Here is a 56,229-nt window from a genome sequence, read left to right as displayed (position 1 = left end):
CTCGTCGCAATGGCGTCATCTTGGCAGATGGTCTTCACCCGCTCGATTTATCGGTTCGTGACCCCGTTTGATTTTTTCTTGCCATGCCTTTGGCGTGTGACGTATTCACACGTCCATGCGGGGATGGCGCTCAGAATTTTTCTCTGATTTCAGGTAGCGATAAGACACAGTTATCGACTGCCAGACACCACTAAAAACGGCCCCTTTCGCGGGCCGTTTTTTATTGTTTTTCCACCTTCGTCCATAGGACTCACCATGAAGAAAATTCGCACTCCGCTGGAGGGCGCTGGCGTAGCTTTGTCCGCTCGCAGCACCACCATATCCAACCGCATGCCGCAAACGCAACCAGCGGGCGATCTGAGCGGTTTTTCGGCCACGGCCGAGCAGTTCATAGCTGCGAGTCAGTCCGCAGCTACCAAGCGCGCATATGCCTCTGATTTGAAGCACTTTTTTGCCAACGGCGGGAGCGTTCCAGTCAGCCCTGCGGCTCTGGCCGAGTACCTGGCTCGATGCGCGGAAAAGCTGTCGGTTGCTACCCTGGAACGTCGGTTGACCGCCATCCACAAAGCCCACGTTGAGAATGCTCTGAAATCCCCGGCCCGAAGTGAGACCGTCAAGCGCGTGATGCAGGGTATTCGCCGGACGCTGGGAACGAAGCAGCGGCAGGTGCAGCCGTTGGTCACAGACGATCTGCTAGCGGCGCTGGTGATGATCGACCGGCAGAAGATGCCCATCAAAGTTGCGCGCGACCGTGCACTGCTGCTCGTTGGCTTTGCTTCGGCTATGCGCAGGTCGGAACTGGTGGCGATGCGTGTGGAGCATCTGACCTACCTAGGCAACGGTGTGGAGATTTTCTTGCCATCTAGCAAGACCGATCAAGAAGGCCATGGTCGTACGGTGTTCATCCCGCACGCCAATGGAGAGCGTTGCCCAGTGCGTGCCCTGACGCATTGGCTGGAAGTCTCAGAAATCAAGGAGGGGTTTGTGTTTCGTGCCGTCAGCCGCCACGACCGCGTTGCACGGTGGGGGTTGTCAGCGCAGTCGGTGGCGCTGGTGATCAAGGCGTCGGTGCAGCGCGTCGGTGGAGACGCGAAGAAATTCAGTGGTCACAGTTTGCGGGCTGGCTACTGCACGAGCGCAGCGGAGAAGGGCTTGCAGCCGTGGCAGATACGAGAACAGACTGGACACAAGTCTGACGTCACCTTGGCCAAGTACATACGGCCTGTGAGCAGAAGGAAAATTCCCAGTTTGCTGTGAAGCGCTTGCTTGGGTGCCTTTTGCAGATAGCCTTTCCTTAGGCAAGTCAGCAATCAAGCGGCGTCCAATGGGCTCAACTATCATCCTTCAGTCACTGTTGGCGGCACCCATCAGGTCCAGGAGGGTGCCGCTTGCACCAGCTATTGAGGCATACCGTTGAATATAAAACAGCTAAATTGGGATGACCCCCGATAGAGGAGGACGACTTTGTTGATCACGCCTTTGGCCCGCGATGTGGGCGCTCCAGCTACCTCTGTCAATCGAGCTTATCTTGTGTATGACAGATGGGACGACTGGGGAAAATTTCGGACGCAGTTTGCACTCGTGGTTTTCGACGGTCAGGGGCAACGCAAACGCATTGGTGACGTGAAGATTGGCCAGCGTGGTCTTCGATCAGCGGCGCAGGCATCTCCGGGGGAAAGAGCGCCTGAATTGCCGCCACCTTTCGAGACGCTGGATGAGCAATTTTTTTCACTTGGGCAGAACGAAGCGTATTACGAGGCGCTCGCAGAGTTGCCGGAAAATCTGCGGATAGAGTTACTTCAAGGTTTGCGCGATTGCGCATTTAACCCCGATATCTTCGAAGAATATTTCAACGAAGAGGTGATGCAAGAGTCGCTGCTGCGGGATGTGAGGGCAAGTAGTGTACGTGGCCGTCTGCGTCGGCTAGCACACGGCGATGCCCGACTCACCGAGTTTGACTTCAGCTTTGAACTGCCAGAAGAAGAGGGGGCCCCGCCGGTGAGCCTTGATTTCCATGTTGTGCCGGACTCTATGCCCCCAACCAACGTCCATGTACTCATTGGTCGGAATGGCGTCGGAAAAACTCTCTGTATGCGTCAATTGACTCATGCTCTTCTCGGTCGGCCTGCACCGGAGAATGCACGTGGGGGGCAAATAGTGAAGCGCAACTTCGGGTTGGACGCGGACTGGGATTTTGCTGGACTGGTTCTGGTTTCCTTTAGTGCATTTGATAGTTTTGACCTTGCCGCGAATAGAGATGACGCTTTGCCCTGCAAACAAGTTGGGCTGCGTGAACACGTTAACGGCACTGTCAGCGTGAAGAGCGCGGAGCGACTGGCGTTGGATTTTGCCGAAAGCTTGCGTAGTTGCCGTGAAGGTCAGCGTGCGTCGCGATGGCGAGAGGCAGTTACTGTCTTAGAGACAGATGATCTTTTCGCTGAAGCCGAAGTGCAAAATCTTCTTGAGTTGCAAGATTCGGAAGAGCAATGGAAAGCAGCCGCCGCTAGGAGATTTGAGCGCTTAAGTTCAGGACATGCAATTGTTCTGTTGACTGTGACCAGGCTTGTCGAGCTGGTAGACGAAAAGACGCTTGTCCTTTTGGATGAGCCAGAAGGGCATCTTCATCCGCCTCTCATTGCCGCGTTTGTTCGTTGTCTTTCAACGCTGCTCGTGAGACGGAACGGCGTTGCAATCATTGCCACTCACTCGCCAGTTGTGCTTCAAGAAGTACCTGCATCCTGTGCTTGGAAGCTGCGTCGCAGTAGCAGTGAACTGATAGCTGAACGGCCGGAAATAGAAACCTTTGGCGAGAATATTGGTATCCTGACACGAGAGGTTTTCGCCTATCAGGTAACCAGAGCGGGTTTTCACAAAATGATTACCGCCGCTGTTGATGCTGGCGAGGATTTTTCTGGGCTCGTTGCAAAATTCAATGATCAGCTTGGCGGTGAAGCTCGCGCCATTGCTAGAGGTCTGATCGCTCATCGTGACAGTGAGTCAGCTTAATAATGAGAAGCTTGCCTAAACCGAATTTGGTTGTCGATAGCATAGTGGACGACTGTGTGCGAAGTGTTCAAGATCATGATCTGAAGAACCGACTACGACAAGCGAAGCAATCTATTGCTAGTGCAGCACAGATTTATGACGGTCACGGCGCAGCCGGTAGCTTGTATCTTATAGCGGGTGGTGAAACTGTTGACACGGTTTCAGCAGTAGAGATGGAAAAGCTCTACAAGCAAACCTTCGTGAAAAGCAAACGAACACGTCCGATATATTCATCGCTCAAAAAAGCGTGTAAAAACGACATTTGTCCTTTATGTGGGCAGCGCACAGTACATCAATTGGATCATTATCTTCCTGTTTCCCAGCACCCGGTATTGGCGGTAACTCCAATTAATTTGGTGCCTGCATGCTCAGAGTGCAATAAAGAGAAGCTTGATCATGGCCCAGAAACTGCAGAGGAGCAGACTCTCCATCCATATTTTGACAATTTGGCCCAAGTTCGCTGGCTTTATGCTGAAGTCCAACAAACTCAGCCCGTAAGCTTAACTTTCCGGGTAAGCCCACCGGCTGACCTAGGAGATGTTATGAAGGCTCGCATCCTAGGGCACTTTACAACCTTTAAGTTGGGTCAGCTCTTCGCATCTCATGCTGCGGAGGAGCTTGGCAACATCCGTTATGGGCTTGAGGTTTTGGCATCAAACTCAGGTGCGGCCGCAATGGACGAATTGCGAGGTCATCTTAGACGTGAGTCTGAAAGCAGAGCATTCGTGCATCAAAATGCTTGGCAGACCGCAATGTACGAAGCTCTTGCGCAATCGGACTGGTTTTGTGCCGGAGGCTACCGCCAAGAGTGAAACCCAAAAGCATCGGAATTTTATGTTATCAACGTGACGATTTACCCAGTCCAAACTTCTTTGCGTTCATACTCCGAACTACCTCGTCAATGTGAGAGGTGGCCAAGTGCGAGTACCGCTCTGTCATTTTGGTGGTCTGGTGGCCCAACACCTTGCTGATGGACAAAAGGCTGGCGCCATTCATCGCAAGGTAACTCGCTGTCGTGTGCCGGAGATCGTGGAAACGAAACTCTTCAATACCAGCAGCGAGCAGTGCAACGCCCCATGGTTTGCGAAGATCGACGGGTGTATCGGCTTTCACAGTGCTTGGAAAAACTAGTCCGGTTGCAACCTTGACCTTCCGGCCTTCAATCACCTTCGCGCGCCGTTCTTCGAGCAATTCCAGCGCGAGGGATGTGAGCAAAACTGAGCGTGCTTTGTCATTCTTGGTCTTGGTGAGATGTACCCGGGTGTAGCCCTCGTCCGGAGCGGTATGAATGTCTTGCCAACGCATACCCATGATTTCGCCTTTGCGCATGCCAGTCGAGATCGCCAGCACCACCACCAAATACAAATCGGAGTTTGCTGAGCTTTTGCAAGCGCTGAGCAAAGACTCGCGCTCTGCGTCGGTCAGATACCGTGTGCGCTCGTTGCTGACCTTCGGGCGCTGCACGTTTTCAACTGGCGAAGACTCGCACCAGTTCCACTGCTTGCGCGCCACGGTGAATGCATGTGAAAGGGCCATCATGTAGCGCAGTACGGTCGCTGGGGCAGGGGGCTTCCCAAGCCGTGTCTTCGACTTTTTGAACTTGTCGATGCTCCGTGTCACAAGATCAGTTGTGACTTCGGACAAGGCGTAGTGCCCAAGTTCGTCAATCCACCAGGCGACGTGGGTCTTATGGTCTTTGCCGCCGTTGGCCTTGTCGGTCAGCACGTTGTCGCGGTAGCGCTCCAGCATCTCGCGCACTGTGTGCTTGCTGGCGGAGTTTTTCCGGATGGTCATGCCAGTGCGGATTTCCGTTTCCGTCTGGATGGCCCATTGCTTGGCGTCGGTCTTTCGCAAAAAAGTTTTCGACTGCGGCGGATAACCCTGGATACGGACCTGAGCTTGGTAGCTCACTTTGCCGTTTTGGTCTTTGCGTTCACGGATGGCAGCCATGTTGTGTTTTGTGTACGGTCAGCGAAATGTGACGGCACAAAAACTGGCTGGAGAGAGATGGCACTGTTGTTCAGTGCTGCCAAATTGTGCCGTCTACTGTGACTTGAGTGTGACAGGAGACGGCACTTGGGGCAACAATGACTCGTAAGTCATTGATTTTATTGGTGCCGGAGAGATGAATCGAACACCCGACCTTCTCATTACGAATGAGCTGCTCTACCGACTGAGCTACACCGGCTTAGCCTTGGATTATAGCGTGGAATGGTAGCTGGTCACGCGCTCAACCTCATTTTTTGAGCCGAGGATCACGCTGACGCGCTCATGAAGCTGGGTGGGCTGGATGTCGAGGATGCGTTGCTTGCCATTGGTGGCAGCGCCACCGGCTTGTTCTACCAGCCAGCCCATGGGGTTGGCCTCGTACATCAGGCGCAGCTTGCCGGGCTTGTTGGGCTCGCGTTTGTCCCACGGGTACATGAAGACGCCACCACGGGTCAGTATGCGGTGCACGTCGGCCACCATGCTGGCGATCCAGCGCATGTTGAAGTCCTTGCCGCGCGGGCCTTCCTTGCCCTGCAGGCATTCGTCGATGTAGCGCTTCACGGGCTCGTCCCAGTGGCGCATGTTGCTCATGTTGATCGCGAATTCTTTGGTGTCCTCGGGGATGCGCACGTTCTCCTCGGTCAGCACGAAGGAGCCCTGTTCGCGGTCGAGCGTGAACATGGCTACGCCATCGCCCACGGTGAGCACCAGGGTGGTCTGCGGGCCGTAGATGCAGTAGCCCGCTGCCACTTGCTGGGTGCCGGGCTGCAGGAAGTCGCCTTCCTCCACGCCGCGATCACCATCGGGCTTTTTCAGCACGCTGAAGATGGTGCCGATGCTCACGTTCACATCGATGTTGCTGGAGCCATCGAGGGGATCGAACAGCAGCAGGTATTCACCTTGCGGGTAGCGGTTGGGCACGAGGTAGATGCCGTCCATTTCTTCAGACGCCATGGCCGCCAGGTGGCCGCCCCATTCGTTGGCCTCGATCAGCACCTCGTTGGCGATGATGTCGAGCTTTTTCTGGATCTCGCCCTGCACGTTTTCACTGCTGGCCGTGCCCAGCACGCCGCCCAGTGCGCCCTTGTTCACGGCGTGGCTGATGCTTTTGCAGGCGCGGGCCACCACTTCCAGCAGCAGGCGCAGTTGCGAGGGAATGAGTCCGTCCACCCGTTGTTGTTCAACAAGGTAGCGGGTCAGGCTGATGCTTTTTGCCATGTCAGTCTCTTCTCGGTCGTGGTTTATTCGGCGAGTGCGCGGGTCACTACCTCGCGCACATCGTTGGACAGATCAGGCTTGGCGGCCACGCGAGCAATGGCCTCGCGCGCGGCGCTGCGCCAGGGGTCCGCCAGCTTCTTCCAGCGGTCGAGCGCGCGCGCGAGGCGGGCCGCAACCTGCGGGTTGATGGCGTCCAGCTCGATCACGCGGTCGCTCCAGAACACGTAGCCCGCAGCGTCCGACCGGTGGAACGCACCGGGGTTGGCGCTGCAGTAGCTGAAGATCACGCTGCGCGCCCGGTTGGGGTTCTTCAGGCTGAAGTCCGGGTGCTGCATGAGCTGGCGCACGGCGGGCAAGACGTTGCCGCCACGGTCGGGCGCACCCGCTTGCAGTGCAAACCACTTGTCGATGACCAGGGGCTCGTCCTTGAACAGCGCATGGAAGCGGGCGAGGGCGGGTGTGGCCAGTTCGCTGCCGCTGGCCACCAGGGCCGTGAGGGCATTGAACCGGTCGGTCATGTTGCCCGCGACCTTGAAGCGCTGGTACGCCTTGCCACGCCAGACCACATCGCCTGTCTTTTGCGCGGCAATACACAGCATGTGCAGCGCCAGGCCACTGAGTGCGCGGCGGCCGGACGAGACGGGGTCGGGGCGGTAGCCGCCGGTGTCCTGGTTCTGTTCCCAGACGGTTTCCCAGTCGGCCTGCAGCGCCAGCGCCAGTTCTTCGCGCATGGCTTCACGCACTGCGTGGATGCGCTGCGGGTCCACCACATCCAGCTGCTCGGCGATGTACGTCTCGGAGGGCATCGTGAGCACCAGTTCCTTGAACGCCGCATCCAGGGCCGGGTTGCGCAGCACGCTGCGCATAGCCTCTACAAACGCTGTCGACAGAATGGTTTGCTCAAATCGGCCGGTAGCGCCGGTTGCATATGCTTCATTAGCTATTGTATTAATAGCAATTCGCAGTGCCAGGCGCTGCCCAGCTTCCCAGCGGTTGAAAGCGTCTGCGTCGTGCGCCAGCAGAGTGAGCAACTGCGCGTCGGTGTAGTCGATGTCCAGCACCACGGGGGCACTGAACCCGCGCAGCAGCGATGGCACCGGCTCGCTGTCCAGGTTGGTGAAGGTCAGGGTCTGCGATGCCTCGGTGAGCACGACCACGCGCGAGGTGGTGTGGGCTGCGCCTTCTGCAGCGCCTTCACCTGCGAGGTGTAAGGGCAGGGCGGCACCGGTGGTGGCATCGATCAGGCCCAGCTCGACCGGGATGACGAAGGGCAACTTCTCGCTTTGGCCGGGCGTAGGGGCGCAGCTTTGCGACAGCGTGAGTGCATAGCAGCGCGTGGCAGCGTCGTAGCGGCCCGTGGCGCGCACGCGGGGCGTGCCGGCCTGGCTGTACCAGCGCTTGAACTGCCCAAGGTGCTGCGTGAGCGGGCTGCCCGGGTTGGCATCGGCTATTGATCGCACAAAATCGTCGCAGGTCACGGCCTGGCCGTCGTGGCGTTCGAAGTACAGCTTCATGCCCTTGGCAAAGCCTTCGCGGCCCACCAGGTTGTGCTGCATGCGCACCACTTCCGCACCCTTTTCGTAGATGGTGACGGTGTAGAAGTTGTTGATCTCGACGTAGCTGTCGGGCCGCACCGGGTGGGCCATGGGGCCCGCGTCTTCGGGGAACTGGGCGGTGCGCAGCACGCGCACATCCTCGATGCGCTTGACGGCGCGGGCGGACGGGCTGCCCGCGAGGTCCATGCTGAATTCCTGGTCGCGGAAGACCGTGAGGCCTTCCTTCAGGCTGAGCTGGAACCAGTCGCGGCAGGTCACGCGGTTGCCCGTCCAGTTGTGGAAGTACTCGTGGCCCACCACGCTTTCGATGTTGGCGAAGTCGGTGTCGGTGGCCGTGGATTCGCTGGCCAGAACGTACTTCGTGTTGAAGATGTTCAGGCCCTTGTTCTCCATGGCGCCCATGTTGAAGTCGCTGGTGGCGACGATCATGAAGCGCTCCAGGTCCAGCGGCAGGCCGAAGCGGGCCTCGTCCCAGGCCACGCTGTACATCAGCGAGTTCATGGCATGTTCGGTCTTGCCCAGATCGCCGGGGCGCACGTACACCTGCAGCAGGTGGTCGGTGCCCGAGCGGCTCTTGATCTTCTGCTCGCGGGCCACCAGCTTGCCTGCGACCAGGGCGAACAGGTAGCAGGGCTTCTTGTGCGGGTCCACCCACTTGGCAAAGTGGCGGCCGTCTTCCAGGTCGCCGCTGTCCACCAGATTGCCGTTGGAGAGCAGCACCGGGTACTGGGCCTTGTCGGCGCGCAGCGTGACGGTGTAGCTGGCCATCACATCGGGGCGGTCCAGAAAGTAGGTGATGCGGCGAAAGCCCTCGGCCTCGCACTGCGTGAAGAAGGTGCCCTGGCTCACGTACAGGCCCATGAGCTGCGTGTTCTTGGCGGGGCAGCAGGTGGTGAAGATTTCGAGCGCAAAGGGCTCGGAGCCTTCAGGCAGGTTCTCCAGCACCAGGCGGGTGCCTTCCATCTTGAACGAGGTGCCCTGGCCGTTGACCAGCACACGTGCCAGGTTCAGGTCATCGCCATCGAGCTTGAGCGGCTGTGCCGCCACGTCGGGGTTGCGGCGCAGCGTCATGCGGTTGAGCACGCGCGTCTTGTTCGGGTCCAGGTCGAAGGTCAGCTCGACGCTGTCGATCCAGTAGGCGGGGGCGGTGTAGTCCTCGCGGCGGATGGCGATGGCCGGGGCCGCGCCGTCTCCGCTTCCGTCGGCTTTATGCAGTTGCAACATGGATGCTCTCCAGAAAGTCGGTGTTCATGAGTTCGGTGTAGTCGCGCACGGCGGCCAGCACATGGGGCCCGGCCAGTTGTTCGGGCGTGTGGGTGCTGCAGATGGCCACGGCACGCATGCCCGCGCGGCGCGCTGCCTCGATGCCGAAAGGCGCGTCTTCAAAGACGATGCAATGCTCGGGGGCTGCCGCGATGCGGCGTGCCGCCTCCAGGAAGATCGCGGGCTGGGGCTTGCCGGGCAGGCCCTCATCGCCACGCACGATGGCCTGGGGCGCGGGTTCCAGGCCCAGGTGGCCCAGTGCGAATTCCACGTTGCCGATGTCACCCGCGGTGCCCACCGCCACCTTGAGACCACGCGCGCGCACCTGGGCCGCAAACTGGCGAAAGCCCGCCACTTCGGAGAAACGCGGGGCGAACAGCTCGCGGTAGATGGTTTCTTTTTCGTGCGTGAGCGCGTCGGCCTCGTCCTGCGACACAGGGCGCCCCAACAGTTCCACGATGCACTCGGTGCCATTGCGGCCCGTGGTGCGGGCCATGAGGTCGGGCACGTCGATGTCCATGCCCCGGCGGCGTGCGAACTCGACCCACGCCTGGGCGTGCCAGGGCATGGAGTCGATCATGGTGCCGTCCATGTCGAAGATGATGGCGTCGGTGCGCATCCGCATCGCTCAGACGCCTTGCTTCAACGAAGCTTCGATGAAAGCGTCCAGGTCGCCGTCCAGCACCTTTTGCGTGGCCGAGATTTCAACGTTGGTGCGCAGGTCCTTGATGCGGCTGTTGTCCAGCACGTAGCTGCGGATCTGGTGTCCCCAGCCCACGTCGGTCTTGGTGTCTTCCAGTTTCTGTTGCTCTTCCATGCGCTTGCGCATCTCGAAGTCGTACAGGCGGCTGCGCAGGCGCTGCCATGCCACGTCGCGGTTGCTGTGCTGGCTGCGACCGTCCTGGCACTGCACCACGATGCCGGTGGGGATGTGCGTGAGTCGCACGGCCGAGTCGGTCTTGTTGATGTGCTGACCGCCCGCGCCGGAGGCTCGGAAGGTGTCGGTGCGCACGTCGGCGGGGTTGATGTTGATCTCGATGGAGTCGTCGATTTCGGGGTACACGAACAGCGACGCGAACGAGGTGTGGCGGCCGCCCGAACTGTCGAACGGGCTCTTGCGCACCAGGCGGTGCACACCGGTTTCGGTGCGCAGCAGGCCGAAGGCGTACTCACCCTCGATCTTGATCGTGGCGCTCTTGATGCCGGCCACGTCCCCCGGGGTTTCTTCTTCGACCGTGGCTTTGAAGCCCTTGCGTTCGGCGTACTTGAGGTACTGGCGCAGCAGCATGCTGGCCCAGTCGCAGGCTTCCGTGCCGCCAGCGCCTGCCTGGATGTCCACAAAGCAATTGAGCGGATCCGCCTCGTTGCGGAACATGCGGCGGAACTCCAGCTCTTCCACCGCTGCGCGCATCGTGGCGGCTTCCGACTCGATGGTCAAAAGGCCGGCTTCATCGCCTTCCTCTTTGCTCATCTCATACAGCTCGGCGTTGTCGGCCAGATCGCGGGTGAGCTTGTCCAGCGTGACGACCACGCTGGAGAGCGACTTTTGTTCCTTGCCCAGCTCCTGGGCCTTCTTGGGGTCGTTCCAGACGGAGGGGTCTTCCAGCGATGCGTTTACCGTGCGCAGGCGTTCAAATTTGGCATCGAAGTCAAAGATACCTCCGTAACTCTTGCGTGCGCAGAGCCAGGTCGCTGAGGGTGGTGCCGATGAGGTTGATGCGTTCTGCGTCCATGATTCTTGTCCTGCGTGTTCTGTGGAATAACCCGCGATTTTCTCATGGGACGGGCAGGTGCCCTGCTAATGCCCTTTGTGCCAGACCGCCGCCGGATCTGCGCAGGCCGGCGTGTGGGCTCCGAGTGGCATTCATATCAAAAATGATAGCTGCTCAGGCAATATCCACTAGCGCTTGCGGGCGCAAGGACTTCAAATTGCCTCAGGCAGCATCCAAAAACGCTTCGATCAGCTGGGCCACCTGCTCCGGCTGGTCATGGTGCAGCATGTGGCCCGCGTCTTGCACGACGGCGGTGCTGCAGGTACGCACATGGGTCAGGCGCTGGTGGTATTCGTCCAGGGTGTACCGGCCGTTCCACCACTGGCCCAGGCTGTCGCCACTGGCCTCGATGGCCAGCACGGGGGCCGCAATGCGCTCGTAGATGGCCAGTGCCTCGTCCGCTCGGTACAGCTGCGCGCTGGTGATCTTGTGGGCGGGGTCGCCCAGGATTTCCCACTGCCCCTGCGCGTTGGGTCGCGCCCAGTGCTGGGCCAGCCATTGGGCCTTGTCTTCGGACAGGCGGGGGTTGGTCTTCATCAGGCGGCGGGCGACGCCGTCGGCGCTTTCATAGGTCTTGAGCTCCTTGGTGCCCTGGTGCAGCTGCTTGATCTCGTCGATCCATTGCGCGTAGCGGGTGGGCGCCTGCGCGGGGCGTGTGGCGGGCAGGCCAAAACCTTCCAGGTTGACGAGCTTGCGCACGCGCTCGGGCCGCACACCGCCGTACATCATGGCCACGTTGCCGCCCATGCTGTGGCCCACCAGGTCAATGGCTTCGCCGGGGGCATAGTGGTCCAGCAGCAGGTCCAGGTCGGCCAGGTAGTCGGCAAACACATAGTGGTCTACCGGTGCACCGGTGGTGAGGCCAAAACCGCGCCAGTCCGGCGCGATGATGCGGCGTGGTTGCCGCAGCGCGTCCACCGTGAACTGGTAGGAGGCACTGACGTCCATCCAGCCATGCAAAAGCACCAGCGTGGGCAGGTCGCTTTGCTCGGGGCCCCAGTGGCGGACGTGGTAGTTGAGGTGCCGCAGCGCCAGTGTGCTGCTGCGCGAAGGGGTGAGGACTTGGTACATGCTGTGCCAATGTTACGTTGCCGCCACGCTGGCGGGGCGCCCTGCGGTGTCACCAAGGAGTCCGGCGTCCGGCAGGTTTTGGCGATCGCTTGTACCATCGCCAGCCGGGGCCGTAGCAGGCCCTGCTTACTTTTCCACCTTCTGGAGCCTTCACCGCATGAACACCGTCCGCTTGGGTCAGAGTGACCTGCTTGTCACCCCCATTTGCCTGGGCACCATGACCTTCGGCGAGCAGGTCAATGAGGCCGACTCGCATGCCATCCTGAGCCAGTCGCTTGCGCGCGGCGTGAACTTCATCGACACGGCCGAGATGTACGCCGTGCCCGCCAAGGCCGAGACCTTTGGTGCCACCGAAACCATCATCGGCAACTGGTTTGCCAAGAACCCTGGCGCGCGCCGGAAGCTGGTGGTGGCGACCAAGGTGGCCGGCCCCTCGCGCGGCATGCCCTGGGTGCGCGAGGGCAAGGGCATGACCCCGGCCGACATCGTGGCGTCGTGCGAGGCCAGCCTGCGCCGCCTGCAGACCGATGTGATCGACCTCTACCAGATCCACTGGCCCGAGCGCCATGTGCCAGCGTTCGGCAACCTGTATTACGACCCTTCCAAGGAAACCTCGCAAACCCCCATCCGCGAGCAACTGGAAGCGTTGGCCGGGCTGGTGAAGGCGGGCAAGGTGCGCTACATCGGCCTGTCAAACGAAACCCCGTATGGCGTGCACGAGTTCGTGCGCCTGGCCGAGCAGCATGGCCTGCCGCGTGTGGCCACGGTGCAGAACCCGTACTGCCTGATCAATCGCACCTGGGAAAACGGGCTGGATGAAACCTGCCACCGCCTGGATGTGTCGCTGCTGGCCTATTCGCCGCTGGGTTTTGGTTTGTTGACGGGCAAGTACGACGAAAGCGGCATTACTGGCCCCAATGCCCCGCAGGGTGCGCGCATTGCATCGTATGAATCCGTGCGCAAACAACGCTGGGGCCGCCCTGAGGCGCTGGAGGCATCGCGCCGCTACAACGCACTGGCGCGTGCCAATGGCATGACACCCACGCAGATGGCGCTGGCGTTCTGCTACACCAAGTGGCAAGTGGCCAGCACCATCATTGGCGTGACGTCGGTGGTGCAGCTGGAGGAAGACCTGAATGCCTGGGGCACGACGCTGTCGCCCGAGGTGCTGAAGGCCATTGACGCGATCCGCTGGGAGCTGCGCGACCCTGCGCTGTGACCGGGGCAGGGCGTGGCCCTGCGAATCGGCAAGATCAAACCAAGGGGCCGTACAGGCCCCTTTGTTTTTCTGCGAGTTTGTGCGCGCTGCTGTCAGGCAGTTGCCTCCTGCCGGGTGGTGCGCCCTTCAGTCCACGGCGTCCCTTGGGCCTCACCCAGGTCCCAGAACAACCCGGCCATCACCGCCAGACCTTCTCGTGCCACGGGCGCCAGCAAATGTTCGTTGGGTGCATGCTGGGCGCAGGCGGGGTACGAGTGCGGCACCCACAGCGTGGGCAGACCGAGCTGGTCGGCAAAGATGTCGTTGGGCAGCGAGCCTGCCAGGTTGGGCAGCAGCGTGGCGGGCTGGCCTGCGCTGGCCTGCAGCGAGGCCATCGTCCAGTCCACCCAGGGGTTGTGCAGATCGAGCCGCGTGGCGCCGCAGTGCATGCCCATGGTGATCTCGACCTGGCTGAAGCCATGCGCATCCAGGCGTTCGCGCAGCGTGGCCTGCACGTTCTGCCAATCGGTGCCCACCACAAAGCGCAGCTGGCAGTGCGCCACAGCCTGTGCGGGGATGGCGTTGATGGGCCGCTGCGCGTTGCCCGCGCCCAGCGCCAGCACCTCCAGCGTGTTCCAGCCCACCAGCTGCTCTGCGGGGGTGAGGCCGGGCTCGCCCCAGCCGGGGGTGAGCGCGGGGTCATCGGCGCCGGTGCCAATCACCACGTCCTTGAGGGCAGTGCGCAGCTTGTCGGGCACCGCAGGCGGCAGCAGGCCTTTGACGAGGATGCGGCCCTTCGCGTCCACCAGCGTGGCCAGGGCGTGCGTGAGCACGGTGGCCGGGTTGGCCAGCACGCCGCCCCAGTTGCCCGAGTGGTAGGCCTTGTCGCGGCTGCGCACCGCGAGTGAGAAGTTGATGGCTCCGCGTGAACCCAGGAAGAGGGTGGGGTGGCCCGCGTTCACGCGGGGGCCGTCGCTGGCCAGAAAAAGGTCGGCCCTCAGCGCGTCGCTGTGCTGCTCGCAGAAGGCGGCCAGGCCGGGCGAACCCGCCTCTTCGCCCATCTCCATGAGCAGCGTCACGTTGTACCCCAGGCGGCCGCCCCGGGCCTCGATGGTGCGGGCGAGTGCGGCCAGGCTCACGGTGTGCTGGCCTTTGTTGTCGGCCGTGCCTCGGCCATACCAGCGCTCGCCTTCGATGGTGAGCTCCCAGGGCGAGAGGCCCTCGCGCCATTGCGCGTCCTGTCCGTTGACCACATCGCCGTGGCCGTAGGTGAGCACGGTTGGCAGTGCAGGGTCTTCCACGCGGCGGGCCACCAAGAAGGGGCCGCCTTGTGGCGACGGGTTGTCGAGCACCTCGCATTCAAAACCCAGGGGCGCGAGCCAGGGCACCATTTCGTCGGTGAGGTAGGTGTGCAGTTCGGGCGGCACCTTGCCAGTGTCGCTTTCGGTGCGCCAGGCCACGCGGCGGCGCAGGTCGGTGGCGAAGCGGCCATCGTCAAAGTAGCGCTGGACGTCTTGAATGAGTTGTTGGCGGTTCATCGTGCAGGTCCTTGTTGGGTGTTCGTCAGTCCACCACGATCTTGGCGCGGTGGGCCAACGCGCGGTAGCGGCCGATCTCGTCATCGATCATGGCGCGCGTGGCCACGGGGCCCAGGTGCACGGGCTCCATGCCCTGGGTGCGCATCTGTTCCTGCAGACCACTGTCGCGGGTGACGGCTTCCACCTCGGTCACCAGCTTTCGGATGACAGACTGTGGCGTCCTGGCGGGGGCGGCGATGGCATACCAGGCGTCGAACACGGCGTCTGGCAGTTTGAGTTCCTCCACGGTGGGCACCCCCGGCAGCATGCTGGAGCGCGACTTGCCCGCAATGGCCAGGGCGCGCAGCTTGCCGGCCTTCACTTGCGGCGCCGCAGCGGCCACGGTGTCGATACCTAGCTGGATTTCGCCGCCCATGAGGGCGATCAGCGACTGGCTGCTGCCCCGGTAGGGCACGTCCTGCAGCTGGATCCCGGCCGCCTGCTCCAGCAGTGCGCCTGCCAGGTGCGGGCCAGAGCCCGAGCCGAAGGTGGCGTAGTGGATGCTCTTGGGCTTTGCCTTGGCTGCGGCGATCAGTGCGTTCAGGTCCTTGTACGGCGCGCTGGCGCTGACGACCAGCACCAGGGGTGCCCGGGCCACGGTGGCCACGGGCACGAGGTCCTTGGCAGGGTCGTAGGGCAGCTTGCTGCGCAAGGCAGGGTTGACCGTGTAGCTGGTGGAGCCCGAAACCAGCAGCGTGTAGCCGTCGGGGTCGGCACGCACCACGGCTTCGGTGCCGATGATGGTGGAGGCACCCGGCTTGTTGTCGATCACCACCGGCGTGCCCAGGCGGCTGGCCAGCTTCTGTGCGAGCGCGCGTGCCACCACGTCGGTGCCGCCGCCGGGCGGGAAGGGCACCACCATGCGCACGGGGCGCTGGGGCCAGGCGTCGGCAGGGGCTGCTGCCTGGGCGCAGGCCAGGCTGGCATGGCCGGCAAGAACTGCCACGGTGGCAGACAGGAACGAGGCTCGAACAAGGCGTTTCATGCGGACTCCGGTGGTAGGGCCCCGGCAGCGGGCGGCGTGGGAGCAATGGCCACGTGGCGCCCGCGCAAGGGCATGGGTGAATTGGAGCCTCAAGCCATGCAAGATGGATGCTGGTTTACCATTGCTTGGAATAGAGATTTGGCAACTGACCGTTGCCTTTTTGTGATTTAAACAATCATGGCCATTTCACTGCTCAGCCTGCCCTTGCGCTACTTTCTGGAGGTCGCGCGCACCGGCTCCGTCAACCAGGCCGCGCAGCGCCTGCACGTAGCCGCTTCGGCCGTGAGCCGGCAGCTGGGCAAGCTGGAAGACAGCCTGGGTGTGGTGCTGTTCGAGCGCCAGGCGCGCGGCATGAACCTGACCGAAGCGGGCACCCGCCTGCTGGCCCACGCCAGTGCACACGATGCGCAGGCGCTGGAGCTGGTCGAGCAATTGCAGGATCTGTCGGCCCAAGGGGCCCTGCGGGTGCGGCTGGCCTGCACCGAAGGGTTTGCGGCAGCCTTCATGCCGCTGGTCATGGCGGGGTTTCGGCAGGTGCACCCGCAGGTGCAGCTGCAGTTGCAGGTGGCCGTGCCGCAGGAGGTGTCGGCCCTGGTGCTGCGCGGCGAGGCCGACCTGGCGCTGAAGTACAGCACGGCGCCCGAGAAGGGCCTGCAGGTGCTGCACTCGGCCATCGCACCCATTTATGCCGTCATGCCCGCACAGCACCCGCTGGCGCGTCAGCGCAGTGTGAGCGTGGCCGACGTGGTGCGCTACCCGCTGCTGCTGGGGGCCGCCAACACCACGGGGCGGCAGCTGTTTGACCTGAGCTGTGCGGTGCAGGGTCTTCGCTATGTGCCCGCAGTGGAGAGCAATTTTTCGTCGGCCTTGTTGCCGCTGCTGAGCGGGCAGGACGTGGTGCTGGCCAGCTACCTCACGGCGGCGCGATGGGTGGAGGCGGGCCTGCTGGCTGCCCGGCCGTTTGACGAAACCCAGTTGCAGCAACGGCGCCTGCAGGTGCTGGCAGTCGAGGGCCGTAGCCAGTCCGCCCTGGTGCAGCAGTTCACGCAAGCGCTGGTGATCGCCATCGAGGAATACGGCAAGCGCAAGGTCGGGCGGCGCCGCAAGGCCACCGCAGCGCCTGCCTCGGTGTTCTGACACATTGCCGCAGATTCCAGCACGCTCACATTTGGATACGGATACCATCGGTGCCCTATCCGCACCACACCATGGCCAAGAAAGAACACGTTTCCGAGACCCAAGCCACCCAGCTGCTCAAGGCGAACAAGGTGGCGTTCACCGAACACCCGTATGAGTACCTGGAGCACGGCGGCGCGATGCACAGCGCCGAGGTGCTGGGTCTGGACCCGTTCACCGTGGTCAAGACCCTCGTCATGCAGGACCAGGATGCCAAGCCGCTCCTGGTGCTGATGCATGGCAACCGCAAGGTCTCCACCAAGAACCTCGCACGCCAGATCGGCGCCAAGTCGGTCGAGCCCTGTGCACCCGAGGTCGCCAACCGGCACAGTGGCTACCTGGTGGGGGGGACGTCTCCGTTTGGCACGCGGCGCACCATGCCGGTTTACATCGAAGAAACCATCCTCGCGTTGCCCCGCATTGCCATCAACGGCGGGCGCCGGGGCTTTCTGGTGCAGCTGGACCCGCAGGTGTGTGTGCAGTTGCTGGGCGCCAAACCGGTGCAGTGCGCGCTGGCAGAATAGGCCGCCGCGCGATACAGCCCGTCAGAAGGCTGACCATTTGATTTCCAAGGAGTTGCTTTGACCGCCGTCTATCCCGTTCTTGCCACCGTGGCCGCCTACCTGCTGGGCTCGCTGTCGTTTGCCGTCATCGTGACGCGTGTCATGGGCCTGAGCGATCCGCGCACCTATGGCAGCAAGAACCCCGGCGCCACCAATGTGCTGCGCTCGGGCAGCAAGGCGGCGGCCATCGTGACCCTGCTGCTCGATGCGATGAAGGGCTGGCTGCCCGTGGCGCTGGTGATGTGGTTTGGCCACCCCTACGGGCTCGAAGACGGCACCGTGGCGCTGGTGGGGCTGGCCGCGTTCCTGGGGCACCTGTGGCCAGTGTTCTTCCGGTTTGAGGGCGGCAAGGGCGTGGCGACGGCACTGGGCGTGTTGGTGGGCATCAGCGGTTGGCTGGGGCTGGCCACGGCGGCCACCTGGCTCATCATTGCGTTCTTCTTCCGGTACTCGTCGCTCGCCTCGCTGGTGGCCGCCGCGTTTGCTCCGGTGTACTACTTGCTGGTGGATGGCGTGGTCTGGTATGCCGAAGGCACGATTGCCGCCTCGATCGTGGTGATGGCGCTGCTGCTGGCCTGGCGGCACCGCGAGAACATCCAGCGCCTGATTGCCGGCACGGAATCACGCCTGGGCAGCAAGAAGGCGAAACCTGCCGAGGGTGAAGAGAGCGCCAAGGCAAAGCCCACCGCAAAAGCCAAGGCCAAACACTGATGTAGCCACGCGCCCGGTTGGGCGCGTGCCCCGTGTCAGAGCGCGCCGGGCGCAGTCACCAGCCCGCGCAACCCTGCGCTGTGCTGGGCGGCGTACAGCCCCAGCCGCACCATGGTGCGGTGGTTGAGTTCCAGGCTCACTGCGGACCGGGCCAGGGCAGACTGGATGCGGGGCTTGCCACTCGCGGTCTGGTACAGGCTGGGCTGGCTGCGGTGGTTGCCGGTGCTGTCCAGCAGGCTGGCCACCAGCGGGTGGTTGGCCTTGTCGCTGCGGCGCAGCACGATGGCGGTTTCGCCGTTGTCCAGTTTCACAAACGTACCTGGGGGGCACAGGCCGATGGAGCGCACCAGGGTGTAGCTGACCTCGTCGCGCTGGTCCACTTCTTGTCCCACGATGGCACGCACCGAATCGGTGGCACTGCGTCCGGCGCGGGATTTGCGCGGGCTGATCATGGCGGCATACCGGTCAATGGTGCCGAGGATGCGGGTGAGCCGGTCTATCGGCTCCTGGTTGGCCAAAGGCACGCGTTCGGCAATGCTGGCATGGTGTTGCCCCACCACGTCCAGCCAGAGCGGATCGTTGATGAACAGGCGTTCCAGCAGCAGCATGCTGTCTTCGGGGTGGCTCTTGATGGCCTCCTGCTGCTCCGCCGTGGGGCGCTCGCGCTGCACGGCCAGTTCGTCCTGCAGGGTCGTCATGCCAATGTTCATGGTGAGTGCCGCCCGCACCAGGCTGTCGCGCTCACGCTGCGGCAGCTTGAGCTCCAGCGCCATGATGTGGCACAGCGTGCCGCACACCAGCGCGTGCGATGCGCTGTAGCCCACGGTGGATGTGGAGGCGTGCTGGAACATCAGGTACAGCGCCGCGTCGATGTCGTGCGCCACCAAGTCTTGCAGCCAGGCATCAAACTGCCGCACCTTGCCCGGAAAGTCCTGCACTTGCAGCGGCCGGCTCAGCAGCACCGACAGGGCCGACTCCAGGTCGGACCAGAGGCTGAGCAGGTCTTCGTACTCCCCTTCGGAGTGCGCGTGGGTGGAGGAGGGGTGTGCGGACATTGCGGGTGTACAGGCGTCAGTGGCGCTTTTCGAGCACCATCTGGTCGTTGGTGCGGGTCATCTGGAACTCGTTCAGGAAGCTGTTGCCCAGCAGCACATAGGGCATGGGCTGCGAGGTGATGATGGCCTCTACCCCAAAGACCTCGACGTCACCGATGCGGATGGAGTCGAGCTTCATGCGCCAGCCCTGGGCGACGCCATTGGCAGTGTTCACGCGGACCGGCTGGCCGCTTTGGTAGTTGAGACCCATACGCTCTGCATCCGGCCGTCCGATGGCGACGGTGGAAGCCCCGGTGTCGACCATGTACTGCATCACCTGCCCGTTGATGGTGCCGCTGTTCACAAAATGGCCTCTGCCATCTGCCACCAGCAAAATGCGTTTGCCGCTGCCACTGCGTCCGCCCACACTCACGGGCGCCTCGCCCAGTCGCAGTGTGCGCCGTGCGCCCTGGATCTCCACGGTGGCTTCGTCCTTGGCGACGGCGATGACTTTCACCCCCTGGAACTCATCCCCCGCGCCCACCGCCTTGGGCGGGTTGGCATTCACCACGATCAGCGCCTTGCTGCCCAGTACACCCGCCAGCGCCACAGCCTGCGCATGCGCCCAGGTGGGGCCCAGCATTAACCCGATGCACAGGGCGAGGAGGCGCTGATACCGGCGCAGCCCTGGTGAGAGCCGCCGCGCAAGGACCGCCCCGCCGCGCTGGCGGCGTCCCCCTGCCTGCAGCGCTCCGCGCTGCGAGAGCGGGGGGAGGGCCCGCAGGACCTCAGCGGGGTGTCGCTTCATATCAGTCGCGGAAGTTGTCGAACGACAGCGGCACGTCCGTCACATCCTTGCGGATCAAGGCCATGGCGGCCTGCAGGTCGTCGCGCTTGGCACCAGTCACGCGCACCTTGTCTTCCTGAATAGCGCCTTGCACCTTGAGCTTGCTTTCCTTGAGCAGCTTCTGGATCTTCTTGGCCAGCTCGCTCTCGATGCCGTTGCGCACCTTGATGACCTGCTTGACCTTGTCGCCACCCATTTTCTGCACATCGCCCATGTCCAGAAAACGCACATCCACGCTGCGTTTGGTGAGCTTGTTGCGCAGAACATCTTCAATCTGGGTGAGCTGGAAATCAGCATCGCCGATCAGCGTGATGTCCTTGTCCTTGATCTCGATGCTGGCAGAGGTGCCCTTGAAGTCGAACCGGGTGGCGATTTCCTTGGCGGTGTTCTCGACGGCGTTTTTCACTTCAACCAGATTGGCTTCGCAGACGGTGTCAAAAGATGGCATGGTGGGTCTCTATCTCGGGGAAAACAGGTGCAGATATGGGGGCGGATCGCAGGGAGCCAAAAGGCCGGGTGCGACAATCGGGCCTATGGTAGTCGAGAAAAACGCCCCTTTACAGCCCTGCAACACCTTCGGCATTGCCGCGCGCGCCCAAACCCTGGTGCGAGTGCATTCGGTGGACGATCTGCGGGCTGTGCTGGCAGACCCCCAGCTCGCGCCCGCACCGAAATTTGTGCTGGGCGGCGGCAGCAACATCATCCTGACCGGTGACGTGAAGTCCGTCGTGCTCAAGATGGAAATTAAGGGCCTGCGCCTGGTGGATGAAACGCCCAAGGCCTGGATCGTGGAGGCGGGTGCTGGCGAAGTCTGGCACGACGCCGTGGCCTGGACACTGGCGCACGGCTATCCCGGATTGGAGAACCTGGCCCTGATCCCGGGCACGGTGGGGGCATCGCCCGTCCAGAACATTGGCGCGTATGGCGTGGAGCTGCAGGACCGTTTTGAGTCGCTCGACGCCATCGACCTGGCTACGGGCCAGTCGTTCAGCCTGGATGCCGCGCAATGCGGTTTTGGCTACCGTGATTCCGTTTTCAAGCACGCACCTTCCGAAGCGCAGGACGGCAGCGGGCTGCCGCGCGGCATGGGGCTGGCAGGCCGGGCGGTGATCACCCATGCGCGCTTTCGACTGCCCAAGCCGTGGAAGCCGGTGCTGGGCTACCTGGACCTGGAGCGCCGCCGCGCCGAGGCGGGGGTGGAACACCCCAGTGCCCAGCAAATTTTTGACTGGGTCTGCGACATCCGCCGCGCGAAACTACCCGACCCTGCCGTGGTGGGCAACGCGGGCAGCTTCTTCAAGAACCCCACCGTGTCGCCCGACCAGTGCGCCGACATCATCGCCCGCGAGCCCAAGATCGTGCACTACCCCATGCCCGACGGCAGCATCAAGCTGGCGGCGGGCTGGCTGATCGATGCCTGCGGCTGGAAAGGCAAATCCATCGGCAAGGCCGGGGTGTACGAGAAGCAGGCCCTCGTGCTGGTCAACCGGGGGAAGGGCGCTGACAGCGTGACAGGGGGCGAGGTGATGACCCTGGCCAAGGCCATCCAGACGAGTGTGTACGAGCGCTTTGGCATCCGGCTGGAGCCCGAGCCGGTGGTGGTGTAGCGCGAAGTCTGAGGCGACCGCTGCGCCTCGAAAGGGCCGGTGTCGCACCTGGTACGAGACCCCAATGAAAAAGCCACCCCAAGGGTGGCTTTTGCTCATCTATTGATAGCTGGAGAGGCAAATTGCACTAGTGCTACCAGCCATTTTTGCTCCAAATGAGCCGCCAAGCTGCTCCCAGTGGCAACCTGGGAAGCTGGGGGCCCATGGGGCGAGTGCTGCCTTACTTGCGGTCGTTGTCCAGCTGGGCCAGGGCGGCATTGCCTCCCAGCGACAGCAGGCCCGCCCGCGAGTACACGCCCAGCTTGCCACGCGTGTCCGAGATGTCCAGGTTGCGCATGGTCAGCTGGCCAATGCGGTCCAGCGGGCTGAACGGCGCGTCTTCCACCTTTTCCATCGACAGGCGCTCGGGTGCGTAGGTCAGGTTGGGCGACTCGGTGTTCAGCAGTGAATAGTCGTTGCCACGGCGCAGTTCCAGTGTCACGGTGCCGGTCACGGCGCGGGCCACCCAGCGCTGGGCGGTTTCGCGCAGCATGATGGCCTGGGGGTCGAACCAGCGGCCCTGGTACAGCAGGCGGCCCAGCTTCAGGCCATTCATGCGGTACTGCTCGATGGTGTCTTCGTTGTGGATGCCAGTCACCAGGCGCTCGTAGGCGATGTGCAGCAGCGCCAGGCCGGGGGCTTCGTAGATGCCGCGGCTCTTGGCTTCGATGATGCGGTTTTCGATCTGGTCGCTCATGCCCAGGCCATGGCGGCCGCCGATGCGGTTGGCTTCAAGGATCAGCTCGACGGGGTCGTTGAACTCCTTGCCGTTCAGCGCCACGGGCTGGCCTTCGTTAAAGGTCACGGACACTTCCTCGGCCTTCACTTCGACCTCTGGCTTCCAGAACGCCACACCCATGATGGGGTTGACGATGCGGATGCCGCTGGACAGGAACTCCAGGTCCTTGGCCTCGTGGGTGGCGCCCAGCATGTTGCTGTCGGTGCTGTAGGCCTTCTCGGCGCTCATCTTGTAGCCAAAGCCGGCCTGCGTCATGAACGCCGACATTTCGGCGCGGCCGCCCAGCTCGTCGATGAACAGTTGGTCCAGCCACGGCTTGTAGATCTTGAGCGAGGGGTTGGTCAGCAGGCCGTAGCGGTAGAAGCGCTCGATGTCGTTGCCCTTGAAGGTCGATCCGTCGCCCCAGATGTTGACGTCGTCCTCCTTCATCGCGGCCACCAGCATAGTGCCGGTGACGGCGCGGCCCAGGGGGGTGGTGTTGAAGTAGGTCAGGCCGCCGGTGCTGATGTGGAAGGCGCCAGCCTGCAGGGCGGCGATGCCTTCGTGGGCCAGTTGCGTGCGGCAGTCCACCAGGCGGGCCTTCTCGGCGCCGTACTCCATGGCCTTGCGCGGGATGGCGTCGTAGTCGGGCTCGTCGGGCTGACCCAGGTTGGCGGTGTAGGCGTAGGGCACGGCGCCCTTGAGCTTCATCCAGTGCAGTGCGGCGCTGGTGTCCAGGCCGCCGGAGAAGGCGATGCCGACCTTTTGGCCGAGGGGGAGGTTCTGGAGGATGGTTGCCATGGAGTCTTCTTCAAAAATGATAGCTGCCAGCGCATTGTGGACTAGCGCTAGAGGCCAAAATCAATCAAATTTCAGCCCGAACATCTCAGCCGAAATGGCAGATGTAGTGGTAGGCCTCGGTCACGCGGATGTCGAACTTGGAGTTGCCGGGCACGCTGAACTTCTCGCCTGCGGACGATTTCACCCATGCATCGGTACCGGCCAGCTTGTATTCGCACGAGCCCGCCACGCATTCCATGATTTCAGGGGCGCCGGTGTTGAACGTGAGCGTTGCGGGCAGCACCACGCCCACCGACTTCTTCGTGCCGTCCGGGAAGGTGATGCCGTGGCTCACGCACTTGCCGTCAAAGTACACATTGGCCTGGGTGGTGACGGACACGCCGTCGATTTTTTCGGTGGTCATGGATGCGCGGGTAGGAATGGAGGAAACCCGCGATTTTAGGGCAGGGTGCTGACGCATTGGGCTGTGCGAACCAACGAAACCCATGCCCGCCGCCGCTTGCACCAAGAAAAAGAGCCCCGAAGGGCTCTTTGTTCACTGGCTTGTGCGGCTATGCCACCAGCCTTCAACGCCAGTAAGGGTTGCGGTGGTGCGGGTAGTAGGGGCGGCCGCTGTCGTAGCCGTATTCAATCACCGTCACCGGGGGCGTCACATAGGTGGGGGGCGCCTGGTACACCGGCTGCACGGGGTAGGTGGAGGTCACCACACCCGGTTGGCTGTAAACACCCTGGGCCGCATACGGGTCGGGTTGTGTGGAATAGGTCTGGCCAGCGGGCTGCACGTTCACCGGGATCCAGCGGCCTGGGTCGTTCTGGGTGCGGGTGGTGTACTGGCGGCCTGCGTATTCATACACCACGTTGTAGCCTACGGTACGGTTTTCGTAGTACGTCTCGGTGGAGCAACGCTGCACGTTCTGGTATTGCGGCTGGCCGTTGCCCTCGATCTGGTTGCCTACTACGGCGCCACCCAGCACCCCGATGGCGGTGGCTGCTGCGCGACCGCTGCCCTTGCCGATGGTATTGCCCACCGCGCCCCCGGCAATCGCGCCAATCACAGCGCCGGCGCCCGTCGTGCGGTTGCCGTTGTAGACGGTCTCGTTGCCACACACCTGCTGCGGAACGCCGACCTGCTGAATGATGGGCGTGGCAGACAGCACACGGCCTTGTTCCTGAGCGCTGGCCACGACGGCGACGGCTGCCAGGGCAGAAAAAATGACGATCTTTTTCATGGAGAAACTCCTTTCGGGTCGGTACATAACGCACCAGACTGCAGAAAAGTTTAGGCCCGCAAGGTCAATTCGGGGCCCGGACGCCGTAAATCTGCGTAAAGATTTGTGCGATTTTCCCGCGTTCCCCGTCCCAAGTCAGCCCTTGGATGCGCCATTCGGCCCGCCAGGCCACTGCTCCGGCACAAATCCGACGGTCACATGCAGGCCTTGGGCGTCCTGCCACTGCACCACGGGGCGCTTGATCACACTGGTTTGTTGCTGCATCAGCGCACTGGCGCTCGCGTCGTCCTGCACCGATGCCTGTGTGGCTGCGTCCAGCTTGCGCCAGGTGGTCCCTTGACGATTGACCAGCTTCTGCCAGCCCACGGCCTTCAGCCAGCCAGGGAGCAGCTCGGTGGGAACGCCTTGCTTTTTGAAGTCATGAAACTGGACTTCCAGCCCTTGTTCTGCAAACCAGGCGCGGGATTTTTTGACGGTATCGCAATTGGGGATGCCGTAGACGGTGATGGCGGTATTCATGCCGCGCATCATCCTCGAAATCGCGGGGGTGAATGCTGGCTCGGCGACAATCCCGGGCTGTATGCAAACCAAACCCCACACCCTGGAAGGCTGGCTGCGCCATTGCGAGCAGCTGCACCCCCGCAACATTGATATGGGCCTGGATCGGGTCGCCGAAGTCGCCCGCCGCATGGCGCTGCGGTTCGAGTGCCCGGTGATCACGGTGGCGGGCACCAACGGAAAAGGATCGACCTGTGCCATGCTCGAAGCGGTGGCGCTGCAGGCGGGTTATCGCACCGGCGTGTACACCTCGCCGCATTTGGTGCACTTTGAAGAGCGCTGCCGTGTGCATGGCGAAATCGTGTCGGCGGCAAACCTTGTTCCCCATTTCGAGGCGGTGGAGAGCGCCAGAACTCAGAACGGAAACGAGGTGTCTCTCACGTACTTTGAGTTCACCACCCTGGCCATCCTGCGCTTGATGAGCCATGCGTTGCTGGACGTGGCAATTCTCGAAGTCGGCCTCGGAGGGCGCCTGGATGCCACGAACGCGATCGACACCGACTGCGCCATCATCACCAGCATCGATATCGACCACACAGAATTTCTGGGCCCGGACCGCGAGAGCATTGGCCGCGAAAAGGCGGGCATCATGCGCACGGGGCGCCCAGCCATCGTGAGCGACCCCATGGCCCCGCAGAGCGTGGTGGATCACGCGCGGGAGATCGGCGCCGATTTGTGGAGTTTCGGGCGCGATTTCAATTTCTCGGGCGACAAGCAGCAGTGGAGCTGGGCTGGCCGCGGGCGGCGCTATGCCGGGCTGGCCTACCCGTCGTTGCGGGGGGCCAACCAGCTGGTGAACGCCTCGGGCGTGCTCGCCGCTTTTGAGGCATTGCGTGATCGGCTGCCGGTGACCGCCCAGGCCGTGCGCAACGGCATGGCCATGGTGGAGTTGCCGGGACGTTTTCAGATTGTGCCGGGGCAACCGACCCTGGTGCTGGATGTGGCGCACAACCCGCACTCCGTGGCGGCGCTCACGGCCAACCTGGATGCGATGGGGTTCTTCCCCGTCACCCACGCGGTGTTTGGCGCCATGGCGGACAAGGACCTGACGCCCATGCTGGCCAAGGTCGGGCCTCTGGTGGACCGTTGGTATTTCACCGATCTGCCCACTCCGCGCGCTGAGTCGGCCGCCGTGTTGCAGCAGAAGTGGAATGCCGTGCATATGGTGGCGGGCGGTCGTCGGGACGTTGCATCCAGCTTGCATGCCGACCCACTGCAGGCCCTGCAGGCGGCGGTGGCCGCCGCAGACCCCGCTGATAGAATCGTGGTCTTTGGCTCGTTCTATACGGTGGGTGGGGTGTTGATCAATGGAACACCCCGCTTGCACGCCAAACATATGGGCGCCTGAGCGCCTCACGAGTCCTTAGTCCATGGCATTTTTCAAGTTCCGGTGGCCCGGTCAGGGTGAGCAGCAACAGGCCGAAAAGCCGTCCAAGCGCCCGCGTACACCACAGGCTGAGAGCATCGAAGTGATGCGCCGCCGCGCCCGGCACCGTTTGATTGGCGCCGCAGTGCTGGTACTGGTGGGGGTCATCGGGTTTCCGTTGCTGTTTGATACCCAGCCACGGCCTATCCCTGTGGACATTCCCATCGAGATCCCAGACCGCAACAAGGTGGCTCCCCTGGTGGTGCCTGCGCCAGTGGCCGAAACTACCGCCGCCAAGCCTGCTGCGCCCTCCACCCCAGAGCCAGCCCCGACGGCTGCTGCGCAGCGGCCTGCGCCCTCGCGCACTGCCGCAGCCAATGGCTTGGCGGATGGTGAAGAGCTGGTGCCTAGCGCTCGTACTGCAGCGGCCAAACCTGCGCCAGCCCCAGCGGTTGCCCCCCCAAAGCCCGAGGTGAAACACGAGGCCAAGCCGCCCGCTGCTCCCGCACCTTCTCCCGTCCCTGAGCCCAAGCCTGCACGTGCTGACGATTCGGCACGTGCCCGCGCACTGTTGGAAGGCCGCAGCACCGAGGCGCCAGCCGCCGCCGGTGCCGAGGAGGCGCGCTTCATTGTGCAGGTGGGGGCCTTTGCAGATGCCGAGAAGGCCCGCGAAGCACGCACGAAGGTGGAACGGACGGGTCTCAAGACCTATACGCAGGTGGTGGACACCAAGGACGGAAAGCGCACCCGGGTGCGTGTGGGTCCGTTCACCAACCGGGCAGAGGCAGACAAGGCGGCGGCGCGTATCAAGGCGCTGGACCTGTCGGCGTCGGTGCTCACTCTGTAAACATTGATCAGGCTGCCGCTTGTCCATGGCTGCGTTGGATTGGGTGTTTGTGGCCGTGTTGCTGGCCTCCATGCTGATGGGTGCGTGGCGCGGACTGGTGTTTGAAGTGCTGTCGGTACTGGGCTGGGTGGCGTCTTTTTTTGTGGCGCAATGGTTTGCGGCCGACGCAGCGGCCTTGTTGCCCATGGGTGGGTCGGGCGAGTCGCTGCGGTATGCAGCCGGTTTTGTCGTGGTGTTTGTGGCTTCGGTTTTTGCCTGTGGTTTTCTGGCATGGCTGGCCAAGAAGCTGGTGGAAGCCGTAGGGCTGCGCCCGGCGGATCGCACCCTCGGCGCTGTGTTTGGTGTGTTGCGCGGCCTCGTTTTGTTGCTTGCTGTGGCCGTGGTGGCTGGTATCACCCCCGTGCACGAGGCACAGTGGTGGCGGGAGTCGCGGGGCGCGCCGGTCTTGGCCGAGGTGCTAAAGGGGTTGAAACCGGCGCTGCCGGACGAATTTGGAAGGCATCTGCCTTCGTGAGATCGAAGCGGCAGCGGTCAGAAGCTGCTGCCGTTGGATGACCGCGGGGCTGTTCCCGCAAACGGATGGAATACAACTATGTGTGGAATCGTCGGCGTCGTCAGTCCTGCGCCCGTCAATCAGCTGATCTATGACGCTTTGCTGCTTTTGCAGCATCGTGGCCAGGATGCTGCTGGCATCGTGACTCAGCAGGGCCGCAAATTCTTCATGCACAAGGCCAAGGGCATGGTGCGCGACGTTTTTCGCACGCGCAACATGCGCGCTCTGCCGGGCAATGTGGGGCTGGGCCAGGTGCGTTACCCCACCGCCGGCAACGCCTACAGCGAAGAAGAGGCGCAACCGTTTTACGTCAATGCCCCGTTCGGCATCGTGTTGGTGCACAACGGTAATCTGACGAACGCCCGCGAACTGCGCACCGAGCTGTTCCAGACGGACCACCGCCACACCAACACGGAAAGTGATTCGGAAGTCCTTCTGAACGTGTTTGCGCACGAACTCGAACGCGCCACGCGGGGCGTGCCTCTGCAGCCCGAGGACGTTTTCACTGCCGTGCGTGCGGTGCACAAGCGCATCAAGGGTTCCTATGCTGTGATCGCGCTGATCGCTGGCCACGGCCTGCTGGCCTTCCGCGACCCGCACGGAATCCGCCCGCTGGCCATGGGCCGCAGCCAGGACGGCACCGTGATGGTGGGCAGTGAGTCGGTGGCGCTGGAGGGCACCTCCCACGTGTTCGAACGCAACATCAATCCGGGCGAAGCGATTTTCATTACGCTGGACGGACAGGTTCACGCCAGCCAGTGCGCAGAGAACCCGCAGCTCAACCCTTGCATCTTCGAGTTTGTGTACCTCGCGCGGCCCGATTCGGTGCTTGACGGTATCTCGGTCTACCAGGCCCGCCTGAACTTGGGTGAAGCCTTGGCCAAGCGCGTGGTGTCCACCGTGCCGCCCAACGAGATCGATGTGATCATCCCCATCCCCGAGTCCAGCCGCCCCAGCGCTACCCAGCTGGCGCATCTGCTCGGCGTCCCGTACCGGGAAGGTTTCGTCAAGAACCGCTACGTGGGCCGCACCTTCATCATGCCGGGGCAGGGCGTGCGCAAAAAGTCGGTGCGCCAGAAGCTCAATGTGATTGGCAGCGAATTCAAAGGCCGCAACGTGCTGCTGGTGGATGACTCTATTGTGCGCGGCACCACCAGCCGCGAGATCGTGCAGATGGCACGCGACGCGGGGGCCCGCAAGGTGTACTTGGCCAGCGCGGCGCCGCCCGTGCGCTACCCCAACGTGTATGGCATCGACATGCCCACCAGCAGCGAACTGGTGGCCCATGGCCGCACGGTGGAAGAGATTCGCCAGGCCATCGGCTGCGACGCTCTCATCTATCAGGATGTAGATGGCATGAAGAGGGCTGTGGGTGCGCTCAACAGTGCCATCGTCGGCTTCGATGCCTCGTGCTTTGACGGTGTGTATGTGACTGGCGACATCACTGCGGAAGGGATTGCCAGCCTGAATGAAGGGCGCGTGGGTGCGGAAGAAGGCGAGGAAGACACCTCGCGCCTTGCGTTGCCCAATGCGCAGGAAGCGTAGCCAAGGGCTTGCGCAGCCACCGCAGACCATCGCACGCGATGTTGTGCCCCTGGTTGTGCGCGTGATGCCCTAGCCGGGTCGGGCTGCGCCCGACGGATTGATCCTAGTTTGAACTGGCCCCATGGAGGGCCAGCATTGATTGTTATGACTGAAACCACTGCCACCAGCACGGGCCGCGTACGCACCCGTTTTGCACCGTCTCCCACCGGCTTCATCCACCTGGGCAATATCCGCTCGGCGCTGTATCCCTGGGCGTTTGCCCGTGCCACGGGGGGGGATTTCATTTTGCGCATCGAAGACACCGACCTGGAGCGCTCCAGCCAGGCGGCGGTGGACGTCATCATCGAGGGCATGGCCTGGTTGGGTCTGAACCACGACGAAGGCCCGTTCTATCAGATGCAGCGCATGGATCGTTACAAGGCGGTCCTTGCAGAGTTGCAGGCCGCCGGTCACGTGTATCCCTGCTACACGAGCGTGGCTGAGCTGGATGCCCTGCGCGAGCGGCAGATGGCTGCCAAGGAGAAGCCTCGCTACGACGGCACATGGCGTCCTGAAGTTGGCAAGACCTTGCCAGCCATTCCTGAAGGCGTGCAGCCGGTGCTGCGCTTCAAGAACCCACAGGGCGGCGTTGTGGCCTGGGACGACAAGGTCAAGGGCCGCATTGAGATCAGCAATGATGAGCTGGATGACCTGGTCATCGCACGGCCCGATGGCACGCCCACCTACAACTTCTGCGTGGTGGTCGACGATATCGACATGGCGATCACGCACGTGATCCGAGGCGATGACCATGTGAACAACACGCCGCGTCAGATCAACATCTTCCGCGCCCTGGGCAAGGAACCTCCGGTCTATGCCCACCTGCCCACCGTGCTGAACGAGCAGGGCGAGAAGATGAGCAAGCGCAATGGCGCCAAGCCGGTGACGCAATACCGCGATGAAGGTTATCTGCCCGATGCCATGGTGAACTATCTGGCGCGTCTGGGCTGGAGTCATGGCGATGACGAAATTTTCAGTCGCGAGCAGTTTCTGCAGTGGTTCAACCTCGACCATCTGGGCCGCAGCGCGGCGCAGTTCGATGAAGCCAAGCTGCGCTGGGTGAATGCCCAGCACCTGAAAGCCATGGCTGACGACGCTTTGGCCGCGCTGGTTGCTCCGCAATTGCAGGCGCGTGGTGTTTCGGCTGAGGCGCTGGCCGATGGGCGTCTGCCCCGGATCTGTGCGCTGTTCAAAGACCGGTGCGACACCACCGTCGTGCTTGCCAACTGGGCGCAGGTGTTCTATGGCGACGTGGCTCCGGTGGATGCAGAGCGCGCTCAGCATGTCACCGATGCTATTGCGCCCGCTCTGGACGCACTGGCTGAAGCGCTGTCCGCCTGCGAGTGGGACAAGGCGTCCATCAGTGCTGCGTTCAAGCAGGTGTTGACGGCTCAGGGTCTGAAGATGCCCCAACTGGCGATGCCTGCGCGTGTCCTGACGGTCGGAACTGCCCACACACCATCGGTCGATGCTGTGCTGGAACTGGTCGGACGTGAAAAAGTTATAGCGCGTTTGCGAAACCGCTAAAAATCTGTCTATAATTCAAGGCTCAGGTGATGACAACAAATACAAAGTGTTTGAAGTCATTCAGTGGGGGTATAGCTCAGCTGGGAGAGCGCTTGCATGGCATGCAAGAGGTCATCGGTTCGATCCCGTTTACCTCCACCACGTCGCTTGATAACGGTTAGTTCCAAGGTTTTGACCCTATCGTCTAGAGGCCTAGGACATCACCCTTTCACGGTGAGTACCGGGGTTCGAATCCCCGTAGGGTCGCCAAGTTTGTAGCACTTGGCTTGTGTTGGTAAATACAAGCGAAAAGCTGCCTGCCAGGAGTGGTAGTTCAGTTGGTTAGAATACCGGCCTGTCACGCCGGGGGTCGCGGGTTCGAGTCCCGTCCACTNTAAATACAAGCGAAAAGCTGCCTGCCAGGAGTGGTAGTTCAGTTGGTTAGAATACCGGCCTGTCACGCCGGGGGTCGCGGGTTCGAGTCCCGTCCACTCCGCCAGTCATAAGCCTTTGCAGCTCTTTTGGGTGCGCTGGTTTTTCTTTGGCGTAAGTCGAAGAAGTTTGGGGGTATAGCTCAGCTGGGAGAGCGCTTGCATGGCATGCAAGAGGTCATCGGTTCGATCCCGTTTACCTCCACCAAATTTGTCAGTGGTAGTTCGGTTAGTTCCAAGGTTTTGACCCCATCGTCTAGAGGCCTAGGACATCACCCTTTCACGGTGAGTACCGGGGTTCGAATCCCCGTGGGGTCGCCAAGTTTGTAGCACTTGGCTTGTGTTGATAAATACAAGCGAAAAGCTGCCTGCCAGGAGTGGTAGTTCAGTTGGTTAGAATACCGGCCTGTCACGCCGGGGGTCGCGGGTTCGAGTCCCGTCCACTCCGCCAGNAGCGAAAAGCTGCCTGCCAGGAGTGGTAGTTCAGTTGGTTAGAATACCGGCCTGTCACGCCGGGGGTCGCGGGTTCGAGTCCCGTCCACTCCGCCAGATATCAACCGCTGCAGTCGCAAGGCTGCAGCGGTTTTTTTATGCCTTGTTCTAATGCGCCCTGCGCTGGCAGGCTGTGCAGGCAGCGTGAGGCGGGGCCGCTATTGGGATTCGACCTGTTACAAGTGGTGGGGCCTGTGCAAGAATCGTCGGTACCCGGCCGCGCCGCCATACCGCTCAGGCGGTCCTCACAGATCCATCCAGCGCCCATGAACCTTATTCGGCTGCAGATCCACCCACAGCACCTGGCCAGCTTCAAAGCCGTGGCGCCGGTGCTTTCCCTGTTAACCGGTGGGGTGATCGCAGCGTGGGTCTATTTTTCGGTGGCCAGCCCACAGCGGGTGGGGCATTACCTCACGTTGCACCAAGTGCTGGAGACGCTGTCCATTGCAGTGTCTGCCCTGGTGTTTGCGGTGGGGTGGAAGGCGCACAGTCTCAATCCGCAGCGCAACGTGCTCATCCTGGCCTGCGGCTTCCTGGGCGTGGCGATCCTGGATTTTTCGCACATGCTGTCGTTCGCCGGCATGCCCGACTACATCACGCCCAACTCGGTAGCCAAAGGCATCAATTTCTGGTTGCCCGCCAGATACCTGGGGGCGCTGACGCTCCTGGCTGCGGTGACGCTGCACTGGCGCGTGCCTGGCGATGCGGCCGCACCCGGCCCTGGCAGATTTGTGGTGCTGATGCTGGTATTGACTGCAGTGGCCGCCATTCATGCTGTTGTGTTCTGGTTTCCTCAGTGGTACCCGCAGACCTACGACGCCCATGGGCTCACGCGGTTCAAGATCGCCTCCGAGTACGGCGTGGTGGCCTTGTATGCAGCATCGCTGGGCGTGCTGCTGCACTGGGCGCGGGAGCGTGCCGCCTTTGATGTGGCCAGACTCTTCGCGGCCGTGTGGGTGATGGCACTGAGCGAGTTCTTCTTCACGTTCTACATCATCGCTACCGATCCATTCAATCTGCTGGGCCACATATATAAGGTGGTGGGGTACTACTACCTCTACCGTGCCATCTTTGTGGGCACCATCGAGGCGCCGTATCGGGTGCTCAAGCAGTCCGACAAAGCCATGCGCGCTGTGCTGGATGCCGTGCCCGACCTGATGTTCGAAGTGACCCGCGATGGCCACTACGTGCAGATCCATACGCGCCAGCCCGAGCTGTTGCTGATGCCAGCCAGCGAGGTGGTGGGCCGCTCTATCCACGACATCTTGCCCCCAGCGGCCGCAGCGGTAGCGCAGGCTGCAATCAATACGGCGGCTGACCAGGGCCTGGCCCGTGACTTCCAGTACGCGCTGGACTTGCCTGATGGCAAGCACTGGTTTGAGCTGTCTGTGGCGCGCAAGGTGATGGACGATGAAGCGGACGATCACTTTGTGGTGCTGTCGCGTGACATCACGCAGCGCGTTCAGACGCTCGATACTTTGCGCAAGCTGCGCCATGCCGTGGAGCAGGCGCCCAATTCCATCTTCATTGCGGGCGCTGATGGCAACATCGAATACGTGAACCCTGCGTTCACCGCCACGACGGGCTACAGCCCCGAGGAGGCGATAGGCCGCAACCCGCGCCTGCTCAGCGCAGGGGCCACGCCAGCCAGCGTGTATGCCGACCTGTGGGCGCATTTGACGTCAGGCCGTCCGTGGCGCGGCGAGTTCGTGAACCGGCGCAAGGGCGGAGGCGAGTACAACGAGTCCGCCATCATCTCGCCACTGCACGACGAGCAGGGTCGCATCACCCACTACCTGGCCGTGCAAGAGGACGTGACGGAACGTCGGCGTGACGAGGAGCGCATCCGCAAGCTGATCAACTTTGATGCGCTGACAGGCTTGCCCAACCGCACAATGTTCGCGTCCCGTTTCAGCCAGGCCCTTGCATTGACCCAACGCAGCGGCCATCAGCTTGCCTTGTTGTATCTGGACCTAGACCACTTCAAGAACGTGAACGACTCGCTGGGTCACCAGGTGGGCGATGGGTTGCTGATCGAGATTGCGCACCGCTTGCAGTCGGTGGTGCGCGACGAGGACACGGTGTCCCGACAGGGCGGGGACGAGTTTGTCATTGTGCTGCCGCTCACCGATGCCCAGCAGGCAGCCCACGTGGCCGACGAGCTACAGGCACAGGTGCGCCGCATCTGCAAGCTGGAGCACCACGAGCTGGTGGTCACGTCATCGATCGGTATTGCGATGTACCCCGAAGATGGTGGCGACTTTGAAACCCTGGCGCAGCGCGCCGACGCAGCCATGTTCCGCGCCAAAGAGTCGGGGCGCGACACCTACCGGTTCTTCTCGGCGGACATGCAGGCACGCTCGCTCAGGGTGTTGCACATCGAGAATGCTCTGCGCAGCGCCCTGGTGCAGGGCCAGCTGACGCTGCACTACCAGCCGCAAATCCGGCTGAAAGACCGTCAACTGGTGGGGGTGGAGGCCTTGCTGCGCTGGACCCACCCCGAGCTGGGCGCCGTCAGCCCGGCCGAGTTCATACCGGTCGCCGAGAGCAGCGGCCAGATTCTGGGCATCGGTGAATGGGTGCTGCGCACTGCGCTGGCCCAGGCCTGGCAATGGCGCGATGCTGGCCACACCGAGCTGGTGGTGGCGGTGAACCTGTCGATGGTGCAGTTTCGCCATCCGGGTCTGGTGGACATGGTGGGCCGGGCACTGGCCGACAGCGGGGTGCCGTCGCAAATGCTGGAGCTGGAGCTGACCGAGAGCATCGCCATGGATGCGCCAGAGCAGGTGATTGCCATCGTGCGGCAGCTGTATGACCTGGGTGTTCAGCTGTCCATTGACGACTTTGGGACCGGGTACTCGTCGTTCAGCTATATCCAGCGCCTGAAGGTGCACAAGCTCAAGATCGACCAGTCGTTTGTGCGGCATTTGGGCGACGACCCCAGCGCGCCCCACATCGTGCGCGCCATCATCGGACTGGCGCAAAGCCTGGGCCTGGAAACCATTGCCGAGGGCGTGGAGACGGCTGCGCAGCGTGACGTGCTTTGGGGACTGGGCTGCGACACCGGGCAGGGCTACCACTTCAGCCGCCCCGTGCCAGCTGCCGACTTGGAGGGGCTTCTCACCCAAGGCCACGCAGTCTTGGGTTGAGGAGGCGGGAGACCGAGGTAAGCCACCGCCACAACGAAACCGCCGCGTTGTGAGCGCGGCGGTCGGGTGGGCATCAGCAAAGTGTTTGGCTCTCAGTAGTCCTGCGGCCTTTCCGGGCACCTTGTGGACGACTTTTTGTGCCAAACAGGCACCATGCGCTAGAGGAATATGCCTGAGGCGCTATCGAAAGAGTAGCATTCAGACATGCCTCTTTAACTCAATCCCCAGCTCAGCGTGGTGCCAGGCGAATGGCGCCGTCCAGGCGGATCACCTCGCCATTGAGCATGTCGTTTTCGAGTATGTGGCGCACCAGCTTGGCGTAGTCCTGGGGGGTGCCCAGGCGGCTGGGGAAGGGCACGCCAGCGGCCAGCGCGTCCTGCACTTCTTGCGGCATGCCAAACAGCATGGGGGTGCCGAAGATGCCGGGGGCAATGGTCATGTTGCGGATGCCGTTGCGCGCCAGGTCACGGGCAATCGGCAGGGTCATGCCGACCACGCCGCCCTTGGAGGCTGCGTAGGCGGCCTGGCCGATCTGGCCGTCGTAGGCGGCCACGCTGGCCGTGGAGATCAGCACGCCACGTTCGCCGGTGGATTCCGGCTCGTTCTTGCTCATGGCCTCGGCGGCCAGGCGGATCATGTTGAAGCTGCCGATCAGATTGACCGTGATGGTCTTGCTGAACAAGGCCAGCGCATGTGCGCCGTTCTTGCCCACCGTCTTCTCGGCGGGGGCGATGCCGGCGCAGTTCACCAGGCCCACCAGTTTGCCCAGCGACACGGCCTTGGCCACCACGGCCTGGCCGTCTGCCTCGTTGCTCACATCGCATTTCACGAACGCGCCGCCGATTTCCTTGGCCACGGCTTCGCCTTTTTCTGCCTGCATGTCGGCAATGACCACGGTGCCGCCCTGGGCGGCCAGCATGCGTGCCGTGCCTTCGCCCAGGCCCGAAGCGCCGCCGGTGACGATGAATACCTTGCCTTGGATGTCCATGGTTGTCTCCAGTAAGTGACGTTAACGTAAACGTCAATTATGGCGCATCTCCTCACCGTGCTGAACGCGAAAAAAAGCCCGGACCGGGCCGGGCTTGTGGTGGGTGAGGGCAGGGCAGCTTACTGGAAGCCCACGCGGTCCAGCATCTGCTGCACCTTGGTCGTGTTGGCGCCCACCGCGCTGATCGGGATGGTCTCGCTCTTGAAAGGCTTGCCGCCGGTCATGGCCTTGAGGGCCGGGTTGTCCAGTGCCACGCCCTTGGCAGCAGGCCACTCGTTGTTGCCGTTTGCAAAATAGTTCTGTGCCTCGGGGCTGGCCAGATATTCGAGGAACTTGATGGCGTTGGCCTGGTTCTTGGAGTGCTTGGCCACCGCGCCGCCGGCGATGTTCAGGTGCGTGCCCCAGGATTCCTGGTTGGGGAACACCACGCCCACCTTGTTGACCACAGCCACGTCTTCGGGCTTGTTGGAGCGCATCATGCGCGCCAGGTAGTAGGTGTTGGTCACGGCGATGTCGCACTCACCCGCAGCCACGGCCTTGATCTGGTCGGTGTCGCCGCCCTTGGGTGGGCGGGCCAGGTTGGCCACCATGCCCTTGAGCCAGGCTTCGGCCTTCTGTTCGCCCATGTGTTCCGTCACAGCGCCGAACAGGCTCAGGTTGTAGGGGTGCGAGCCGGAGCGGATGCACAGCTTGCCCTTGTTCTTGGGGTCACCCAGTTCTTCGTAGGTGTCCACATCGGCCTTCTGCATCTTGACCTTGTTGTAGACGATGACGCGCGCGCGGGTGGACAGGCCAAACCACGAGATGCCGCCGTCCGCTGCCGGCTGGCTGCGCAGATTAGCGGGGATGGCATCGTTCAGCACCTTGGACTGGATGGGCTGAAACAGGCCATCGACCTCGCCCTTGTACAGGCGGGCTGCGTCCACCAGCAGGATCACGTCGGCGGGCGAGGCGGTGCCTTCGGCCTTCAGCCGGGCCAGGATGCCGGCATCGTCCGCGTCCACGCGGTTGATCTTGATGCCCGTGGCCTTGGTAAAACCGGTGTACAGCGCTTCGTCGGTGGAGTAGTGGCGGGCCGAGTAGAGGTTGACCACTTGTTCCTGGGCGTGCACGGCGCCTGCAGCGGCGGCCAGGGCACAAGCGCTCAGCAAGGCTTTCACAGTCTTCGACATGGGTTGCGTCTTTCGGGGTTAAAACTGCGTCAATGATAAAGCAAACGCGAATTATTCTTGATCAATGTCTTGCGCAAAGGCCGGATTTCGGGTCCGGGTTTGAGGTGGCGCAAGGGCCGCATGCCGTGGATGCCGGACCACCGTAAAAAGATCGGTTCGCTGCGCGGGCCCGTCCCACGCTTGCGGCCTGCGGGTGGTCAGGCCAAAAAAAAAGCCCGGTCGTAAAACCGGGCTTTAAAAGGATCCTTGAAACGGGGGTTTCGAGAGGATCCAAGGAGACAACTGAGGCGCTGTAGACAAGGTCAGCAGCGCATGGGTTGAATTATCAGGGTATTCCCTGAACACGGCCTAGAGGTTGCACTCCAGACCGCAGGTAGGGCGATTAACGCTTGCGGGGAGCGGCCGTCTTGGCAGCGTTGGCAGCGGTGTTGGCCACGGCGTTGAAGTTGGCTTCAGCCACATCAGACGCTTGCTTCACAGCCTTTTGTACCGACTCAAACGCGTTGTTGGCGGCAGACACGGCGCTCTTCATCACGGCCACAGCGGTTTCGGAACCGGCGGGGGCGTTCTTGGCGGCGCTGTCCACCAGGTTGGTGAAAGCCTTCTGTGCGTCGGTGGCCTGGGCTTCGAAAGCCTTGCCGAACTCAGCGCCCGTGCCCGAAGCGATGTCGTACAGGTGGCGGCTGTAAGCGGCGGTCTTTTCAGCCAGGGGCTGGAACAGGCCAGCTTGCAGGGCCAGCAGTTCTTGTGCGTCCTTCACGCCCAGCACGGCTTGCGTGTGGTTGGCGGCTTCGGACAGGGCAGCGCGCGAAGCGGTCACGTTCAGTTCGACCAGCTTTTCCACGCCTTCGAAAGCCTTGGTGGTCAAGCCAAACAGGGTTTCGATGTTGGCCTTGTGGGATGCCAGGATTTGTTCTGCGGTCAGCGACATGTCATATCTCCTAAAAATGAGGGCCCAGGGGGCCGGATGGTTCACAGACATCTGCGCTGACCTTGACCTGTTGGTCATGTTGCAGTGCAGCATGGGTTGAATTTTAGGGACTTGCAGCGCTATTGCAAGGGCTTTTTGTTGCACTGCAGCAAATTAGACACGATCACCCAGAAATCCCCGGCTTGCCACAATTGCGTCATGCACGCCTACTACGCCGACCACTTCGTTTTGCCTTTGCCGGATGGTCACCGCTTCCCCATGGCCAAGTACCGCATGCTGCGCGACCGGATCGCCCAGCACCTGCCTGACGTGCTGTTGAAAGAAGCCCTACCAGCATCGGATGAGGCACTGGTGCGGGTGCACAGCCCGCAGTACATCGACGCCATCGCTCATGGCACGCTGGTGCCTGCCGCGCAGCGGGAGATCGGGTTTCCCTGGAGTCCTGCCATGGCAGAGCGCGCTCGCCGCTCGGTGGGCGCTACTCTGGCGGCCACTCGCGCCGCCTGGCGCGAGGGTGTGGCCGGCAACCTGGCTGGTGGCACCCACCACTCGTATGCCGACAAGGGCAGTGGCTTTTGTGTGTTCAACGATGTGGCGGTGGCTGCCCGGCAGGCACAGGCAGATCACCTGAACGATGGATCGGGCTGGCCGCTCCAGGTGGCGGTCATCGACCTGGATGTGCACCAGGGCAATGGCACGGCCCATATCTTTCAGGGCGACGACAGCGTGTTCACCCTGTCGCTGCATGGTGCACGCAACTTTCCTTTTCGCAAGGAGCCGAGTGACCTGGACGTGGAACTGCCAGACGGATGCGCTGACGACGACTACCTGCACGCCCTGGACCAGGCCCTGGAGGCGCTGGACCATCGCTGCAAACCGGACCTGGTGTTTTATCTCGCGGGGGCCGACCCCCACGTGGGCGACCGCCTGGGTCGTCTCGCCGTCACCCACGATGGGCTGGAGGCACGCGACCGGCGGGTGTTTGACTGGGCCTGGCAGCGGCGCATTCCCACGGTGTTCGTGATGGCGGGCGGCTACGGCAACGACCTGGAGGACACGCTGCAGGCGCAGCTCACCACCTGGCGCGTGGCCTGGCAGTACCACCAGCGCTGGCAGAATGTGCGGCCATGACCTCTGCTGCCAGCCCCTCTCCCGTCGCTTCTTCCGCACCAGTCCGCCTGGCTCCGCAGCCGCGCAGCGCCTACCCCGTGTTCCGCCCCATCACCACACGCTGGGCTGACAACGACGTCTATGGCCACGTGAACAACGTCGTGTACTACAGCTGGTTTGACACCGCCGTGAATGCCCACCTGATCGACCAGGGCGTGCTCGACATCCACGCGGGGGAAACCATCGGCCTCGTGATCGAGACCCAATGCAATTACTTTGCGCCACTGGCGTTCCCGCAGACAGTGGAGGCTGGCATCCGCGTCGCGCGGCTGGGTGGCTCCAGCGTGCGTTACGAGGTGGGCCTGTTTGCGCAGGGTGAGCCACTGACGGCGGCGGCAGGACACTTCATCCACGTGTATGTGGACCGCGAGACCCGTCGCCCGGTGGCGGTGCCAGATGCATTGCGCAATGTGCTGCAGGCGCTGGTCATGCCTGGCTAATGGGTAGTTGATGGGCGGCTGATCGGCGGCCGCATGCCGTTGCCACTGATTTGATAGCACCAAGCGCTGGCGCAATTTGCACTTGGGCCCTGAACAGCCTGAATTTCCGGCAGCGGCTGAACGCTGGCTGACGCCGCCCGCAGTGCCGCGCACCGGGCGCCGTGATGGCCTACACTTTGCGGCTTTATTGTCCGGTCTGCGGCCGGAGCATCGCGTGCCCAGCGTGCGCGGTTTCTGAGGCGTGCCCTGTCCATGATCATCACCAGCCTGCTCGACACCGACCTGTACAAGTTCACCATGATGCAGGTGGTGCTGCACCAGTTTCCCGGGGCGCAGGTCGAGTACAAGTTCAAGTGCCGCAACCCCGGCGTGCAGCTGGCACCGTTTGCCAACGAGATCCGCGACGAGATCCGTTCGTTGTGCAGCCTGCAGTTTCAGGATGCCGAGCTGGCCTACCTGCGATCGCTGCGATTCATCAAGAGCGACTTCGTGGACTTTCTGGGCCTGTTCAAGCTCAACGAAAAGTACATCACCGTAGTGCCCCAGCACAACGGTGAAATCGACATCACCATCCGCGGACCCTGGCTGCACACGATCCTGTTCGAGATCCCGGTGTTGGCCATCATCAACGAGGTGTACTTTCGCAACACGCAGAAGGTGCCCGACTTTCCGGAAGGCCGCCGCCGTCTCGACGCCAAGATTGCGCTGCTGCAGGGCGAGGGCCTGTCCGACCTCAAGATTGCCGACTACGGCACCCGCCGCCGCTTCTCGCGCGCCTGGCACGAAGAAGTGCTGCGCGTGCTGGTGGCACGCCTCGGTACCGGGGACCGCCGCCCAGGTGCGCCCGCAGGCCCCGGGCAGTTCGCAGGCACCAGCAACGTGCTGTACGCGATGAAGCTGGGCGTGACCCCCCTGGGCACCATGGCGCACGAATATCTGCAGGCCTGCCAGGCGCTGGGCCCGCGGCTGCGCGATAGCCAGGTGTTTGGCTTCGAGATGTGGGCCAAGGAATACCGGGGTGACCTGGGCATTGCGCTGTCGGACGTGTACGGCATGAGCGCCTTCCTGCGCGACTTCGACCTGTACTTCTGCAAGCTGTTCGACGGTGCCCGCCATGACAGCGGCGACCCGTTTGCCTGGGGTGAACGCTTGCTGGACCACTACCGCAAGAACCGCGTGGACCCGCTGACCAAGACGCTGATCTTCAGCGATGCGCTCACCATCCCGCGCACGATCGAGCTGTACCAACAGTTTCGGGGTCGCTGCCAGCTCGCGTTTGGTATCGGCACCAACCTGACCAACGACCTCGGTAGTCCGCCAGCCCACGAGCCTTTGCAGGTCGTCATCAAGATGACGCGCTGCAATGACCAGCCTGTGGCCAAGCTGTCAGACACGCCCGGCAAGGGCATGTGCGATGACGAGAAGTACCTGGCCTACCTGCGCCAGGTGTTTGATATCCCTTCGCCGGTGTGACCGTGCCCCGCAGGTGCCATGGCCCTGCGTCCCCTGATTTTTAGCAATGAGACGGAGACAAGAACCATGAAATTTTCGCGCGGGCTGGCAGTGGCCGGCCTACTGGCGGCGTTGCCGGGACTGGCACTGGCGGCCGATATTGATGGCAGTGCGTTGTCAGTGCTGTGGGGCGTGCCCTTTGCCGGCATTCTGCTGTCGATTGCCTTGATGCCGCTGTTGGCGCCCATCTTCTGGCACCACCACTTTGGTAAGGTCGCAGCCGGTTGGGCGCTGGCTTTTCTGGTGCCGTTTGCGCTGGTGTTTGGCCCCGGCGCGGCGGGCGCGAGTTTTGTGCATGCGCTGGTGGCCGAATACATTCCGTTCGTCATCCTGCTCACCGCGCTGTTCACCGTGGCGGGGGGCATCTACATCAGGGGCAACCTGCATGGCAGCCCGGCGCTCAACACGGCCATCCTCGCCATTGGCGCGGTGCTCGCCAGCGTCATGGGCACCACGGGGGCGTCGATGCTGCTCATCCGCCCGTTGATCCGCGCCAATGACAACCGCAAGCACACAGCGCATGTGGTGGTGTTTTTCATCTTCATCGTGTCCAACGCCGGGGGCTCGCTCACACCCTTGGGTGACCCACCGCTGTTCCTGGGCTTCCTGAAGGGGGTGGACTTCTTCTGGACGGTGAGCCACATTTTCCCCGAGACCCTCTTTTTGGTGGGCTCGCTGCTGGCCATCTTTTTCGTGATGGATTCCTGGTACTACCACCGGCGCGAAGAGGTGCTCAGGGCCGACCCCACGCCCGACACCAAAGCCATCGGCTTTGACGGCAAGGCCAACTTTGCGCTGCTGGGCGTGGTGGTGGCGCTGGTGCTGCTGAGTGGCCTGTGGAAGTCGCAGGTGGCGTTCACCATCGCCGGGGCCGAGGTGGGGCTGCCCGGCATCGTGCGGGACGTGGGCCTGATCATCGTGGCGCTGGTTTCCCTGCGCATCACGCCCAAGCAGGTGCATGAAGACAACCAGTTCAGCTGGGGCCCCATGCAGGAAGTGGCCAAGCTGTTTGCGGGCATCTTCCTCACCATCATTCCGGTCATTGCCATGCTCAAAGCGGGCGTCAATGGCCCGTTTGGTGCCGTGGTGTCTGCCGTTACGCGGCCAGACGGCACACCCGACCCGGCCATGTACTTCTGGGCGTCCGGGCTGCTCAGCTCGTTCCTCGACAACGCGCCGACCTACCTGGTCTTCTTCAACACCGCCGGGGGCGACCCGGCCGTGTTGATGACCACCCTGGCCCCCACGCTGGCCGCCATCTCGGCGGGCTCGGTGTTCATGGGTGCCAACAGCTACATCGGCAATGCGCCCAACATGATGGTCAAGGCCATTGCCGAAGACCGCGGCGTGAAGATGCCCAGCTTCTTCGGCTACATGCTGTGGTCGGGGGGCATTCTGGTGCCGCTCTTTATCGTCATGACTTTCATCTGGTTCCGTTGACAGGAGTTTTGAGCGCTATGAGCAAACCCCGCATCCTGGTCGCCCGCGCGATCTTTCCTGACATCGTGGACCGCCTGCGCGAGCACTTTGACGTGGAGGCCAACCCCGACGACGTGATCTGGACCCCGCAAGAGCTGGCTGCGCGCCTGGCCGACAAGGACGGGGTGCTGACCACCGGCAGCCAGCGCATCGATGCCACACTGCTGGCCGCTGCGCCGCGCCTCAAGGTCTGCGCCAACATGGCCGTGGGCTACAACAACTTTGACGTGGATGCCATGACCGCCGCGGGTGTGTTGGGCACCAACACACCCGATGTGCTCACCGAGACCACCGCCGACTTCGGCTTTGCATTGCTGATGGCCACCGCCCGCCGCATGACCGAGAGCGAGCATTACCTGCGTGCCGGGAAGTGGACCAAGTGGAGCTACGACATGTTCGCGGGCAGCGACATCCACGGCAGCACGCTGGGCATCATCGGCATGGGCCGCATCGGGCAGGGCATTGCCAAGCGCGGGGCGCATGGTTTTGGCATGAAGGTGGTCTACCACAACCGTTCGCGTCTGTCGGCCGAACTGGAGGCCGAATGCAAGGCCACCTACGTGGGCAAGGATGAGTTGCTGCGCACCGCAGACCATGTGGTGCTGGTGGTGCCCTACACGCCCGCGTCGCACCACACCATCGGTACGGCTGAGCTGGCGTTGATGAAGCCCACGGCCACGCTGGTCAACATTGCGCGTGGCGGTATCGTGGACGACGCTGCGCTGGCGGTGGCCCTGCGCGAGCGCCGCATCGCGGCCGCAGGGCTGGATGTGTTTGAAGGCGAACCCAGCGTGCATCCCGACTTGCTGACCGTGCCCAACGTGGTGCTCACCCCGCACATTGCCAGCGCCACCGTGCCCACCCGGCGTGCCATGGCCAACCTGGCGGCGGACAATCTGATCGCGTTCTTCGACGGGCGCGGGCCGCTCACACCGGTCAATCAGCCCGCCAGCCTGCGCTGATTTCAAGTTTCGAGTCCAATCGACCGGATGCGCTAGTCGAACATGCGCTGATAGCTATCAAAACCATAGTGAACCTTGACCACTGACACCCTTGTTCTCCTGGCCGCGCTGGCACTGGCGCTGGTTCTTCTGGTGGTGCTGTTGCTGCGCCGTCCCCGCGTGGATCTGCCTTCCGAGTGGCTGGCACGCCTGCAGTCGCTGGAGCAAACCACACAGGCGACGCAGATTGCTGTGGCCAAGAATGATGGCGCGCTGGACGGCATGGGGCAGCAGCTGCGTGGCTTCACCCAGACCACGCAGTCCACGCTGGAGACACTGCGCCATGCCGTGGACGAACGCCTGGCCCAGGCCGTGGCCGAATCCCGCAACGGCCGCGCCGAGCTGTTGACTGCCTTTAGCGTATTCGAGGCGCGGCTGGAGCAGCGCCTCACGGCCCTGGATGCGGCCACACGCCTCACGCTCGATTCGCTCAAGAGCGACACCCAGTCGCAGCTGGGAGTGATGTCGCAAGCGCTCAAGGACCAGCTCGAAGCCAACGGCTTTCAGATCAAGAACCAGTTTGCGGTGCTGCAAGACGCCGTGTCGCAGCAGCTTACCGGGCTGGTGCAGGGCAGCCAGCACAACGCCGAGCAGCTGCGCACCGCCCTCAACGAGCGCCTGGCCGCCATCCAGGCCGACAACGCCACCAAGCTCGAAGAAATGCGCCGCACGGTGGACGAAAAGCTGCACGCCACGCTGGAGCAGCGCCTGGGCGAATCGTTCAAGCTGGTGAGCGACCGGCTCGAACAAGTGCACAAGGGCCTGGGCGAAATGCAGACCCTGGCGGGTAGCGTGGGCGACTTGAAGCGCGTGATGACCAACGTGAAGTCGCGCGGCACCTGGGGCGAAATGCAGCTGGGCGCCATCATCGATAACGTGCTCACGCCCGACCAGTTCGCGCGCAACGTCAAGACCGTGCCGGGCAGCGATGAGCTGGTGGAGTTTGCGATCCGCCTGCCCGGCAAGAGCGACGAGCACCCGGTGTGGCTGCCCATCGACTCCAAGTACCCCGTGGAGCAGTACCAGCGCCTGCTGGACGCGCAGGACGCGGCCGATAAGGCAGCCATTCTGTCGGCAGGCAATGCGTTCGAGACGTCGATCAAGCTGGAGGCCAAGAAGATCTTTGCCAAGTATGTGTCGCCCCCACACACCACCGACTTCGCCGTGCTCTACCTGCCCACCGAGGGCCTGTTTGCCGAGGTGATGCGCCGCCCCGGCCTGGTCGAATCCGTGCAGAACGAGTGCCGCGTGATGATCACCGGCCCGGCCAACCTGGCCGCCATGCTCAACAGCCTGCAAATGGGCTTCAAGACGCTGGCGATCGAAAAGCGCTCGTCCGAGGTGTGGAGCCTCTTGGGCATGGTCAAGACAGAGTTCGCCAAGTTTGGCGATGTGGTCGAGGCCACCAAAAAATCCATCGATGCCGCCGCCAAGAAGTTTGACGAGGTGGGGGTGCGCACCCGCGCCATCCAGCGCAAGCTGCGGGATGTGCAGGACCTGCCTGCGCCCGACACGGCCGTGCCGCTGGCAGGGGCCAGCCCATCGGCATTTCCCGGGTTGGAGTCCGAGGACGACCTTCCGTGAACTGGGCCTTGGCGCGTCTGATTGCGGGGCAGATCTGCGTGCACGCCTGCATGGCAGGCATGCGATTGGCGGCGCCACTGCTGGCGCTGCGCGAGGGCCACAGTGCAGCAGCCGTGGGGGTGTTGCTGGCATTGTTCGCACTCACGCAGGTTTTTCTGGCCTTGCCCGCAGGGCGCTATGCGGACCGGCACGGCTTGAAGCGCCCCGTGGGCTACGCGGTGGCCCTTGCATCGGCAGGGGCTGCGCTGGCGCTGGTGTTCCCCGTCTTTCCGGTGTTGTGTGTGGCTGCGTTGATGACCGGTGGCGCCACCGGGGCCGCCACCATTGCACTGCAGCGCCACGTGGGGCGCGCTGCGCACGACGCCACGCAGCTCAAGCAAGTGTTCAGCTGGCTGGCCATCGGGCCTGCGGTGTCCAACTTCATCGGGCCTTTCTGCGCGGGGCTCATGATCGACAACGCGGGCAGTGCTGCGGGCAGCACCGAGGGCTATCGCGCCGCCTTTGCCCTGATGGCGGTGTTGCCCCTGCTCACCTGGTTCTGGGTGCGAGACACGGTAGAGCTGCCGCCCGTGATTGCCGCCGCGGGCGGCCCCCCGCAGCGCGCGTGGGACCTGATGAACGAACCTCCGTTTCGCCGCTTGCTGCTGGTCAACTGGATCTTGTCCTCGTGCTGGGACGTGCACACCTTCGTGGTCCCGCTGCTGGGGCACGAGCGGGGCCTGTCAGCGTCCGTCATTGGCTCCATCCTGGGGGCGTTTGCGATTGCCGCTGCAGTCATCCGGGTGCTCATGCCCATCGTGGCAGAGCGCCTGCGCGAACGGGTGGTGGTGGCGGGAGCCATGGTCGCTACGGCCGTGCTGTTTGGCGTCTACCCGCTGCTGCACAGCGCGCTGGCCATGGGCGCGTGTTCGGTGCTGCTCGGGTTTGCACTGGGCTCGGTGCAGCCCATGGTGATGAGCCTGCTGCACCAGATCACGCCGCCAGCCCGCCATGGCGAGGCGCTGGGTCTGCGGCTCATGGCCATCAACGCATCCAGCGTGCTCATGCCCATGCTGTTTGGCTCTGCGGGGGCCGTGATTGGGGTGGGAGGGCTGTTCTGGGTGGTGGGCTGCGCCGTGGGGCTAGGCTCTCGCCAGGCCTGGCTGATGGGGCGCAACCCATGAAGAGAGCCCTGCGGGGTAGGTAGGTGCTTCAGGCACCCGTCCCGCCGTATGTTGGCCGTCAGAGCTTGTAAAACGCCCGGATCAAGTCCCATGCCTCCTGAGGGTCATCGGTGTAGTGAAACAGGTTGAGGTCCTGCGCAGAGATGGTGCCTTCTTCCACCAGCACGTCGAAGTTGATGAGGCGCTTCCAGTAGTCGGTGCCGAACAGCACGATGGGTACAGGTTTGGCCTTTTTGGTCTGGACCAGGGTCAGCACTTCGAACAGCTCGTCCAGCGTGCCAAAGCCGCCAGGGAAGGCCACCAGCGCCTTGGCACGCATCATGAAATGCATCTTGCGCAGCGCGAAGTAGTGGAACTTGAAGGACAGCGAGGGCGAGATGAAGCGGTTGCCGCTTTGCTCGTGGGGCAGGGCAATGTTCAGGCCCACGTTCAGTGCGCCCGCATCATGGGCGCCCCGGTTGGCGGCCTCCATGATGCCTGGGCCGCCGCCGGTGCAGATGTAGATGCGGTCGGCAGGGCGCTGGCGTTCGCTGTAGTCGGCCACCAGCTTGGCGAACTGGCGGGCCAGGTCGTAATAGCCTGCGTTGCGCACGGCCAGGCGTGCGCGGCGCACGCGTTCGGCGTCGCCACTGGCTTCGGCCTCGCCTAGCTGTGCTGCGGCTTCGTCGGGTGCGACAAAGCGCGCGCTGCCATACACCACCACGGTGCTTTCAATGCCTTGTTCGGCCTGGCCCAGGTCGGGCTTGAGCATTTCGAGCTGAAAGCGGATGCCCCGGGTTTCGCGGCGGAACATGAATTCGGGGTCCGCAAAGGCCATGCGGTTGGCATCGGCCTGCAGCGGGTTGCCGTTGTGGGCGTGGTTGTGCAGCTCGGCCCAGGCATCGGCCAGGCGGCGTTCGTTGAGTTGGGTGTTGGCTTCCATGAGGGGCTCGCGTATCGGTAGGTGAACAGAGAAGAAAGGGGCGGCACCGGCAGCAGCGGTAGCAGCGGGTATGGGCCCATGCAGTGTGGCGTGGATTGATGACGAAATGACGTGCTAGTGCAGGAATATCAAGCGCGAGATGCTATGAAATACGAAGCACTTTGCATGCCAAGCACCGTAAGACTCAACGAGCCCACCAGGTGCAAAGCCGTGGTGCCCAGCGCCATGGCGTAGCGCTGCATCATTAGCATCTCAACGACTTCGGCAGAGAAGCTGGAGAACGTGGTGAGTGCGCCCAGAAACCCGGTGACCAGCGCCAGCCGCCACACGGGGTCGAGTTGGGGCATGGCGTGGAACACTGCGACACACACTCCGATGAGGTAGCCACCCACCAGGTTGGCGGCGAGTGTGCCCCAGGGAATGAGGCCCCCGGGGCTGAGCCACAGACCCAGGCGCCAGCGCGCCAGTGCGCCCACACAGGCGCCGATGCAGATGGCAAGAACGTTCAACATCGGGCCATTGTCGCCGGATTTTTGGAGCGTCGGACTGGCTCCTCTCCATCCCTCAAAACGCCAAGCGGGGCGTCCCCGGTGGGGGCGCCCCGCTTGGCTGTGCCTGCTGGCGGCAGGTGCGTTCAGCGTGCCGACATCTGCTGCGGCAGCCAGGTCACGATGCCGGGGAAGACATAGATCAACGCCACAGCGCCACACATCAGGAAGAACATGGGCATGGCCACCTTGGCGATCCAGGGCAGCTGGCGCCCTGTCATGCCCTGCAGCACAAACAGGTTGAAGCCCACGGGCGGCGTGATCTGCGCCATCTCCACCACCAGCACGATGAAGATGCCGAACCAGATGGTGTCGATGCCGGCCGCCTGCACCGTGGGCATGAGCACGCCCATGGTCAGTACCACCATCGAGATACCGTCGAGAAAGCAGCCCAGGATGATGTAGAAAATCGCCAGCGCCACGATGAGCTGCGCCTGGTTCAAGCCCAGCGACGCGATCCATTCCGCCAGGTGGCGCGGCAAGCCGATGTAGCCCATGGCCAGCGTGAGAAAAGCGGCGCCCGCCAAGATCAGCGCGATCATGCAGTACAGGCGCGTGGCGCCCATCAGCGAGTCCTTGAATGTGCCCCAGGTCATCGAGCCCTGCACGGCAGACAGCACCAGCGAGCCGACCACGCCCACGGCCGCGGCCTCGGTGGCGGTGGCAAAGCCGGTGTAGATGGAGCCCAGCACTGCCGCGATCAGCAGCACCACGGGGATCAGGCTGCGCGATTCGGACAGCTTTTGCATGAAGCTCATGCGCACATCGGCGGCGGGCACCTGCTCGGGGTGGCGCAGCGCCCACAGCATGATGTAGCCCGAGAACAGCGCCGCCAGCAGGATGCCCGGCAGCACACCCGCAATGAACAGCTGCGAGATCGACACCTCGGCCGACACGCCGTACACGATCATGATGATGGACGGCGGGATCAACAGACCCAGCGTGCTCGCGCCCGCCAGCGTGCCCACCACCATGTGCTCGGGGTAGCCGCGGCGCGTCAGCTCGGGCAGCGTCATCTTGCCGATGGTGGCGCAGGTGGCGGCGCTCGACCCCGACACGGCGGCAAAGATGGTGCAGCCCACCACGTTGGTGTGCAGCAGCCGGCCGGGCAGCGCCTGTACCCACGGGGCAAGGCCCTTGAACATGTCTTGCGACAAACGGGTGCGGAACAGGATTTCGCCCATCCAGATGAACAGAGGCAGGGCGGTGAGGGTCCAGCTGGAGGCGCTGCCCCAGATGGTCACGGCCATCGCATCGCCCGCCGGGCGGGCGGAGAACAGCTGCATGGCGATCCAGGCGACGCCGGAGAGGGTGAGACCGATCCATACGCCGCTGCCCAGGATCAGGAACAGTGACAGTACGAGCAGGCCGGTTATGGCGAGATCACTCATGGTAGGTCGTGCCGGGTTTATTCATTGCGCAATGCTTCGCCGGAGGAGGCATCCACACGCTTGCCCATCATCTCCAGCACCAGCTCGTCCAGGAACGCGATCGCCAGAATCACCGTGCCCAAGGCCATGGCGATCTGCGGAATCCACAGCGGTGTGGCGTCGCTGCTGGTGGAAATGTCGTGGAACTCGTGCGACTGCCAGGCCAGCTTGCAGCTGTACACCGCGAACAGTACGGCCAGCAGGGTGGCAATGGCCAAAGCCCAGATCTCGAACGCCTTCTTGGCGCCGCCCTTCAGAAAGTTGAGCAGCAGTGTGACGCGGATGTGCTCGCCGCGCTTCAAGGTGTGGGCGAGCGCCAGAAAGCCCGATGCGGCCATCAGATAGCCCGCATAGGCATCCGTGCCCGGCACGTGGAAGTGGAACTGGCGGCTGGCGATGGACAGCAGCACCATCCCCAACAAGCCGACCATGAAAAGCGCCGCCAGGGCGGCGGCGCTGTCGTACAGAAAGTCCAGCAGACGACGCATGTGCGTGGGCGCCTGGGCTTACTTGCGGTAGGCGTCGATGAGCGCCTTGCCTTCGGGGCCGGCCTTGTCCAGCCATTCCTTGAGCATGGTGTCGCCCACCTTGGCCATGTCGGCCTTCAGGGCGGCCGGTGGGGCCACCACATCCATGCCATTGGCCTTGAGCTTGGCGACGGTGTCGGTGTTGACCTTGGCACTGTTGGCCCAGCCGCGTGCTTCGGCGTCGGCACCGGCCTTCAGCAGCGCGTCCTGGCTGGGCTTGTCGAGGGCGTCAAACGCCTTCTTGTTCACCAGCACGGCGTTCTTGGGCAGCCAGGCCTGGGTGTCGTAGTAGAACTTGAGGTGTTCGTACAGCTTGCTGTCCACACCGGTGGCGCCCGAGGTCATCGTCGATTCGACCACGCCCGTGGCCAGCGCCTGCGAGAACTCTGCGGCCTGCACCGTCACGGGCTGGGCGCCGACCAGCTCGGCAATGCGGGCGGTGGCAGGGCTGTAGGCGCGCCACTTGATGCCCTTGAGGTCGGCGGCAGAGGCCAGCGGCTTCTTGGTGTAGATGCCTTGTGGAGGCCAGGCCACGGCGTACAGCAGCATCATTCCCTGCTCAGCCAGCTTCTTTTCCAGGAATGGCTTTTGGGCGGCGTAGAGCTTCTTGGAGGCGTCGTAGCTATCGGCCAGGAAGGGCAGGCCATCCACGCCAAACAGCTGCCATTCGTTCTGGAAGTTGGCCAGCAGGATCTCGCCCATCTGCGCCTGGCCGCCTTGCACAGCGCGCTTGATTTCAGGGGCCTTGAACAGCGCGGCGTTGGCATGCACCGTGATCTTGAGCTTGCCGCCCGTGGCCTTGTCCACATCGCTGGCCAGCTGCACCATGTTCTCGGTGTGGAAGTTGGTGGCGGGGTAGGCGGCGGCCAGGTCCCACTTGGTCTGGGCGAATGCCGAGGTGGCAGACAGGCCCGCAGCCAGGGTCAGGGCGAGTGCGGTCACGGGGAAGATTCGACGCTTCATGGATATTGCTCCGCAGGGTTGTATGTACAAGATTGGATGTAACAAATCACTGTATCGGAAGCCGATCCGATTGCGATAGGTGTTTTGCCTAAACGCTGACAAATTGCCAACAAATTACCATCGACTTGCCTACAATGCCCCATGCATATCCCGTGCCAATGACAGAACCCGCAGGCCTGAACCCGCCATGAAATCTGACGCCAAGCCCAAGGCCAAAACCGACTCCGGTCCCATCGTGTCTTCGGCGCATCTGGTGTCGGCGCAGAGTGCAGAGATGAGCGAGTTCGAGTTCGGCCTCATCGTGGCGGGCAACGCTTTCCACCGCTGGGTGGTGCACTGCATGGCGGCGGCGGGTCTCAAGGACCTGACGCCGCTCGACGTGGTGGTGCTGCACCATGTCACGCATCGCGCGCGCGACAAGCGACTGGCCGACATCTGCTTCATCATGAACGTGGAAGACACGCACCTGGTGAACTACTCGCTCAAAAAGCTGCAGACCCTGGGCGTGGTCGCCTCGCAGAAGAACGGCAAGGAAGTCACCTACGCCGCCACCGACACCGGCCGCGCCTATGTGCAGCGCTACCGCGAGATCCGCGAGAGCTGCCTCATCGATGCCTTGAATGCCGATGACGCGCTCAACCGCGACATCGGCGAACTGGCCCGTTTGCTGCGTGTGCTCTCGGGCATGTATGACCAGGCAGCGCGCTCCGCAGCGTCGCTGTGACAACCTGCCCCTGGTTTCTGGTTTTTTGAATGAAATGCAGCTGTAGCGCAGGTATTCAATGCGCTGGCAGCTATTGATTAGATAGCATCATCATGTCCCAACAAGTTTCTCCTTTGTCCCGCTGGCAGTTCTGGATCGACCGGGGCGGCACCTTCACCGACGTGGTGGGAAAGCGCCCGGACGGCACCTTGGTCACGCACAAGCTGCTGTCCGAGAACCCCGAGCAGTACAAGGACGCGGCGGTGGCCGGCATTCGCTACCTGCTGGGCCTGAAGCCCGGTGAGCCCGTGACGCCTGCGCTGGTGGAGTGCGTGAAGATGGGCACCACCGTGGCCACCAACGCGCTGCTGGAGCGCAAGGGCGAGCCCACGCTGCTCATCACCACCAAGGGCTTCAAGGACGCGCTGCGCATTGCGTACCAGAACCGCCCCCGTTTGTTTGACCGCCACATCGTGCTGCCCGAGCTGCTGTACGAGCGCGTGATCGAGGCGCAGGAGCGCATGGGGGCACAGGGCGAAGTGATCGAGCCGCTGGACGAAGCCCACCTGAAGGAACGCCTGTGGGCGGCCTACGACGCGGGCCTGCGCAGCGCGGCCATCGTGTTCATGCACGGCTACCGCTACACAGCGCACGAAGAAGCCGCCGCCCGCATCGCGCGCGAAATCGGCTTTACGCAGGTGAGCGTATCGCATGCCACCAGCCCCATGATGAAGTTGGTGAGCCGGGGCGACACCACGGTGGTGGATGCGTACCTGTCGCCCATCCTGCGCCGCTATGTGGACCAGGTGGCGAGCGAAATGCCAGGCGTGAAGCTGTTCTTCATGCAGTCGTCGGGCGGCCTCACGGACGCGCAGGTATTCCAGGGCAAGGATGCGATCCTCTCTGGCCCCGCCGGTGGCATCGTCGGCATGGCGCGCACCGCGGGCCTTGCGGGCCACGACAAGGTCATCGGTTTTGACATGGGTGGCACCAGCACCGACGTGAGCCACTACGCAGGCGAGTTCGAGCGCGAGTTCGAAACCCAGGTGGCCGGCGTGCGCATGCGCGCGCCCATGATGAGCATCCATACCGTGGCGGCTGGCGGCGGCTCCATCCTCGGCTTTGATGGCGCACGCTTCCGCGTCGGCCCCGAAAGCGCGGGCGCCAACCCTGGCCCCGCCAGCTACCGCCGTGGCGGCCCGCTGGCCGTGACGGACGCGAACGTGATGGTGGGCAAGATCCAGCCTGCGCACTTTCCCAAGGTGTTTGGTCACGCGGCCAACGAGGCCCTGGACGGTGATGCCGTGGCGCAAAAGTTTGGCGACCTCGCCACCCAGACCGGACGCAAGGCCGAGGATGTGGCGCACGGCTTCATCCAGATTGCCGTGCAGCAGATGGCCAACGCCATCAAAAAGATCAGTGTGGCGCGCGGCTATGACGTGACGCGCTACACGCTGCAGTGTTTTGGCGGCGCGGGTGGCCAGCATGCATGTTTGGTTGCCGATGCCCTGGGCATGACGCGCGTGTTTGTGCACCCGTTGGCGGGGGTACTCAGCGCCTACGGCATGGGCCTGGCGGATCAGAACGTGATCCGTGAACAGGCGGTGGAAACCAAGCTCGTGCCGGACGCGTTGCCCGGCATCGAAGCCACGCTGGAGCAACTTGCCACCACCGCACGCACCGAGCTGGAGCGCCAGCAGGTGGGCGCGGGCACTGCCGTGGTGCACCGCCGCGTGCACGTGCGCTACGAGGGCAGCGACTCGGCACTCATCGTGCCGTTTGGCTCGCTGGCCGAGATCACCGCCGCGTTCGAGAACGCTTACCGCCAGCGTTTTGCCTTCCTCATGCAGGGCAAGGGCCTGGTGGTGGAGGCTGTGTCGGTCGAGGCCGTTGTGCCCGGCGATGCCCCCGTGGAGCCACGCCACGCGCTGCAGCCCGCCCGCACGGTGCCGCGCCGCAGCACCGTGCGCATGTACACGGGTGGTGTGGATGGAATCGCTGCCTGGCACGATGCGGCGCTGGTGGTGCGCGAGGACCTGCGTCCCGGCGACGTGATCCCCGGCCCGGCCATCATTGCCGAGAAGAACGCTACAACAATAGTAGAGCCCGGCTGGGAGGCCGCGCTGACCGACCTGGACCACCTGCTGCTCAACCGCCGTGTGGCGCGCGCCGTGCAGCATGCCGTGGGCACCACGGTGGACCCGGTGCTGCTGGAGGTGTTCAACAACCTGTTCATGAACATTGCCGAGCAGATGGGGCTGCAGCTGCAGAACACGGCGTACTCGGTGAACATCAAAGAGCGCCTGGACTTCAGCTGCGCGCTGTTCGATGCCGAAGGCAACCTGATTGCCAACGCGCCGCACATGCCCGTGCACCTGGGCAGCATGGGCGAGAGCATCAAGACCGTGATCCGCGAGAACGCGGGCCGCATGCAGCCCGGCGATGTGTTCGTGCTCAACGACCCGTACCACGGCGGCACGCACCTGCCGGACATCACGGTCATCACGCCGGTCTACATCGCCAACGAGGCCGAGCCCACGTTCTATGTGGGTAGCCGGGGCCACCACGCCGATGTGGGCGGCACCACGCCGGGCTCCATGCCGCCGTTCTCCACGCGCATTGAAGAAGAGGGCGTGCAGATCAACAACGTGAAGCTGGTGGAACGCGGCGTGCTGCGCGAGGCCGAGATGATTGCGCTGCTGGAAAGCGGCGAATACCCCAGCCGCAACCCCCAGCAGAACATGGCCGACCTGCGCGCGCAGATCGCAGCGAATGAGAAAGGCCAGCAGGAGCTGCGCCGCATGGTGGGCGAGTTTGGCCTGGACGTCGTGCAGGCCTACATGCGCCATGTGCAGGACAACGCCGAAGAGTCCGTGCGCCGTGTCATCACACGGCTCAAGGATGGTGCGTTCACGCTGCCTCTGGACAACGGCGCGCAGATCAGCGTGGCCGTGAAGGTGGATGCCACTAACCGCAGTGCCACCATTGATTTCACCGGCACCAGCCCGCAGCAGACCAACAATTTCAATGCGCCCACGGCGGTGTGTATGGCGGCGGTGCTGTATGTGTTCCGCACGCTGGTGGATGACGACATTCCGCTGAACGCGGGGTGCCTCAAGCCGCTCAACGTCATCATCCCGCCCGGCAGCATGCTCAACCCCAACCCACCAGCGTCAGTGGTGGCGGGCAATGTGGAAACGTCCACCTGCATCACCAATGCGCTGTACGGCGCACTAGGCCTGATGGCGGCGGGACAGTGCACGATGAACAACTTCACGTTTGGCAGCACGCGCTACCAGTACTACGAGACCATCTCGGGCGGCAGCGGCGCGGGCGGTGTGTGGGATGCCAACGGGCAGCTGGTGGGCGGTTTTGGTGGCACCAGCGTCGTGCAGTGCCACATGACCAACTCGCGCCTGACGGACCCCGAGGTGCTGGAGTTCCGCTTTCCGGTGCGGCTGGAGGGCTACGAGATCCGCAAGGGATCGGGCGGTGCCGGGCAGTGGAAAGGTGGCGACGGCGGCGTGCGCCGTGTGCGCTTTCTGGAGCCGATGACGGCCAGCATCTTGTCGAACGGCCGCCACCATGGCGCGTTTGGCATGGCGGGCGGCCAGCCGGGTGCCGTGGGTATCAACAAGGTGGTGCGCAGCGATGGCCGGGTGGAGCAGCTGGACCACATCGGCCAGGCAGAGATGCTGCCGGGCGATGTGTTCGAGATTCACACCCCCGGCGGCGGCGGGTTTGGTGTGTCGGGTGCGAAATAAGAGCTAAAAGTGCCGCAAGCGCATGTTTTATATGCGTCTGCAGCTATCAAATCAGGAGTGGTTGGTCAGGCGTCTTTGACTTCCGTGCTCACACCCACCTTGGGTTGGCTCAGGCTGGGCGGCACGTCGCGCCCGGCCTGCCGTGCGCGGAACAGCGCCGCGCGCATGAGAAAGATCGACATCACCGGCACCGTGATCGCCACGAACACGGCGATCAGCAGCGCATGCAGCGCCAGGCTGCGGTCGGCCACCGAGAAGTACAGCACGGTGCCGTGCATGATCAGCCAACAGCCCAGCGTGGCAATGATGGAGGGCGCGTGTACCCGTTCAAAAAAAGTGGGCAGCCGCAGCAGCCCGATGGAGCCCAGCAGGGCCAGCGCGGCACCGGCCAGCACCAGCACGGCAACGATGATTTCCAGCCACAGCGGAAGAACAGCGGTGGCGGTGGTGGCGGCTTCGGTCATTCGATCACCTCGCCGCGCAGCAAAAACTTGGCCATGGCCATGGAGCCGACAAAGCTGAACAGCGCCAGCAGCAGCGCAGCCTCGAAGTAGTTCTTGCTGCCGTAGAGCAGACCCAGCACCAGCATCACCAGCATGCCGCTCAGGTACATGCAGTCCAGAGCCAGCACGCGGTCTTGCGCAGACGGGCCCTTGAGCAGTCGGATCAACGCACAGCCCATGGCCAGCGCGAGCATGAGCAGGGCGGCCGGCAGGGCCCAGTCCAGCACGGGGGTCATTCAAAAATCTCCATCAGGGGCGCCTCGTAGCGCTGCTTCACGTCCGCGATCACCGTGGCGGGGTCGTCCAACTCCAGCACGTGCAGCAGCAGCATGCTGCGGTCCAGAGAAATCTCGGCCCACGCGGTACCAGGTGTGATGCACACGATCATCGCCAGCACGGCCAATGCGTTGGGGTCCAGCACGTCCAGCGGGATGTGCACAAAGCCCGCAGGGTGGCGCCTGCGGCCGGGCGCCAGCAGCAGGCGGGCCACCGCGAGGTTGGACCGGGTGGTGTCGGCCACCACCGTGAGTGCCAGGCGCAGGAC

Annotated in this window: 49 protein-coding genes and 9 tRNA genes (1 of these 58 only partly in view); 31 read left to right on the top strand and 27 right to left on the bottom strand. The window is 63.2% G+C overall.

Annotation, left to right across the window (positions count from 1 at the left end; all coding sequences use genetic code 11):
- The first annotated feature begins 255 nt into the window (after window positions 1–255).
- The 3 genes from ASD75_RS13735 (at window position 256) to ASD75_RS23375 (ending at window position 3,857) form a co-directional block, all read left to right on the top strand.
- Complete coding sequence (locus ASD75_RS13735; RefSeq protein WP_056746416.1) at window positions 256–1,257, top strand: site-specific integrase; 1,002 nt, start codon at window positions 256–258, stop codon at window positions 1,255–1,257.
- A gap of 207 nt (window positions 1,258–1,464) precedes the next feature.
- Window positions 1,465–3,006, top strand: coding sequence for an AAA family ATPase (locus tag ASD75_RS23380; RefSeq protein WP_200947598.1), 1,542 nt, complete (start codon window positions 1,465–1,467; stop codon window positions 3,004–3,006).
- 11 nt (window positions 3,007–3,017) lie between these two features.
- The gene (locus ASD75_RS23375) at window positions 3,018–3,857 is read left to right on the top strand and encodes an HNH endonuclease (protein ID WP_200947597.1); all 840 of its coding nucleotides are present in this window, start codon (window positions 3,018–3,020) and stop codon (window positions 3,855–3,857) included.
- 28 nt (window positions 3,858–3,885) lie between these two features.
- On the opposite strand, the gene ASD75_RS13720 is transcribed toward ASD75_RS23375, so the two are convergent.
- The 7 genes from ASD75_RS13720 to ASD75_RS13690 form a co-directional block, all read right to left on the bottom strand.
- Window positions 3,886–4,995 carry a site-specific integrase gene (locus ASD75_RS13720; RefSeq protein ID WP_056746410.1) on the bottom strand — a complete coding sequence of 370 codons (1,110 nt, stop codon included), beginning with the start codon at window positions 4,993–4,995 and terminating at the stop codon, window positions 3,886–3,888.
- 162 nt (window positions 4,996–5,157) lie between these two features.
- Window positions 5,158–5,233 (bottom strand) — tRNA-Thr (locus ASD75_RS13715).
- A gap of 11 nt (window positions 5,234–5,244) precedes the next feature.
- Complete coding sequence (locus tag ASD75_RS13710) at window positions 5,245–6,252, bottom strand: class 1 fructose-bisphosphatase (protein WP_056063775.1); 1,008 nt, start codon at window positions 6,250–6,252, stop codon at window positions 5,245–5,247.
- A gap of 23 nt (window positions 6,253–6,275) precedes the next feature.
- A complete protein-coding gene (gene pepN, locus ASD75_RS13705; protein WP_056746409.1) occupies window positions 6,276–9,032 on the bottom strand; it encodes an aminopeptidase N in 2,757 nt (918 codons plus the stop codon).
- Window positions 9,016–9,690, bottom strand: a complete 675-nt coding sequence (locus tag ASD75_RS13700; RefSeq protein ID WP_056746407.1) for an HAD family phosphatase — start codon at window positions 9,688–9,690, stop codon at window positions 9,016–9,018. The genes pepN and ASD75_RS13700 overlap by 17 nt, the downstream gene beginning before the upstream one ends.
- 9 nt (window positions 9,691–9,699) lie before the next feature.
- A protein-coding gene (gene prfB / locus ASD75_RS13695) for a peptide chain release factor 2 (RefSeq protein ID WP_099730502.1) occupies window positions 9,700–10,804 on the bottom strand; the annotation gives its coding sequence in 2 pieces (ribosomal slippage) (window positions 9,700–10,722 and window positions 10,724–10,804; 1,104 coding nt in all).
- 201 nt (window positions 10,805–11,005) lie between these two features.
- On the bottom strand, window positions 11,006–11,914 hold the full coding sequence (locus ASD75_RS13690) for an alpha/beta fold hydrolase (RefSeq protein WP_056746405.1): 909 nt from the start codon (window positions 11,912–11,914) through the stop codon (window positions 11,006–11,008).
- A gap of 157 nt (window positions 11,915–12,071) precedes the next feature.
- On the opposite strand from ASD75_RS13690, the gene ASD75_RS13685 reads away from it, so the two are divergent.
- Window positions 12,072–13,133 carry an aldo/keto reductase gene (locus ASD75_RS13685; protein WP_056746403.1) on the top strand — a complete coding sequence of 354 codons (1,062 nt, stop codon included), beginning with the start codon at window positions 12,072–12,074 and terminating at the stop codon, window positions 13,131–13,133.
- Window positions 13,134–13,225: 92 nt separating this feature from the next.
- On the opposite strand, the gene ASD75_RS13680 is transcribed toward ASD75_RS13685, so the two are convergent.
- Together ASD75_RS13680 and ASD75_RS13675 are read right to left on the bottom strand one after the other, a co-directional pair.
- Complete coding sequence (locus ASD75_RS13680) at window positions 13,226–14,650, bottom strand: M20 family metallopeptidase (protein WP_056746402.1); 1,425 nt, start codon at window positions 14,648–14,650, stop codon at window positions 13,226–13,228.
- Window positions 14,651–14,675: 25 nt separating this feature from the next.
- Window positions 14,676–15,674 (bottom strand): tripartite tricarboxylate transporter substrate binding protein, encoded by a 999-nt coding sequence (locus ASD75_RS13675; protein WP_056746401.1) that lies wholly within the window; start codon window positions 15,672–15,674, stop codon window positions 14,676–14,678.
- 177 nt (window positions 15,675–15,851) lie between these two features.
- Here ASD75_RS13675 and ASD75_RS13670 point away from each other — a divergent pair, with 177 nt between their 5' ends.
- From ASD75_RS13670 to plsY, 3 genes are all read left to right on the top strand, one after another.
- Complete coding sequence (locus ASD75_RS13670) at window positions 15,852–16,811, top strand: LysR family transcriptional regulator (RefSeq protein ID WP_056746400.1); 960 nt, start codon at window positions 15,852–15,854, stop codon at window positions 16,809–16,811.
- Window positions 16,812–16,882: 71 nt separating this feature from the next.
- On the top strand, window positions 16,883–17,374 hold the full coding sequence (locus ASD75_RS13665) for an aminoacyl-tRNA deacylase (protein WP_056063754.1): 492 nt from the start codon (window positions 16,883–16,885) through the stop codon (window positions 17,372–17,374).
- Between the two features lie 57 nt (window positions 17,375–17,431).
- Window positions 17,432–18,124: a glycerol-3-phosphate 1-O-acyltransferase PlsY gene (gene plsY / locus ASD75_RS13660; RefSeq protein WP_056746399.1), complete on the top strand. Its 693-nt coding sequence runs from the start codon at window positions 17,432–17,434 to the stop codon at window positions 18,122–18,124.
- 35 nt (window positions 18,125–18,159) lie between these two features.
- Here plsY and ASD75_RS13655 read toward each other — a convergent pair whose 3' ends face one another.
- From ASD75_RS13655 to ASD75_RS13645, 3 genes are all read right to left on the bottom strand, one after another.
- Window positions 18,160–19,179: an HD-GYP domain-containing protein gene (locus ASD75_RS13655; RefSeq protein WP_056063748.1), complete on the bottom strand. Its 1,020-nt coding sequence runs from the start codon at window positions 19,177–19,179 to the stop codon at window positions 18,160–18,162.
- Between the two features lie 16 nt (window positions 19,180–19,195).
- Window positions 19,196–19,801 carry a TIGR02281 family clan AA aspartic protease gene (locus ASD75_RS13650; RefSeq protein ID WP_056746398.1) on the bottom strand — a complete coding sequence of 202 codons (606 nt, stop codon included), beginning with the start codon at window positions 19,799–19,801 and terminating at the stop codon, window positions 19,196–19,198.
- A gap of 166 nt (window positions 19,802–19,967) precedes the next feature.
- Window positions 19,968–20,453 carry a YajQ family cyclic di-GMP-binding protein gene (locus tag ASD75_RS13645; protein WP_056063745.1) on the bottom strand — a complete coding sequence of 162 codons (486 nt, stop codon included), beginning with the start codon at window positions 20,451–20,453 and terminating at the stop codon, window positions 19,968–19,970.
- A gap of 85 nt (window positions 20,454–20,538) precedes the next feature.
- Here ASD75_RS13645 and murB point away from each other — a divergent pair, with 85 nt between their 5' ends.
- The gene (murB, locus tag ASD75_RS13640) at window positions 20,539–21,612 is read left to right on the top strand and encodes a UDP-N-acetylmuramate dehydrogenase (protein WP_056746397.1); all 1,074 of its coding nucleotides are present in this window, start codon (window positions 20,539–20,541) and stop codon (window positions 21,610–21,612) included.
- Between the two features lie 220 nt (window positions 21,613–21,832).
- Here murB and argG read toward each other — a convergent pair whose 3' ends face one another.
- From argG to ASD75_RS13620, 4 genes are all read right to left on the bottom strand, one after another.
- Window positions 21,833–23,170 (bottom strand): argininosuccinate synthase, encoded by a 1,338-nt coding sequence (gene argG / locus ASD75_RS13635; protein WP_056063739.1) that lies wholly within the window; start codon window positions 23,168–23,170, stop codon window positions 21,833–21,835.
- 85 nt (window positions 23,171–23,255) lie between these two features.
- Window positions 23,256–23,573 carry a pyrimidine/purine nucleoside phosphorylase gene (locus ASD75_RS13630; protein WP_015014470.1) on the bottom strand — a complete coding sequence of 106 codons (318 nt, stop codon included), beginning with the start codon at window positions 23,571–23,573 and terminating at the stop codon, window positions 23,256–23,258.
- A gap of 163 nt (window positions 23,574–23,736) precedes the next feature.
- Window positions 23,737–24,399, bottom strand: a complete 663-nt coding sequence (locus ASD75_RS13625; RefSeq protein WP_056063736.1) for a glycine zipper 2TM domain-containing protein — start codon at window positions 24,397–24,399, stop codon at window positions 23,737–23,739.
- 135 nt (window positions 24,400–24,534) lie between these two features.
- Window positions 24,535–24,918, bottom strand: coding sequence for an arsenate reductase (locus ASD75_RS13620; protein WP_056746719.1), 384 nt, complete (start codon window positions 24,916–24,918; stop codon window positions 24,535–24,537).
- A gap of 61 nt (window positions 24,919–24,979) precedes the next feature.
- Between ASD75_RS13620 and folC the strand changes: the two genes are divergently transcribed.
- From folC to ASD75_RS13550, 14 genes are all read left to right on the top strand, one after another.
- Window positions 24,980–26,305 carry a bifunctional tetrahydrofolate synthase/dihydrofolate synthase gene (gene folC / locus ASD75_RS13615; RefSeq protein WP_056746396.1) on the top strand — a complete coding sequence of 442 codons (1,326 nt, stop codon included), beginning with the start codon at window positions 24,980–24,982 and terminating at the stop codon, window positions 26,303–26,305.
- 22 nt (window positions 26,306–26,327) lie between these two features.
- Entirely contained in the window at window positions 26,328–27,170 is an 843-nt protein-coding gene (locus tag ASD75_RS13610; protein ID WP_056746395.1) for an SPOR domain-containing protein, read from the top strand.
- A gap of 25 nt (window positions 27,171–27,195) precedes the next feature.
- Entirely contained in the window at window positions 27,196–27,684 is a 489-nt protein-coding gene (locus tag ASD75_RS13605; protein ID WP_056746393.1) for a CvpA family protein, read from the top strand.
- Between the two features lie 78 nt (window positions 27,685–27,762).
- Window positions 27,763–29,268, top strand: a complete 1,506-nt coding sequence (gene purF, locus ASD75_RS13600) for an amidophosphoribosyltransferase (protein ID WP_056746391.1) — start codon at window positions 27,763–27,765, stop codon at window positions 29,266–29,268.
- Window positions 29,269–29,412: 144 nt separating this feature from the next.
- Window positions 29,413–30,834, top strand: coding sequence for a glutamate--tRNA ligase (gene gltX / locus ASD75_RS13595; RefSeq protein WP_056746390.1), 1,422 nt, complete (start codon window positions 29,413–29,415; stop codon window positions 30,832–30,834).
- Between the two features lie 65 nt (window positions 30,835–30,899).
- Window positions 30,900–30,975: transfer RNA gene (locus ASD75_RS13590), tRNA-Ala, on the top strand.
- A gap of 32 nt (window positions 30,976–31,007) precedes the next feature.
- Window positions 31,008–31,083, top strand: a tRNA-Glu gene (locus tag ASD75_RS13585).
- 53 nt (window positions 31,084–31,136) lie between these two features.
- A tRNA-Asp gene (locus ASD75_RS13580) sits at window positions 31,137–31,210 on the top strand.
- Between the two features lie 25 nt (window positions 31,211–31,235).
- Window positions 31,236–31,312, top strand: a tRNA-Asp gene (locus ASD75_RS13575).
- Between the two features lie 64 nt (window positions 31,313–31,376).
- Window positions 31,377–31,452, top strand: a tRNA-Ala gene (locus ASD75_RS13570).
- Between the two features lie 37 nt (window positions 31,453–31,489).
- A tRNA-Glu gene (locus tag ASD75_RS13565) sits at window positions 31,490–31,565 on the top strand.
- Between the two features lie 53 nt (window positions 31,566–31,618).
- A tRNA-Asp gene (locus ASD75_RS13560) sits at window positions 31,619–31,695 on the top strand.
- 21 nt (window positions 31,696–31,716) lie between these two features.
- Window positions 31,717–31,793: transfer RNA gene (locus ASD75_RS13555), tRNA-Asp, on the top strand.
- Between the two features lie 209 nt (window positions 31,794–32,002).
- Window positions 32,003–34,885 carry an EAL domain-containing protein gene (locus ASD75_RS13550; protein WP_082565017.1) on the top strand — a complete coding sequence of 961 codons (2,883 nt, stop codon included), beginning with the start codon at window positions 32,003–32,005 and terminating at the stop codon, window positions 34,883–34,885.
- A gap of 229 nt (window positions 34,886–35,114) precedes the next feature.
- On the opposite strand, the gene ASD75_RS13545 is transcribed toward ASD75_RS13550, so the two are convergent.
- The 3 genes from ASD75_RS13545 to ASD75_RS13535 form a co-directional block, all read right to left on the bottom strand.
- A complete protein-coding gene (locus tag ASD75_RS13545; protein ID WP_015014461.1) occupies window positions 35,115–35,873 on the bottom strand; it encodes a 3-hydroxyacyl-CoA dehydrogenase in 759 nt (252 codons plus the stop codon).
- A gap of 119 nt (window positions 35,874–35,992) precedes the next feature.
- The gene (locus ASD75_RS13540) at window positions 35,993–37,045 is read right to left on the bottom strand and encodes an extracellular solute-binding protein (RefSeq protein ID WP_056746389.1); all 1,053 of its coding nucleotides are present in this window, start codon (window positions 37,043–37,045) and stop codon (window positions 35,993–35,995) included.
- A gap of 382 nt (window positions 37,046–37,427) precedes the next feature.
- Window positions 37,428–37,976, bottom strand: a complete 549-nt coding sequence (locus ASD75_RS13535) for a phasin family protein (protein ID WP_056063715.1) — start codon at window positions 37,974–37,976, stop codon at window positions 37,428–37,430.
- Between the two features lie 198 nt (window positions 37,977–38,174).
- Here ASD75_RS13535 and ASD75_RS13530 point away from each other — a divergent pair, with 198 nt between their 5' ends.
- The 7 genes from ASD75_RS13530 to ASD75_RS13500 all read left to right on the top strand — a co-directional run bounded on the left by ASD75_RS13530 (window position 38,175) and on the right by ASD75_RS13500 (window position 46,325).
- Window positions 38,175–39,107 (top strand): histone deacetylase, encoded by a 933-nt coding sequence (locus tag ASD75_RS13530; RefSeq protein ID WP_056746388.1) that lies wholly within the window; start codon window positions 38,175–38,177, stop codon window positions 39,105–39,107.
- Window positions 39,104–39,586, top strand: coding sequence for a thioesterase family protein (locus tag ASD75_RS13525; RefSeq protein ID WP_056746387.1), 483 nt, complete (start codon window positions 39,104–39,106; stop codon window positions 39,584–39,586). Before ASD75_RS13530 ends, ASD75_RS13525 begins: the two co-directional genes overlap by 4 nt.
- A 252-nt stretch (window positions 39,587–39,838) precedes the next feature.
- On the top strand, window positions 39,839–41,059 hold the full coding sequence (pncB, locus tag ASD75_RS13520) for a nicotinate phosphoribosyltransferase (protein WP_056063706.1): 1,221 nt from the start codon (window positions 39,839–39,841) through the stop codon (window positions 41,057–41,059).
- Window positions 41,060–41,125: 66 nt separating this feature from the next.
- Window positions 41,126–42,538: a sodium:proton antiporter gene (locus tag ASD75_RS13515; protein WP_056746386.1), complete on the top strand. Its 1,413-nt coding sequence runs from the start codon at window positions 41,126–41,128 to the stop codon at window positions 42,536–42,538.
- A 17-nt stretch (window positions 42,539–42,555) separates the two neighbouring features.
- A complete protein-coding gene (locus ASD75_RS13510; protein WP_056746385.1) occupies window positions 42,556–43,539 on the top strand; it encodes a D-glycerate dehydrogenase in 984 nt (327 codons plus the stop codon).
- A 75-nt stretch (window positions 43,540–43,614) separates the two neighbouring features.
- Complete coding sequence (gene rmuC / locus ASD75_RS13505; RefSeq protein WP_056746382.1) at window positions 43,615–45,162, top strand: DNA recombination protein RmuC; 1,548 nt, start codon at window positions 43,615–43,617, stop codon at window positions 45,160–45,162.
- Window positions 45,159–46,325, top strand: coding sequence for an MFS transporter (locus ASD75_RS13500; protein ID WP_056746380.1), 1,167 nt, complete (start codon window positions 45,159–45,161; stop codon window positions 46,323–46,325). Before rmuC ends, ASD75_RS13500 begins: the two co-directional genes overlap by 4 nt.
- Window positions 46,326–46,383: 58 nt before the next feature.
- Here the strand turns inward: ASD75_RS13500 and ASD75_RS13495 are convergent, their stop codons facing one another.
- The 5 genes from ASD75_RS13495 to ASD75_RS13475 form a co-directional block, all read right to left on the bottom strand.
- Window positions 46,384–47,247 carry a TIGR00730 family Rossman fold protein gene (locus ASD75_RS13495; RefSeq protein WP_056746378.1) on the bottom strand — a complete coding sequence of 288 codons (864 nt, stop codon included), beginning with the start codon at window positions 47,245–47,247 and terminating at the stop codon, window positions 46,384–46,386.
- A gap of 128 nt (window positions 47,248–47,375) precedes the next feature.
- Entirely contained in the window at window positions 47,376–47,759 is a 384-nt protein-coding gene (gene crcB, locus ASD75_RS13490; protein WP_056746375.1) for a fluoride efflux transporter CrcB, read from the bottom strand.
- A 122-nt stretch (window positions 47,760–47,881) separates the two neighbouring features.
- Window positions 47,882–49,186: a TRAP transporter large permease gene (locus ASD75_RS13485; protein WP_056746373.1), complete on the bottom strand. Its 1,305-nt coding sequence runs from the start codon at window positions 49,184–49,186 to the stop codon at window positions 47,882–47,884.
- 17 nt (window positions 49,187–49,203) lie between these two features.
- Window positions 49,204–49,713 carry a TRAP transporter small permease gene (locus tag ASD75_RS13480; RefSeq protein WP_056746372.1) on the bottom strand — a complete coding sequence of 170 codons (510 nt, stop codon included), beginning with the start codon at window positions 49,711–49,713 and terminating at the stop codon, window positions 49,204–49,206.
- A gap of 18 nt (window positions 49,714–49,731) precedes the next feature.
- Window positions 49,732–50,715: a TRAP transporter substrate-binding protein gene (locus tag ASD75_RS13475; RefSeq protein ID WP_056746370.1), complete on the bottom strand. Its 984-nt coding sequence runs from the start codon at window positions 50,713–50,715 to the stop codon at window positions 49,732–49,734.
- Between the two features lie 187 nt (window positions 50,716–50,902).
- Between ASD75_RS13475 and ASD75_RS13470 the strand changes: the two genes are divergently transcribed.
- Both ASD75_RS13470 and ASD75_RS13465 read left to right on the top strand, forming a co-directional pair.
- A complete protein-coding gene (locus tag ASD75_RS13470; protein WP_056063673.1) occupies window positions 50,903–51,439 on the top strand; it encodes a winged helix DNA-binding protein in 537 nt (178 codons plus the stop codon).
- A 92-nt stretch (window positions 51,440–51,531) separates the two neighbouring features.
- The gene (locus ASD75_RS13465; RefSeq protein ID WP_056746368.1) at window positions 51,532–55,182 is read left to right on the top strand and encodes a hydantoinase B/oxoprolinase family protein; all 3,651 of its coding nucleotides are present in this window, start codon (window positions 51,532–51,534) and stop codon (window positions 55,180–55,182) included.
- A gap of 65 nt (window positions 55,183–55,247) precedes the next feature.
- On the opposite strand, the gene mnhG is transcribed toward ASD75_RS13465, so the two are convergent.
- The 3 genes in view from mnhG to ASD75_RS13450 are tightly spaced (each overlapping or abutting the next) and all read right to left on the bottom strand, a layout consistent with a single transcriptional unit that may run on beyond the window.
- Window positions 55,248–55,646, bottom strand: coding sequence for a monovalent cation/H(+) antiporter subunit G (gene mnhG, locus ASD75_RS13460; protein ID WP_056746366.1), 399 nt, complete (start codon window positions 55,644–55,646; stop codon window positions 55,248–55,250).
- On the bottom strand, window positions 55,643–55,921 hold the full coding sequence (locus ASD75_RS13455; RefSeq protein ID WP_056063664.1) for a K+/H+ antiporter subunit F: 279 nt from the start codon (window positions 55,919–55,921) through the stop codon (window positions 55,643–55,645). Before ASD75_RS13455 ends, mnhG begins: the two co-directional genes overlap by 4 nt.
- Window positions 55,918–56,229 carry the 3' portion of a Na+/H+ antiporter subunit E gene (locus tag ASD75_RS13450; RefSeq protein ID WP_056746714.1) on the bottom strand. Its footprint extends 198 nt past the window's final position, so only the last 312 of its 510 coding nucleotides appear in the window; its start codon lies beyond the right edge, outside the window; it ends in the stop codon at window positions 55,918–55,920. The genes ASD75_RS13455 and ASD75_RS13450 overlap by 4 nt, the downstream gene beginning before the upstream one ends.

Origin of the sequence: Acidovorax sp. Root568 (assembly GCF_001427445.1) — a bacterium.
GTDB lineage: Bacteria > Pseudomonadota > Gammaproteobacteria > Burkholderiales > Burkholderiaceae_C > Acidovorax > Acidovorax delafieldii.
Note: the sequence above shows the minus strand (reverse complement) of the source record. Positions and strands in the feature narration are given on the sequence as shown.

Bases quoted from the DNA above. Each gene is read 5' to 3' on its own strand.
- ASD75_RS13735 (WP_056746416.1), top strand. From the start codon at position 256: ATGAAGAAAATTCGCACTCCGCTGGAGGGCGCTGGCGTAGCTTTGTCC.
- ASD75_RS13720 (WP_056746410.1), bottom strand. From the start codon at position 4,995: ATGGCTGCCATCCGTGAACGCAAAGACCAAAACGGCAAAGTGAGCTAC.
- ASD75_RS13710 (WP_056063775.1), bottom strand. From the start codon at position 6,252: ATGGCAAAAAGCATCAGCCTGACCCGCTACCTTGTTGAACAACAACGG.
- pepN (WP_056746409.1), bottom strand. From the start codon at position 9,032: ATGTTGCAACTGCATAAAGCCGACGGAAGCGGAGACGGCGCGGCCCCG.
- ASD75_RS13700 (WP_056746407.1), bottom strand. From the start codon at position 9,690: ATGCGCACCGACGCCATCATCTTCGACATGGACGGCACCATGATCGAC.
- ASD75_RS13690 (WP_056746405.1), bottom strand. From the start codon at position 11,914: ATGTACCAAGTCCTCACCCCTTCGCGCAGCAGCACACTGGCGCTGCGG.
- ASD75_RS13685 (WP_056746403.1), top strand. From the start codon at position 12,072: ATGAACACCGTCCGCTTGGGTCAGAGTGACCTGCTTGTCACCCCCATT.
- ASD75_RS13680 (WP_056746402.1), bottom strand. From the start codon at position 14,650: ATGAACCGCCAACAACTCATTCAAGACGTCCAGCGCTACTTTGACGAT.
- ASD75_RS13675 (WP_056746401.1), bottom strand. From the start codon at position 15,674: ATGAAACGCCTTGTTCGAGCCTCGTTCCTGTCTGCCACCGTGGCAGTT.
- ASD75_RS13670 (WP_056746400.1), top strand. From the start codon at position 15,852: ATGGCCATTTCACTGCTCAGCCTGCCCTTGCGCTACTTTCTGGAGGTC.
- ASD75_RS13665 (WP_056063754.1), top strand. From the start codon at position 16,883: ATGGCCAAGAAAGAACACGTTTCCGAGACCCAAGCCACCCAGCTGCTC.
- ASD75_RS13655 (WP_056063748.1), bottom strand. From the start codon at position 19,179: ATGTCCGCACACCCCTCCTCCACCCACGCGCACTCCGAAGGGGAGTAC.
- ASD75_RS13650 (WP_056746398.1), bottom strand. From the start codon at position 19,801: ATGCTGGGCCCCACCTGGGCGCATGCGCAGGCTGTGGCGCTGGCGGGT.
- ASD75_RS13645 (WP_056063745.1), bottom strand. From the start codon at position 20,453: ATGCCATCTTTTGACACCGTCTGCGAAGCCAATCTGGTTGAAGTGAAA.
- murB (WP_056746397.1), top strand. From the start codon at position 20,539: ATGGTAGTCGAGAAAAACGCCCCTTTACAGCCCTGCAACACCTTCGGC.
- argG (WP_056063739.1), bottom strand. From the start codon at position 23,170: ATGGCAACCATCCTCCAGAACCTCCCCCTCGGCCAAAAGGTCGGCATC.
- ASD75_RS13630 (WP_015014470.1), bottom strand. From the start codon at position 23,573: ATGACCACCGAAAAAATCGACGGCGTGTCCGTCACCACCCAGGCCAAT.
- ASD75_RS13625 (WP_056063736.1), bottom strand. From the start codon at position 24,399: ATGAAAAAGATCGTCATTTTTTCTGCCCTGGCAGCCGTCGCCGTCGTG.
- ASD75_RS13620 (WP_056746719.1), bottom strand. From the start codon at position 24,918: ATGAATACCGCCATCACCGTCTACGGCATCCCCAATTGCGATACCGTC.
- folC (WP_056746396.1), top strand. From the start codon at position 24,980: ATGCAAACCAAACCCCACACCCTGGAAGGCTGGCTGCGCCATTGCGAG.
- ASD75_RS13610 (WP_056746395.1), top strand. From the start codon at position 26,328: ATGGCATTTTTCAAGTTCCGGTGGCCCGGTCAGGGTGAGCAGCAACAG.
- ASD75_RS13605 (WP_056746393.1), top strand. From the start codon at position 27,196: ATGGCTGCGTTGGATTGGGTGTTTGTGGCCGTGTTGCTGGCCTCCATG.
- purF (WP_056746391.1), top strand. From the start codon at position 27,763: ATGTGTGGAATCGTCGGCGTCGTCAGTCCTGCGCCCGTCAATCAGCTG.
- gltX (WP_056746390.1), top strand. From the start codon at position 29,413: ATGACTGAAACCACTGCCACCAGCACGGGCCGCGTACGCACCCGTTTT.
- ASD75_RS13550 (WP_082565017.1), top strand. From the start codon at position 32,003: ATGAACCTTATTCGGCTGCAGATCCACCCACAGCACCTGGCCAGCTTC.
- ASD75_RS13545 (WP_015014461.1), bottom strand. From the start codon at position 35,873: ATGGACATCCAAGGCAAGGTATTCATCGTCACCGGCGGCGCTTCGGGC.
- ASD75_RS13540 (WP_056746389.1), bottom strand. From the start codon at position 37,045: ATGTCGAAGACTGTGAAAGCCTTGCTGAGCGCTTGTGCCCTGGCCGCC.
- ASD75_RS13535 (WP_056063715.1), bottom strand. From the start codon at position 37,976: ATGTCGCTGACCGCAGAACAAATCCTGGCATCCCACAAGGCCAACATC.
- ASD75_RS13530 (WP_056746388.1), top strand. From the start codon at position 38,175: ATGCACGCCTACTACGCCGACCACTTCGTTTTGCCTTTGCCGGATGGT.
- ASD75_RS13525 (WP_056746387.1), top strand. From the start codon at position 39,104: ATGACCTCTGCTGCCAGCCCCTCTCCCGTCGCTTCTTCCGCACCAGTC.
- pncB (WP_056063706.1), top strand. From the start codon at position 39,839: ATGATCATCACCAGCCTGCTCGACACCGACCTGTACAAGTTCACCATG.
- ASD75_RS13515 (WP_056746386.1), top strand. From the start codon at position 41,126: ATGAAATTTTCGCGCGGGCTGGCAGTGGCCGGCCTACTGGCGGCGTTG.
- ASD75_RS13510 (WP_056746385.1), top strand. From the start codon at position 42,556: ATGAGCAAACCCCGCATCCTGGTCGCCCGCGCGATCTTTCCTGACATC.
- ASD75_RS13495 (WP_056746378.1), bottom strand. From the start codon at position 47,247: ATGGAAGCCAACACCCAACTCAACGAACGCCGCCTGGCCGATGCCTGG.
- crcB (WP_056746375.1), bottom strand. From the start codon at position 47,759: ATGTTGAACGTTCTTGCCATCTGCATCGGCGCCTGTGTGGGCGCACTG.
- ASD75_RS13485 (WP_056746373.1), bottom strand. From the start codon at position 49,186: ATGAGTGATCTCGCCATAACCGGCCTGCTCGTACTGTCACTGTTCCTG.
- ASD75_RS13480 (WP_056746372.1), bottom strand. From the start codon at position 49,713: ATGCGTCGTCTGCTGGACTTTCTGTACGACAGCGCCGCCGCCCTGGCG.
- ASD75_RS13475 (WP_056746370.1), bottom strand. From the start codon at position 50,715: ATGAAGCGTCGAATCTTCCCCGTGACCGCACTCGCCCTGACCCTGGCT.
- ASD75_RS13470 (WP_056063673.1), top strand. From the start codon at position 50,903: ATGAAATCTGACGCCAAGCCCAAGGCCAAAACCGACTCCGGTCCCATC.
- ASD75_RS13465 (WP_056746368.1), top strand. From the start codon at position 51,532: ATGTCCCAACAAGTTTCTCCTTTGTCCCGCTGGCAGTTCTGGATCGAC.
- mnhG (WP_056746366.1), bottom strand. From the start codon at position 55,646: ATGACCGAAGCCGCCACCACCGCCACCGCTGTTCTTCCGCTGTGGCTG.
- ASD75_RS13455 (WP_056063664.1), bottom strand. From the start codon at position 55,921: ATGACCCCCGTGCTGGACTGGGCCCTGCCGGCCGCCCTGCTCATGCTC.